General features: G+C 57.9%; 47 protein-coding genes (2 of these 47 cut by a window edge). 14 read left to right on the top strand and 33 right to left on the bottom strand.

Features of this window, described 5'->3' with window-relative positions; genetic code table 11:
* The 4 genes from ABIE59_RS08050 to ABIE59_RS08035 form a co-directional block, all read right to left on the bottom strand.
* A protein-coding gene (locus tag ABIE59_RS08050) for a TonB-dependent receptor family protein (protein ID WP_354445845.1) crosses the window boundary here: on the bottom strand, nt 1-780 show its beginning. It extends 1,323 nt beyond the left edge of the window; only the first 780 of its 2,103 coding nucleotides appear in the window; it begins with the start codon at nt 778-780; its stop codon lies off the left edge, out of view.
* 81 nt (nt 781-861) lie between these two features.
* Nucleotides 862-3,003 (bottom strand): TRAP transporter large permease subunit, encoded by a 2,142-nt coding sequence (locus tag ABIE59_RS08045; RefSeq protein WP_354445843.1) that lies wholly within the window; start codon nt 3,001-3,003, stop codon nt 862-864.
* A gap of 3 nt (nt 3,004-3,006) precedes the next feature.
* Nucleotides 3,007-4,146 (bottom strand): putative solute-binding protein, encoded by a 1,140-nt coding sequence (locus tag ABIE59_RS08040; RefSeq protein ID WP_354445841.1) that lies wholly within the window; start codon nt 4,144-4,146, stop codon nt 3,007-3,009.
* Nucleotides 4,147-4,242: 96 nt separating this feature from the next.
* Nucleotides 4,243-5,142, bottom strand: a complete 900-nt coding sequence (locus ABIE59_RS08035; RefSeq protein ID WP_354445839.1) for a bile acid:sodium symporter family protein — start codon at nt 5,140-5,142, stop codon at nt 4,243-4,245.
* A 212-nt stretch (nt 5,143-5,354) separates the two neighbouring features.
* On the opposite strand from ABIE59_RS08035, the gene ABIE59_RS08030 reads away from it, so the two are divergent.
* The 3 genes from ABIE59_RS08030 to ABIE59_RS08020 all read left to right on the top strand — a co-directional run bounded on the left by ABIE59_RS08030 (nt 5,355) and on the right by ABIE59_RS08020 (nt 7,949).
* Complete coding sequence (locus tag ABIE59_RS08030; protein WP_354445837.1) at nt 5,355-6,827, top strand: WS/DGAT/MGAT family O-acyltransferase; 1,473 nt, start codon at nt 5,355-5,357, stop codon at nt 6,825-6,827.
* Between the two features lie 187 nt (nt 6,828-7,014).
* On the top strand, nt 7,015-7,785 hold the full coding sequence (locus ABIE59_RS08025; RefSeq protein WP_354445835.1) for a class II aldolase/adducin family protein: 771 nt from the start codon (nt 7,015-7,017) through the stop codon (nt 7,783-7,785).
* A gap of 11 nt (nt 7,786-7,796) precedes the next feature.
* Entirely contained in the window at nt 7,797-7,949 is a 153-nt protein-coding gene (locus ABIE59_RS08020; RefSeq protein WP_354445833.1) for a hypothetical protein, read from the top strand.
* Nucleotides 7,950-8,005: 56 nt separating this feature from the next.
* Here ABIE59_RS08020 and ABIE59_RS08015 read toward each other — a convergent pair whose 3' ends face one another.
* Complete coding sequence (locus ABIE59_RS08015; protein WP_354445831.1) at nt 8,006-8,635, bottom strand: TetR family transcriptional regulator; 630 nt, start codon at nt 8,633-8,635, stop codon at nt 8,006-8,008.
* Between the two features lie 198 nt (nt 8,636-8,833).
* Here ABIE59_RS08015 and ABIE59_RS08010 point away from each other — a divergent pair, with 198 nt between their 5' ends.
* Together ABIE59_RS08010 and ABIE59_RS08005 are read left to right on the top strand one after the other, a co-directional pair.
* The gene (locus tag ABIE59_RS08010; RefSeq protein ID WP_354445829.1) at nt 8,834-9,940 is read left to right on the top strand and encodes a ferredoxin reductase; all 1,107 of its coding nucleotides are present in this window, start codon (nt 8,834-8,836) and stop codon (nt 9,938-9,940) included.
* Nucleotides 9,941-9,988: 48 nt separating this feature from the next.
* Nucleotides 9,989-11,080 carry a fatty acid desaturase family protein gene (locus tag ABIE59_RS08005; RefSeq protein ID WP_354445827.1) on the top strand — a complete coding sequence of 364 codons (1,092 nt, stop codon included), beginning with the start codon at nt 9,989-9,991 and terminating at the stop codon, nt 11,078-11,080.
* Here the strand turns inward: ABIE59_RS08005 and ABIE59_RS08000 are convergent.
* Nucleotides 11,068-11,505 carry an RrF2 family transcriptional regulator gene (locus ABIE59_RS08000; protein WP_354445825.1) on the bottom strand — a complete coding sequence of 146 codons (438 nt, stop codon included), beginning with the start codon at nt 11,503-11,505 and terminating at the stop codon, nt 11,068-11,070. The two genes, ABIE59_RS08005 and ABIE59_RS08000, sit on opposite strands and share 13 nt — an antisense overlap.
* Before the next feature lie 27 nt (nt 11,506-11,532).
* The gene (locus tag ABIE59_RS07995) at nt 11,533-12,006 is read right to left on the bottom strand and encodes a YbaN family protein (RefSeq protein ID WP_354445823.1); all 474 of its coding nucleotides are present in this window, start codon (nt 12,004-12,006) and stop codon (nt 11,533-11,535) included.
* 235 nt (nt 12,007-12,241) lie between these two features.
* On the opposite strand from ABIE59_RS07995, the gene moaA reads away from it, so the two are divergent.
* Nucleotides 12,242-13,234: a GTP 3',8-cyclase MoaA gene (gene moaA, locus ABIE59_RS07990; RefSeq protein ID WP_354445821.1), complete on the top strand. Its 993-nt coding sequence runs from the start codon at nt 12,242-12,244 to the stop codon at nt 13,232-13,234.
* A 223-nt stretch (nt 13,235-13,457) separates the two neighbouring features.
* Here the strand turns inward: moaA and ABIE59_RS07985 are convergent, their stop codons facing one another.
* The 14 genes from ABIE59_RS07985 to ABIE59_RS07920 all read right to left on the bottom strand — a co-directional run bounded on the left by ABIE59_RS07985 (nt 13,458) and on the right by ABIE59_RS07920 (nt 32,125).
* A complete protein-coding gene (locus ABIE59_RS07985; RefSeq protein ID WP_354445819.1) occupies nt 13,458-14,072 on the bottom strand; it encodes a nitrous oxide reductase accessory protein NosL in 615 nt (204 codons plus the stop codon).
* A gap of 20 nt (nt 14,073-14,092) precedes the next feature.
* Complete coding sequence (locus ABIE59_RS07980; protein WP_354445817.1) at nt 14,093-14,923, bottom strand: ABC transporter permease; 831 nt, start codon at nt 14,921-14,923, stop codon at nt 14,093-14,095.
* Nucleotides 14,920-15,852, bottom strand: coding sequence for an ABC transporter ATP-binding protein (locus tag ABIE59_RS07975; protein WP_354445815.1), 933 nt, complete (start codon nt 15,850-15,852; stop codon nt 14,920-14,922). Before ABIE59_RS07975 ends, ABIE59_RS07980 begins: the two co-directional genes overlap by 4 nt.
* Nucleotides 15,849-17,117, bottom strand: coding sequence for a nitrous oxide reductase family maturation protein NosD (locus ABIE59_RS07970; protein ID WP_354445813.1), 1,269 nt, complete (start codon nt 17,115-17,117; stop codon nt 15,849-15,851). The genes ABIE59_RS07975 and ABIE59_RS07970 overlap by 4 nt, the downstream gene beginning before the upstream one ends.
* Nucleotides 17,118-17,339: 222 nt before the next feature.
* The gene (gene nosZ, locus ABIE59_RS07965) at nt 17,340-19,235 is read right to left on the bottom strand and encodes a TAT-dependent nitrous-oxide reductase (protein ID WP_354445811.1); all 1,896 of its coding nucleotides are present in this window, start codon (nt 19,233-19,235) and stop codon (nt 17,340-17,342) included.
* Nucleotides 19,236-19,310: 75 nt separating this feature from the next.
* Nucleotides 19,311-21,431 carry a transcriptional regulator NosR gene (gene nosR, locus ABIE59_RS07960; RefSeq protein ID WP_354445978.1) on the bottom strand — a complete coding sequence of 707 codons (2,121 nt, stop codon included), beginning with the start codon at nt 21,429-21,431 and terminating at the stop codon, nt 19,311-19,313.
* Nucleotides 21,432-21,554: 123 nt separating this feature from the next.
* On the bottom strand, nt 21,555-21,956 hold the full coding sequence (locus tag ABIE59_RS07955; RefSeq protein WP_354445809.1) for a ribonucleotide reductase subunit alpha: 402 nt from the start codon (nt 21,954-21,956) through the stop codon (nt 21,555-21,557).
* A 54-nt stretch (nt 21,957-22,010) separates the two neighbouring features.
* Complete coding sequence (locus ABIE59_RS07950; protein WP_342631059.1) at nt 22,011-22,760, bottom strand: Crp/Fnr family transcriptional regulator; 750 nt, start codon at nt 22,758-22,760, stop codon at nt 22,011-22,013.
* Between the two features lie 343 nt (nt 22,761-23,103).
* Entirely contained in the window at nt 23,104-23,910 is an 807-nt protein-coding gene (locus ABIE59_RS07945) for a peptidylprolyl isomerase (protein ID WP_354445807.1), read from the bottom strand.
* A 59-nt stretch (nt 23,911-23,969) separates the two neighbouring features.
* Complete coding sequence (narI, locus tag ABIE59_RS07940) at nt 23,970-24,647, bottom strand: respiratory nitrate reductase subunit gamma (protein ID WP_354445805.1); 678 nt, start codon at nt 24,645-24,647, stop codon at nt 23,970-23,972.
* A gap of 18 nt (nt 24,648-24,665) precedes the next feature.
* Nucleotides 24,666-25,406, bottom strand: a complete 741-nt coding sequence (gene narJ / locus ABIE59_RS07935) for a nitrate reductase molybdenum cofactor assembly chaperone (RefSeq protein WP_342631061.1) — start codon at nt 25,404-25,406, stop codon at nt 24,666-24,668.
* A gap of 10 nt (nt 25,407-25,416) precedes the next feature.
* Nucleotides 25,417-26,994, bottom strand: a complete 1,578-nt coding sequence (gene narH / locus ABIE59_RS07930; protein ID WP_354445802.1) for a nitrate reductase subunit beta — start codon at nt 26,992-26,994, stop codon at nt 25,417-25,419.
* The gene (locus ABIE59_RS07925) at nt 26,991-30,734 is read right to left on the bottom strand and encodes a nitrate reductase subunit alpha (RefSeq protein ID WP_354445800.1); all 3,744 of its coding nucleotides are present in this window, start codon (nt 30,732-30,734) and stop codon (nt 26,991-26,993) included. Before ABIE59_RS07925 ends, narH begins: the two co-directional genes overlap by 4 nt.
* 122 nt (nt 30,735-30,856) lie before the next feature.
* Nucleotides 30,857-32,125 (bottom strand): MFS transporter, encoded by a 1,269-nt coding sequence (locus ABIE59_RS07920; protein WP_354445795.1) that lies wholly within the window; start codon nt 32,123-32,125, stop codon nt 30,857-30,859.
* A gap of 184 nt (nt 32,126-32,309) precedes the next feature.
* Between ABIE59_RS07920 and ABIE59_RS07915 the strand changes: the two genes are divergently transcribed.
* The 3 genes from ABIE59_RS07915 (at nt 32,310) to ubiT (ending at nt 35,431) form a co-directional block, all read left to right on the top strand.
* Nucleotides 32,310-34,166, top strand: coding sequence for a histidine kinase (locus ABIE59_RS07915; RefSeq protein ID WP_354445793.1), 1,857 nt, complete (start codon nt 32,310-32,312; stop codon nt 34,164-34,166).
* Nucleotides 34,167-34,195: 29 nt separating this feature from the next.
* Nucleotides 34,196-34,855 carry a two-component system response regulator NarL gene (gene narL / locus ABIE59_RS07910; RefSeq protein ID WP_058092689.1) on the top strand — a complete coding sequence of 220 codons (660 nt, stop codon included), beginning with the start codon at nt 34,196-34,198 and terminating at the stop codon, nt 34,853-34,855.
* Between the two features lie 69 nt (nt 34,856-34,924).
* A complete protein-coding gene (gene ubiT / locus ABIE59_RS07905; protein WP_354445791.1) occupies nt 34,925-35,431 on the top strand; it encodes a ubiquinone anaerobic biosynthesis accessory factor UbiT in 507 nt (168 codons plus the stop codon).
* Nucleotides 35,432-35,467: 36 nt separating this feature from the next.
* Here the strand turns inward: ubiT and ABIE59_RS07900 are convergent, their stop codons facing one another.
* The 5 genes from ABIE59_RS07900 to ubiU all read right to left on the bottom strand — a co-directional run bounded on the left by ABIE59_RS07900 (nt 35,468) and on the right by ubiU (nt 42,270).
* Complete coding sequence (locus ABIE59_RS07900; RefSeq protein ID WP_354445789.1) at nt 35,468-37,453, bottom strand: putative bifunctional diguanylate cyclase/phosphodiesterase; 1,986 nt, start codon at nt 37,451-37,453, stop codon at nt 35,468-35,470.
* A 155-nt stretch (nt 37,454-37,608) separates the two neighbouring features.
* Nucleotides 37,609-38,199, bottom strand: a complete 591-nt coding sequence (locus tag ABIE59_RS07895; RefSeq protein WP_354445787.1) for a DUF2931 family protein — start codon at nt 38,197-38,199, stop codon at nt 37,609-37,611.
* Between the two features lie 11 nt (nt 38,200-38,210).
* A complete protein-coding gene (locus ABIE59_RS07890; RefSeq protein ID WP_354445785.1) occupies nt 38,211-40,280 on the bottom strand; it encodes a T6SS phospholipase effector Tle1-like catalytic domain-containing protein in 2,070 nt (689 codons plus the stop codon).
* 75 nt (nt 40,281-40,355) lie between these two features.
* Entirely contained in the window at nt 40,356-41,261 is a 906-nt protein-coding gene (locus ABIE59_RS07885; RefSeq protein ID WP_354445783.1) for a U32 family peptidase, read from the bottom strand.
* Between the two features lie 13 nt (nt 41,262-41,274).
* On the bottom strand, nt 41,275-42,270 hold the full coding sequence (ubiU, locus tag ABIE59_RS07880; protein WP_354445781.1) for a ubiquinone anaerobic biosynthesis protein UbiU: 996 nt from the start codon (nt 42,268-42,270) through the stop codon (nt 41,275-41,277).
* A 283-nt stretch (nt 42,271-42,553) separates the two neighbouring features.
* Between ubiU and ABIE59_RS07875 the strand changes: the two genes are divergently transcribed.
* On the top strand, nt 42,554-44,575 hold the full coding sequence (locus tag ABIE59_RS07875) for a methyl-accepting chemotaxis protein (protein WP_354445779.1): 2,022 nt from the start codon (nt 42,554-42,556) through the stop codon (nt 44,573-44,575).
* Between the two features lie 69 nt (nt 44,576-44,644).
* On the opposite strand, the gene hemN is transcribed toward ABIE59_RS07875, so the two are convergent.
* Nucleotides 44,645-46,054, bottom strand: a complete 1,410-nt coding sequence (gene hemN / locus ABIE59_RS07870) for an oxygen-independent coproporphyrinogen III oxidase (protein ID WP_152438949.1) — start codon at nt 46,052-46,054, stop codon at nt 44,645-44,647.
* 183 nt (nt 46,055-46,237) lie between these two features.
* Here hemN and ABIE59_RS07865 point away from each other — a divergent pair, with 183 nt between their 5' ends.
* Both ABIE59_RS07865 and ABIE59_RS07860 read left to right on the top strand, forming a co-directional pair.
* Nucleotides 46,238-47,770, top strand: a complete 1,533-nt coding sequence (locus tag ABIE59_RS07865; RefSeq protein WP_354445777.1) for a cryptochrome/photolyase family protein — start codon at nt 46,238-46,240, stop codon at nt 47,768-47,770.
* 96 nt (nt 47,771-47,866) lie between these two features.
* Complete coding sequence (locus ABIE59_RS07860; protein WP_354445775.1) at nt 47,867-49,162, top strand: transporter substrate-binding domain-containing protein; 1,296 nt, start codon at nt 47,867-47,869, stop codon at nt 49,160-49,162.
* 5 nt (nt 49,163-49,167) lie between these two features.
* Here the strand turns inward: ABIE59_RS07860 and ABIE59_RS07855 are convergent, their stop codons facing one another.
* Nucleotides 49,168-50,856: an HAD family hydrolase gene (locus ABIE59_RS07855; protein WP_354445773.1), complete on the bottom strand. Its 1,689-nt coding sequence runs from the start codon at nt 50,854-50,856 to the stop codon at nt 49,168-49,170.
* 72 nt (nt 50,857-50,928) lie between these two features.
* Between ABIE59_RS07855 and ABIE59_RS07850 the strand changes: the two genes are divergently transcribed.
* Nucleotides 50,929-51,072, top strand: coding sequence for a DUF2256 domain-containing protein (locus ABIE59_RS07850; RefSeq protein WP_072676429.1), 144 nt, complete (start codon nt 50,929-50,931; stop codon nt 51,070-51,072).
* Complete coding sequence (locus ABIE59_RS07845) at nt 51,069-52,343, top strand: FAD-binding domain-containing protein (RefSeq protein WP_354445771.1); 1,275 nt, start codon at nt 51,069-51,071, stop codon at nt 52,341-52,343. Before ABIE59_RS07850 ends, ABIE59_RS07845 begins: the two co-directional genes overlap by 4 nt.
* Here ABIE59_RS07845 and ABIE59_RS07840 read toward each other — a convergent pair.
* The 5 genes in view from ABIE59_RS07840 to ABIE59_RS07820 are tightly spaced (each overlapping or abutting the next) and all read right to left on the bottom strand, a layout consistent with a single transcriptional unit that may run on beyond the window.
* Nucleotides 52,326-53,804, bottom strand: coding sequence for a complex I subunit 5 family protein (locus tag ABIE59_RS07840; protein WP_354445976.1), 1,479 nt, complete (start codon nt 53,802-53,804; stop codon nt 52,326-52,328). The two genes, ABIE59_RS07845 and ABIE59_RS07840, sit on opposite strands and share 18 nt — an antisense overlap.
* Entirely contained in the window at nt 53,804-55,300 is a 1,497-nt protein-coding gene (locus ABIE59_RS07835) for a complex I subunit 5 family protein (RefSeq protein ID WP_106694708.1), read from the bottom strand. The genes ABIE59_RS07840 and ABIE59_RS07835 overlap by 1 nt, the downstream gene beginning before the upstream one ends.
* Nucleotides 55,297-56,763, bottom strand: coding sequence for a complex I subunit 5 family protein (locus ABIE59_RS07830; RefSeq protein WP_354445769.1), 1,467 nt, complete (start codon nt 56,761-56,763; stop codon nt 55,297-55,299). Before ABIE59_RS07830 ends, ABIE59_RS07835 begins: the two co-directional genes overlap by 4 nt.
* Nucleotides 56,760-57,110, bottom strand: a complete 351-nt coding sequence (locus ABIE59_RS07825) for a cation:proton antiporter subunit C (RefSeq protein WP_082780619.1) — start codon at nt 57,108-57,110, stop codon at nt 56,760-56,762. The genes ABIE59_RS07830 and ABIE59_RS07825 overlap by 4 nt, the downstream gene beginning before the upstream one ends.
* A protein-coding gene (locus ABIE59_RS07820; protein WP_354445767.1) for an MnhB domain-containing protein crosses the window boundary here: on the bottom strand, nt 57,107-57,671 show its 3' portion. Its footprint extends 137 nt past the window's final position; the window shows 565 of its 702 coding nt (coding positions 138-702); its start codon lies off the right edge, out of view — the gene reads right to left on this strand; its stop codon occupies nt 57,107-57,109. Before ABIE59_RS07820 ends, ABIE59_RS07825 begins: the two co-directional genes overlap by 4 nt.

The raw sequence follows: 57,671 nt of genomic DNA, 5'->3' as shown, positions 1-57,671 counted from the left end.
CTGGGCTTTCGGGTTATGCAAGGCGTTGAAGGTGGCAGTCAGCTCACGCTCCGAATCCAGCTCGTGGGAAATACGGGCGTTGAACAGACCTTTTTCAGCTTCGCTCTGTTCCCGGTGGCCGTTTACATTCATCCAGGACAGCGTTGCGATGGCACTGGTGTCGCCGCGAACGCCATTACCCTGAATGGCGGCCTTGCGGTAATCATCGCTGCCGCCATCAAGGCGCAGCCGGGCACCGGGGGGCAAATCATCGCCACGGGCGGTGGTGATATCCAGTACACCACCAGCGGCATTGCCATACTGCACCGAGGACGGGCCCCGAATTACCTCAATGCGCTGAGCGGAATCCAGGTCGATGGCATCGATCTGCGACTGGCCATCCGGCAGGGTATAGGGAATGCCGTCTACCTGAATGCGGATACCGCGAATACCGAAGGGCGCGCGAGCCCCAAAACCCCGGGTCGACAGTCGCAGATTCTGGGCGAAGTTGTAACGGTTCTGGAAGAAAAGCCCAGGCACGGTATTGAGGGATTCATCCAGTTGCAGGCGCTGCTGGCCCTGGCGGATGGCGGGGGCGTCCACTACGCTGACCGCAGCGGGGGTATCGTAAAGGTCACGAGCCAGGCGAGGTGACGTCACTTCCAGAACGACTTCACCGATCACTTCACCCTCGTCCGCAACCTGCGCCACCAACTTGCTCGTCGGCATCATTCCCGACACAACGGCGAACACAATCACCAACCGCCGTGAGTAACCATGCCCCTGGGCTTTCTCTTCCACTTCACCACTCCCCTGCCATCAGTTGCATGATACGCACCAGCCACGAAGCCGATCACATCCGCGCAGACCTGAGCATAACGACTAAGCCGGAGACTGAATACCCAACAATAGTTGGAATATTGTGCTCCCAAAGGCTGGCAGGTAAGTCACCATCATCAGTGTAGTGCCCATGACCAGCACCGGGAGAATGAAGCGGAAATTGCGCTGCCAGAAGGCACCATACAGGCTCTCCGGCGATGTGGGCACACCCACCACCTGCCTGGTCAGCAAATGGTTGAGCGCCACCGGTGGAGTCAGATACCCCATTTCAAATGCCAGCACGGTCATCACCCAGAAGTGAAGTGGATCGATTCCATTGTTCAGGGCGATGGGTGCCAGCGTGGCGTTTACCAACAGTACCGCGCCATAGGGGTCCATGATCATGCCAATAAACACCAGCAAGCCCATCAGCAGCGTGAGTGTCAGCCATACCGACCCCAGTTGTTCAGGGAACAACTCGAGCAGGCCCGAACGCTCGATCAGGCCGCCGACACTGACGGACAGCGCCATTAACATCAGCAGGGCACCGATCAGGGCACTGGATTCACGGGTAGCGCGCAACACAGCGGGCGAAAAGCCTCTTGCCAACGGACCACGGGCATCCTCCGGCAAATCATCAGCGTCAGGGTCCGGTGACCTGAGCACAAAACGCTCGAACGCCAGCACCAGCAGCAGAATCAACGGCAGAATGGCTGGTGCAGAGAACTCATCCAGCCCCCGATTCAGCAGTAGGTTCCACAGCAGGATCACGCCCGCGAAAATGGCTACATAAGGCAGAAGCGGCACCAACGCACGCAGCATGCCGGGCACCGCCTCCCGCAAAGGCGCGATTTTTCCTTTCGACGGTCCGCCGATCAAGAACACATAGATGGCGTAAACCGACGCGGTCAACAGCAATACCCTGGCGCCGGCGCTGAACATTTCGTCGGTGGTCACACTGTTGTTGAGGGTGGCAACAATGACCACCAGCAGACAGGGACGCAGCATGGTCCCCATGGAGCCGGAGATCGCCGTGGTCGCTAGTGCCAGTTGCTCCGATGTACCCGCGCGCCGCAACTCCCGGTATAGCGTGAGACCGGCCGCCAGAATAAAGATACCGGACGCACCGCTGTAGGCGGTGGGCAAGGCGGTGAGCAGTAGCACCGCCACCCCGAGCCATTTCGGAGGCAACCGCCAGGGTCGCAGAACATTGAATACCTTCCTGGGAAGATGGGTGCGCGCCAGCAACATACCCACCCACACGTAGAGCCCAAGGTTGAGGAACAATGCCGATAACTCCGCCATCATGGTGAGGTAGACGGCAATACCGTGGTAGAAGCCGTGAAACGCAAACTGGATGGAGGCAGAAATACACATGAAGCTGTAGAGAGGCACGCTCAGCATGGCCCGAGACCAGCTTCTGCCCACAGGCAGGTCATCCCTCCGCTGGCGCAGCTGCCAGAGGGAAATCAGGGTGAGCGAACCAAAACCCGCCACCCAGATATCGTGCATGAACAGATGAGCCAGGGGCATGCCGGCCTCTGCCTGAGCCAGCTCCTGTTGCCGATAAAGCCAGGTAGAGGCGGTCAGCAGTGCATTGGCCACCAGTTGCGAAACCGTGGCGACCCGGTCATCCAGACGGCTTTCTACCGGCCGAAGGGCAATGTGCTGGCGCCCTAGGGTTGCGGCCGCTGCACAGAACAGCAGCATCAGCCCCAGCAGCACCCGGCGGTTTCCGGTTACCAGCAGTACGGCCTGAGACAGCCCTGTCTCTATCAGAACGAAAGCCTGAACCCCTGGACCATTGAGCGACTGTAAGCGCTCCCAATTAGCCAGGCGATTCGCGCAGGTGCGGGATGCGGCCAACACCGAGGCGCGGATCTGTTCACGGTCGATCTGGTCGCCGAACACATCAGCGAAGGGGTCGGCAGATTTTTCGGCTTTTTTGACCGCAACAGCGAGGTCTACCGCCGCCTCTTCGTCGACCACGACCTGGCAACCCGGCGCACTGATCCGGTCGATCACCCGCAAGTTGAAGTAGTCGGGCCAGGTTTCCCCGCCGATTTCCAGTATCCGTGAGTGCAGGGTTTCACCTACCGAGGCCAACAACGTCAGCACAAGAATGGCAAGCATCGGCACACTGGCCAGGGTCATTGACCAGGTGCGACTGGCCGTTACAGGAGCAGTCCGGGAATCGGTGGTCATGGCTTACTCCACCGGATTACTGCATTCCTCACGGCTACCGTCAGCGCGGCACCGGATCTTGCGCTGCAGGGTCAACATGTCCCCGCTGTAGTAGCCTTGCTCGCGCAACTCCAGCCTCGCTGCCTGCATCATCGCATCGTATTCCCGGCGGTCTTCAGCGGGAATTCTGATCCACCACTTGTCCGGCACCTTTTCCTCTTCCATCCGGACACGGCTGATGATTTCATCGGAACCCTGGAAAAAAGCCTCTCGCACAAGCTGCGCCAGTTCGTTGGGGATGACCTCAGCGCGGCCAATCAGCTGCATGGTGATATGGGTCAACGGCAGGTCGATAATGCCACCGTCCGGCTCCAGCCCCTTGTGCAGCTCCATTACCTCATAGGCTGCCAGCGGCGCTGCCAGTACGTCGACCACCCCGGTATTGAACATATTGGGGGCATTAACAATGTCAGCGACCACCGGGGTAGCGCCCACACCAGAAATCATCTCCGCCTGGGTAGGATCGTAATCCAGCACCACCACTCGCTTACCAGATGCCTTTGCCAGGGTATTGATGCTGCGGTCGTTCACAAACACATGGGCGGCGCCTGCCGGAGCAATACCCATCACCACATAGCCGTTGCTCACCATGCGATCCGCACTGCGGGGATCGGCCATCAGCTGCAAGCCCAACAGCATTTGCTCGTGATCCGGGAAGCCGCCAATCGAATCCAGGGTGCCGGTGTATTGATTGAACAATCGCGCACGCAGCCCACTCATCAGGGCGGCGTCGCAGGTACCGGATTTGAGCTCTTCTACCATCACCGATTCGCTGGTGTATGGCACCATCTCTACGTTGATACCGTACTGGAGAATTCTGTGCCGCTGATCCTGGGCTGCGCCATAAATAGGGCCGGAGCGCCCAAAGATATCCCAGACACAGACCCGGTATGTCCGGTCTGGATCGGGCTGCAGGCCGGTCAATTCCTGCATGGCGTTGATACGTTGTTCCAGGGGAAGGCTCTGGTCATAAACCTTCGCCCGCAAGTCTTCATTGGCCCAGGTCAGAACCGGGAGGCAGGACATCACGAAGGTGGTCGCCAGTAAAAGACACCAGGTGATCCAGTGGCAGGAAGGGGGCGTTCGAAGGGCAAGAGGCATCATTATTGTTATCCTGAGCTGAAAATCTGTGGGCTCAGGGTAACAGTGATGCCTTCATGCCCCTCTGTCTCTGGCGGCAGCGGGCGGCTGGCAAATATGTCAATCGATTGGCTGGGAGGCGGTGGCCTGCACATTGGATTTGGGAATAATGCTGCGGCCATACACCGCCAGCAAGAACCCAATGGGGAACATTAGCACGCCGTATACGGCAGCGGGGATGGACATGGCGCTGGATTCCAGCAGCGTCAGGGTAACCATCAGGCCAATGGTCGCGTTCTTGACGCCCAGTTCGACCGCCACGGCCAGTGACTCGCGCTGCGTCAGGCCCGCCGCACGCCCGGCAAGCAGGCCCAAAACAATGCCCACCACATTGAGCATGATGGTTGAAGGACCAGCCTGCTTCAGCAAATCGCCAATCTGGTCCCGAACACCGAACAGCAGGGCCACAATCAGAACCGCCAGCACCACGCCCCCGAAAATGCTGACCACACTCTCAGCTTTACGTGCCAGCTCGGGCTTGCGAGTGCGCACAATCATGCCAAGAGCCACCGGGAACAACACGATGCCCACCAGCATGCCGATGGTTTTGCCCACTGGCAGCGAGATGTCCTCCGCCGTGCCCATAAAATGCTGCAGGGCCATATTGGCAAACAGCGGCAGGGTTATGATGGTGATCAGGCTGGCTACCACGGTCAAAACAATAGACAGAGCAATATTGCCCCTGGCCAGCAAAACGAACAGGTTGGATGTGGTGCCACCAGGGCAGGCCGCAATAATGACCAGCCCCACCGCAATGGCGGGCGAGACCCCAAACAGGTAGGCCAGCCCAAACGCAGCCAGCGGCATCAGAAAAATCTGGGCGATGGTGCCGACCACCATGCCACGGGGGTAAACCGCCACCTGGCGGAAATCCCGAACGGTCAGGGTCATCCCGATACCGATCATGATGATAAAGAGTGCCACCGGCAAACCTGCCGAGATCAGCGGGCTGGATTCCACGAAACCTCCGTCATTCTTTGTTATTCATTGTTTGCAGAGAGAAATTAGCACACTACCCGACAGATCGGCAGCGCCGGATGGCTACATTGTGTAACTGCAAAACCCCGTAAAAGCCAGAACTAAATGGGCGTTTTGATCGTGTGTTACTGCGGTAATCAGTATACTTGCATGTAACAATCAAAAAATGACTAAGTGACGGAGATACACAAGGAATGAAACGTCTCGGAACACTGGACGCCTCATGGTTGGCGGTAGAATCTGAAGACACCCCGATGCACGTGGGTAACCTGCAGATATTCTCACTGCCGGAGGGAGCCCCGGAAACTTTCCTGCGGGACATGGTGACCCGCATGAAGGAAGCAGGAGATGTCGCAGCCCCCTGGGGATACAAGCTGGCCTGGTCAGGCTTGTTTGGGCGACTGGTGGCCCCAGCCTGGAAAATCGACAAGGACATCGATCTCGACTACCACGTGCGGCACTCAGCCCTGCCCCGCCCGGGCGGCGAGCGGGAGCTTGGTATTCTGGTATCGCGCCTGCACTCCAACCCCCTGGATTTTTCCCGCCCGCTGTGGGAATGCCATGTCATCGAGGGGCTCGAAAACAATCGCTTTGCCCTGTACACCAAGATGCATCACTCCATGATTGATGGCATCAGCGGTGTGCGCCTGATGCAGCGGGTGCTGACTACAGACCCGGAACGTACCAACATGCCACCGCCCTGGACGGTACGCCCGGAGCGGCGCCGGGGCAGCAAAACCGATAAAGAAGCCAGCGTGCCGGCGGCCGTCTCGCAAGCCATGGACGCGCTGAAACTGCAGGCCGATATGGCGCCAAGACTCTGGCAGGCCGGTAACCGCCTGGTTCACTCTGTGCGGCACCCGGAAGATGGCCTGACGGCGCCCTTCACCGGCCCCGTCTCTTTACTCAACCACCGGGTAACCGGCCAGCGCCGTTTCGCCACCCAGCACTATCAGCTGGAACGGTTGAAAGAACTCGCGCACCAGTCGGGCGGCTCCCTGAACGACATTGTTCTGTACCTCTGCGGTACGGCATTGCGCAGGTTCCTGCTTGAGCAGGACCAACTGCCAGACATCCCGTTGACGGCCGGCATTCCAGTTAACATTCGCCCGGCCGATGATCAGGGCACGGGTACCCAGATCAGCTTCATGATTGCCTCTCTCGCTACCGATGAAGCCGACCCGCTGAACCGGCTTCAGCAGATCAAAACATCTACCCGACGGGCCAAAGAGCACCTGCAGAAACTACCCAAAAGTGCACTCACCCAGTACACCATGCTGCTGATGTCTCCGTATATCCTGCAGCTGATGTCTGGCCTGGGCGGGCGCATGCGGCCGGTATTCAACGTGACGATTTCCAACGTACCTGGGCCGGAGCGAACGCTGTACTACGAGGGAGCAAAGCTGGAAGCCATGTACCCGGTGTCTCTGATTGCCCACGGCGGAGCCCTGAACATTACCTGCCTGAGCTATGCCGGCTCACTGAACTTCGGTTACACCGGCTGCCGCGACACCCTGCCCAGCATGCAGAAACTGGCAGTTTACACTGGGGAAGCGCTGGATGAGTTGGAAAGCCTGATCCTGCCTCCGCCCGCTAAAACGACAAAGGTAAAACCTCAAAAAAGCAGAAAAGCGCCGAAAGCTACGGGCACCAAAAGCCAAAGCTGACATACCCTGCCCTAATCCAGGGTCTCCAGATCACGCCGCAGTTCGGCCGGATTGATCAGTTCAATCCGGCCGTAAATCCGTTTCGCTCGTTTGCAGCGTCACCTTTCTTCGCCGATCACTTATCCCTACACTCGACGTCAAAGAGGATTCATACCACAAGAACAACACCCACAGAGAGAAATGCATCATGTCCGAACAGCTCTCCATTCCGTCAAAGAAAAACAAAGTCAGTGAACAAGAGTGGCAACTGCGGGTTGATCTCGCGGCGGCGTACCGCCTGGTTGCCCTCCACCGTTGGGACGACCTTGTCTTTACTCACATCTCCGCGCGAATACCCGGCGATGAGCACCACTTCCTGATCAATCCCTACGGGATGATGTTTGAGGAAATCACCGCATCAAGCCTTGTGCGTGTTGACCAGGACGCCAACAAAATTGACCCTGACGATTTCGACATCAATCCCGCCGGCTTTACTATCCACAGCGCCATTCATTCGGTGAGAGAAGACGCAGCCTGTGTGATGCACCTGCACACCGCCGATGGCATCGCGGTATCCGCACAACGGGATGGTCTGCTACCACTTTCCCAGCAAAGTCTGTTCGCGCTGGCCAGCCTGTCCTACCACGACTATGAAGGTGTGGCATTAAGGGAGGATGAGAAGGCGCGTTTACAAAGGGATCTGGGTGATGCGAATTTCATGATCCTGCGTAACCATGGCCTGCTGACCACAGGCACCAGTATTGCCGACGCGTTCCTGGCCATGTATATCCTGCAGACTTCGTGTCAGATCCAGATCAAAGCGCTCTCAGGCAACCAGCCACTAACGCCCATTCCACCCGGCATTGTCGATACCATCAAACAGCAAGCCGAACAGGTCACCAAAGGCCTGGGTGGCAAACTGGCCTGGCCAGGATTGCTGCGTAAGCTGGACCGAATTGACCCAGGTTTCCGGGACTGACAGGAGCTCACATGCTTGCAAACCTTGGCCTTCTGGCCGGTCTGATTCTGCTGATTGTGATGGCGTTGCGCGGAATCAACATTCTGCTCGCAGCGCCGGGCGCTCTCAGCTTTGCGGGCAGCGCTTTATCCTGTTTCTGGCTGGTGCCATCTTCGGCATACTGATGGCCTCAAGCACAAGGAAACGTACAAAGACATCTTTGTGATGACGTTCGTCAGTCTCAGGCGCTGTCACTGTTCCAGTTGGCAGCGCCGACAAACACCATCTGCAGGAAACGGGTGGTGCGCTTACGCACCTGGCCGATCTGGTAATCGTCGTCTTCCGAGATGCTGAGCAGGTCGGTCAGGCTGAAGGCCACGGTTCGCACTACCAGATCGCAGGTTACATCCATATCGGCGTCACTAAGATGCTCCATTAACCGGAGTCGGCGAAGATCGTTGGCCAGCTCGCTGGCGAAGAAACGCATTTCACTGCGAATCCCCTCCTGTACCGCCCGACTTTCCCCCGCCAGGCCCTGAGCCATAAAAAGGAAGAAACTGCGGTTGGCCTGGGCATGAGCCACGAAGATACCCACGGACTCTTCAATCAGCTTGTCTGCCTGCAATACATTGGCTCGCGCTTCCCGCATCATTCGGCGCAGCACTAGGCCCAGCTCATCCACCAGCTGCAAACCCAGATCGTCCATGCTCCGGAAATGCCTGTAGAAGGATGTAGGCACCACACCGGCCTGTCGGGTGACTTCCCGAATGCCCAGGCTGGCGAAATGCCGTCCTTTACCGACCAGCGCCAGGGCGGCGCTCATCAGTTTTTCTCGGGTTTCCCCAGGCTTGCGCCTTTGTTTGTCTGCCATTCCTCTGCCCGTACCGCCTATACCAGGTTCACAAGTGTACACATTAGACCGGAGAAAGAACCACTAGGCTTGTCATTTCGAGCCAACCATCACGCCGGGCAATTGTTGAAAGTCAAACTTGTGTGTACAGTCGTACACATTAGTGAACACTTGTACACAGGCAGTGGAACAAGTACCAACAAGTATGGAGAACCAATCATGCTGGCACGACTTTCAAACACCAAAGCACTTCACTGGCTTGGCCGGCAGTTACTGAACCGGGACAACCCGGCCGGCTATTTCGACCCCCTGGCCGAAGCCATCAACCCGATGTGGGTACAAGAGTACACACCGGCACGGGTAGAGAACATTATTAACGAAACAGCTGACACCAAAACCTTCGTTCTGAAGCCGGCAAAGCGCTGGGCCGGGTTCCAGGCGGGTCAGCATGTGAACATCTGTACCGATATAGAGGGTGTTCGCCGCACCCGCACCTTCAGCCTGTCCAGCTCACCGTTGTTGTGGCAATCCGAGGGGCAGATCACCCTGACCATCAAGCGCCTGCCCGGTGGGCTGGTCACCAACTGGATGCACGACGCCCTGCAACCGGGCGACGTGATTGGGCTTACCGAGGCGTTTGGAGAGTTCCTGATTCCGGAGCCAGCGCAACCCGTGCTGTTCATTGCCGGCGGTAGCGGCATCACCCCTATCCTGAGCCAGCTTCAGACCATGGCAGCAGAGGACTATCGGGCCCCCGTTACCCTGCTCTATTACGTGCGCACCCAGAATGACGTGATCGCCCGGGAAGCACTGCAGGCCCTGGCAGCACGCTGGCCTGCGCTGTCACTGACCATCATCGCAACCAATGAGAGCGACGAGCCTCGCTATCTGCGGGACAGCGACCTGGAGACCGTCGCGGGCATCAAGGCCAGAGAAGTATTCCTGTGCGGACCCAAAGGCCTGATGGACCTGGCCACGGACCTTCTGGTCAAGCGCGGCCTGAAGGAGAAGCAGATGCACAGTACCTTCTTTGCGCCCCCGGCACAGGCATCTCTGGATAGCGATCAACTGGGTGGTGAAGTGACCTTTTCCAACAGCAACCTGAAAGTGGGCTCAGAAGGCGATGCCAACCTGCTGGAGATTGCCGAAGCCGCAGGCCTGAAACCCCAATACGGCTGCCGCATGGGCATCTGCCACCAGTGCAGCTGTCGCAAAACCAGCGGCATCGTGGTTAATCGGCTTACCGGCAAGGTATCCGGCCCGGGTGAAGAGCCTGTTCAACTTTGTGTTTCGGTTCCCCAAGGGCCTGTCGCCCTGGACGTCTAACCCCATTCTTTTGTATTGCGGCGAGTATTGCCGCAGGGAGTCATCGATATGAAAAAGCTTAACGAAGACCAACTCAACGAGCTGCAGAAAGATCTGGACGCCATCCGTGACGAGGTCATTGCAGACCTGGGCGAGCGGGATGCCAAGTACATCCGCAAGATCATCCGCCTGCACCGGACGCTGGAAGTGGGCGGCCGGGTGATGATGCCGTTCGGGTTTATTCCGCCGGTATTTGTGGCGGCTACCGCGTCGCTCGGTATCGCCAAAATCATCGAGAACATGGAAATCGGCCATAACGTCATGCATGGCCAGTACGATTGGATGAATGACCCGGCCCTTAACTCTCAAACCTATGAGTGGGACACCGTTTGCACCAGCGATTCCTGGCGCCGCACCCACAACTACGAGCACCACACCTACACCAACATCATTGGCAAAGACAGGGACTATGGTTACGCGGTGCTGCGCCTGAGCGATGACGTGAAATGGCACCCGGGCCACCTGTTGCAGTTCATCAACTACGTCCTGCTGACGGTGTTGTTCCAATGGGGCGTCGGCGTGCACGAGCTGGAGAGCGAGAAAATTCGCCGGGGTGAGTTGCGCTGGCGCGACAAGCTGCCGTTCCTGAAGGATTTTGTCCGTAAGGGTGGCCGTCAGGGATTCAAGGATTACGTATTCTTCCCGCTGCTGACCCTGCCTGTCGCTCCTATCGTTCTGGCAGGCAACGTGGGTGCTAACCTGATTCGTAACATCTGGGCATCCACCGTTATCTTCTGCGGGCACTTCACCCAGGATGCGGAGACCTTTACCGAGGAAGAATGCGAGGGTGAAAGCAAAGGCCACTGGTATCTGCGCCAGCTCACCGGTTCATCCAACTTTACCGGTGGCAAGTGGCTACACGTGTTGAGTGGACACCTGAGCTACCAGGTAGAGCACCACGTATTCCCGGACCTGCCGGCTCACCGTTACCCGGAGATTTCCGAGAAGGTTCAGGCCGTGTGCGCGAAATACGACATTCCGTACAACACCGGGAGCTTTGCCAAACAGTATGGCACCGTGCTCAAACGTATCGGCAAATTCTCGCTGCCGGACGTAGTAAGAACCCGGTTGGAAGGAAAGCGCGAGCTTCAGGCGATCTGAAGCAAGCGCACCAACTGTGGCCGGTGTTTATCCTGGATGACATCGGCCAGAGTGTATTTGTCGAGTGTTTCAAGGAATGCCTTCAAGGCTTCGGCAAACATGGCCTTCAGGCCGCACACCGGGGTGATCTTGCAGGCGTTCTTTGATGAAAAACACTCAACAATGCTGAGATCCTGCTCTGTCTCCCTGATAAGTACACCGATATTGATCTCATTGGGAGCCATGTGCAGACGCATGCCCCCTTTCTTGCCCCGAATCGTCTCGATGTAGCCTTTCTTGTTGAGCTGATGAACCACCTTCATCAGGTGGTTCTTGGAAATCTCGTAACGGTCAGCAATTTCCTGAATGGTGGCCAGCCGATCACCCTGTTCAGCCAGATAAATCAGAACTCTCAAGGAATAATCTGTGTAGCGGGTGATGTGCATTCATAACTCCAGATATGATGGAAAACTTTAACAGGATGGCCTCGTGATCAAATAACCTGCAATGCCCAGCAGGCAGAGCCCCGAAACCGTCAATACAAATACCGTTGAGCCTAGCCAGACCAGCATGCTCCAGCTTATGGCCATCATGGAGCAGGCCAGAATCTTCGCCTTTACGGGGATCGCCCTGCGATGTCGCCACTGAGCAATCGCCGGCCCGAACGATGGATGCTCCTCAAGCCACCGGGCAAACTCCGGAGAACCCTTACTTGCAAAAAACGCCGCCAGTCTGACAAACGGCGTGGTAGGCAGTAGCGGAAGAACAACACCAACAGCGCCTATCGCCAAAAACATATACGCAAGTATCCTGAAACCGGTTTTACCGAAAGGTGCTTTCATGGCTTGGGTCTCGGGACGGTTCATAACTGCATCTATTCTACCGTGAATCAGTGGTCGGGTCTGCCCAGCTTGCTGCGAACCGACATATTTGATTTCGCCAGCCATTTTTCAAAGCGTTTCACACCCACCAAATAAAGATTTATCTATTATACATATTATAGAGCGTGATGCACCTGGCCAGAAAACAAACAGAAAGAAAGACACGCAGAAATAAAGCCTTTTTACTTCTCAAGCCGCTCAGAGGGAGGATTACCCCCCGAGAGGTATCGGATCGGGTTGGGTTTTCTGTGATACTTTGACTATCCTCTATACAAACAATTTCAGACAGGGAAACCTGCCAATGCCGCAAGCCAAGCTGACCGATCGATTTGGCCGCACCGTAAATTACGTGCGCCTGTCGGTAACCGACCGCTGCGACTTCCGCTGTGTGTACTGCATGGCGGAGGATATGACCTTCCTGCCCCGCCAGCAGGTTTTAACGCTGGAAGAGATCGCCCGGGTAGCCCGCAACTTCGTTGGCCTTGGCACGGAGAAGATTCGGTTAACCGGAGGCGAACCTCTGGTCCGCAAAGACATTCTCGATCTGGTTCAGGAAATCGGAAGTTATGGCCTGCGTGATTTTGCCATGACCACCAATGGCAGCCAGCTGCCGATGATGGCGGAAAAACTGCGACACGCGGGCCTGCATCGACTCAATATCAGTCTCGATACGCTGGACCGCGATAAGTTCCGCAACATTACCCGTACCGGCAATCTGAACCAGGTGCTGGAGGGCATTGATGCCGCCCGGGGCGCTGGTTTCCGGGGTATCAAGCTGAACACTGTGGTGATGAAGGGCCGTAACGATGAGGAAATTCCGGAACTGGTCGAATTTGCCCGGAAGAAACAGGTCGATATAACGTTCATCGAGGAGATGCCGCTGGGTGAAATTTCCGAGCACGATCGCGGCTTGGCGTTGTGTACCAGCGACGAGGTGCGGGAAATCATCCGCCAGCACCACGAACTGATTCCCGCCACCAAGGACTCTGGTGGCCCTGCACGTTATTACCGAATGCCCGACAGCGATACGAAGGTTGGTTTTATTTCGCCGCATTCCCACAATTTTTGCTCGACCTGCAACCGCGTTCGGGTAACTGTTGAGGGGCGACTGTTGTTGTGCCTGGGCAATGAACATTCGGTGGATCTGATGCGGGTGCTTCGGGGCCATCCGGTGACGGACGATAAACTGCGGCAGACGATCATTGATGCGATGGACCTGAAGCCGGAGCGACACCATTTTTCCAGCAACGGGGATGTTCAGATTCTTCGGTTTATGAATATGACTGGCGGTTGATTGTTCCAGCCTGTTGATTCCTAGCCTTTTAGGTTTGGAACTGGAGCCAGTGGCGGTTGGCCTTCCAAAAAACGCTCCTTCGGCACTTCCTTGTGAGGCTTGGGCTCCGCCATCCATGGCTCCGCACATTTTTGGAAGGCCAACCGCCACCGGCTCTTTCTAACTCTCGTTGAATCGCACTAAAACCTTCATTCATCGCCAAAATCTGCTCACTCTCAGCATCTTAGTGGGCGAGATGCTCGTTTTGATTTACATTTATTGAGTGACCATCCTCTTCTTCGTTCTGATCGTGCATAGGATCCGTCTCACCCATTTCTTCCATGCCGTACATCGTCATACCTGCGTTCAGGTGCTCCAGGGTGATGTCGACAAAGCTGAGGATTTCTCCGCCGTAGGTCGCTGCAAATTCGGTCGCTTCAGATTCGGTTTCGAACGAGGCCAAGGTCGGGCCCATAGCGCCGGTGCGTTCTGAGCCGACGACATACCAGGCTTCGCGGGCGTCGATGAGGTGGGTGTCGTCCGGGTGGTCCCAGTGGGTTTCGGCCATGTTGTGGACGTAGAGGGTATGGTCGCGGTTTTCGTTTTCCGGCTGCAGGAACCAGGCGAACATGTCTTTGGTGGAGCAGAACTTGCGGGTGTGCTGCTGGCGTTCGGTGAAGGCCTGGCCCTTGGGGCCGGGAAAGTTGGTGATGACCATGCCGCATACGTGGCATTCGTCGCCGGAGACAAAGTGCACCGGGTCGGGCTTGGTGGCGGTTTGTTGTTCGTCGCTCGAGCACCCCGCGAGGGTGATCGCCGTCAGGGCCACTACAAGCCATTTGATGAGCGGTGTGGGCATGGTTCTGTTCTCCGGTGGTATCAGATTTTTCGGTTTTTGAATAACAACAGGGCGCCTGTCAGCGGTATGGCACACCAAAGTACCAGGCCCAGCCAGAGTCCTCCGGTGCCGATGGGCAGGTCTGAGCCGAGGCTAAGTACACCGCTCAGCTGGTTGCCGTCCCCGAAGGCCACGATGTTGAGCAAGCGGTAGATATCGGTGGGGTTCAGCATCAGCAGCCAAGGCAGCAGCTCCGGGTTGAGCTTGCCCTCGCTGGCAACGAGGATGCCCAGCAGCATCAGGTCGAAAATCAGCACGAAGAAGAACCAGATGGCCAGGGCCAAACCTGCGGCGACTGGTTTCTCACTGACCCGGACGCTGACCAGGTACGCAAGGGCGATGAACCCCCACCCCAGCAGAACGGTTGAGCCGATGAACCGGCCCATGGCGGCCGCCAGGGCGCCGACGGCGACATCGTCCACCAGTGCGGCGATGGCGATGGCGGCAACCCCGAAGCCGATGAGGGTCGCCAAGGCCAGGGTCAGGCCGTGGCCGAGGAACTTGCCGAGCAACAGCTGGCTTTTGCTGAGTGGGTAGGTCATAAGCAGCAGGAGCGTGCCGCCCTCTTCTTCACCCACGATGGCGTCGTAGGCCAGCAGCAGCGCTATCAGAGGAATCAGGAAAATACCAAGGCTGGCCAGGCTGGCAATGGTGGCCGGCGTGGAGGCGTAACCCACCTGCCCGGATGCCGCGGCGCCAAACCAGGCAATGCCCAGGGCCAGGGTGGCGAACACCAGGGAAATGGCCACCAGCCATCGATTGCGGAAGCTGTCGCTGAGTTCTTTACGGGCAATGGTCGAGATGGCGTTCATTGGCTGCCTCCCCGATGGGCCAGTCCGCCCGACCCGATGAAGTGGACGTAGATATCTTCCAGGCTGGGCTGGTGTATTCCCAGGTCCGCCACTTCTCCGGAGTTCATCAATGCGTGTATCAGCGCCATTTTTTCTTTTGGCCTAACATCGACCTGAAGTCGGCCGTTGTTGCTTTTCATGAGCAACACGGCCGCAGGGCTTGCACCGTCAATCGCTTTTTCCAGGGCGGCCATCGTAGTGGCCGGCTCAAGGCTGAGGGTGACCGGCATATTGGCCTGTCGGCGCAGCGCGGGCAGATCTCCGGCGGCTTTCACGGCGCCATTGGTCAGAATGGCGGCGCGGTCGATATAGGGTTCTACCCCCGGCAGCACGTGGGAGCACAACACAATGCCCGTGCCCTCACCCCGCAGGCGCCGCAGCAAGCGGTACAGATCGGCCGTTGCCACCGGGTCCAGGCCCACGGTGGGCTCGTCCAGCATCAGCAGTTTCGGCTTGCCCAGCAACGCCTGGGCCAGGCCAAGGCGCTGGCGCATGCCCTTGGAGTAGGTTTTGGTACGGGCATCCATGGCATCGTCCAGCCCTACCTGCTCCAGTAATTCAGGCACCTGCTTGAGACTGGCCCCTTTGAGCCGGGCAAAATGACTCAGGATTTCCCGCCCCGTGAGCTGCGGGTAGAACATCACGTTTTCCGGCAGGTAACCGATATGCTGGCTCACCTGGGGATCACCGGCTTCACCACCCAATACAGAAACTTTGCCCTGGGTCGGTTTCATCAAACCCAGAATGAGTTTGATCGAAGTGGTTTTACCCGCCCCGTTATGGCCAAACAGCCCAAGAATTTCCCCCGGCTCCAGCCGCAAGTCCACGCCGTGGAGCACCGTCGCCTTATCGTAGCGATGGCTCACATTGTCCAGTCGAAAGCAGTTCATCGGATCTCCGATTGCAGGTGTTCGGGAATTCGCATCAACGGTTTGGGATCACTCACCCCGGCAGACTTCACCACCGGAAACGCATCCTGCACCCAACGCAGGGTGTCCACCGCCGGGCTGAACATCAGCACCCGCGCCTCCGGGTACTTCCACAACAAGCGGTCCACGTTGTCATTAGGCTCGTAGGGCACATCGCCAATGCCATCCTGGTTACGATCCCAACCCAGATAATCACTCCAGAAATTCCCTCGCCCATCCTTCGCCCAGGACTGGGTACGCGTGGCCACATACTTCACCTGCCGCTCGTTGTTCACAAAGGCATTATCAAACACCTCGTTCTGCTCGGAACCGGCGGTCAGATGAATGCCGATATTGCTGTTGCCGAAGTAGTTACCCTCGAAGGTGTTGTACAGCGAGTTATAGATGAACACCGCCTTACCCTCGCCCCCGGAAATCATCACACCGCCGGTTTGCCCCTGAGACACCCCGGTCACCACATTACCCTTGAGAGTGGAATTGGTGATGAAATTCATCAGAATCCCGTAATTCTCATCATTCTCCGACCGGTTATTCACCACCGTCAGATACTTGCTCTGCATCAGTGCATAACCCGTGCGAGTGCCTCGAGTCAGATTGCCTTCCAGCAGGTTGTGCATCGAATACATGTAGTGAATGCCGTAACGCAGATCCGACATCACATTGTTGCGAATCCTGTTGTTATTCGCCGTCTCGATATAAATCGCATCCCGGGTCTGGCGGATGTCATTACCCTCAACCAACGCCCCGGTGGTATTGAACAGATGAATCCCGTTGCCCCGGTCCTGAGAACGAAGGCTGGTATCCCCCCGTATCTCGTTATTCCGGACAACCACATCCGGCGTGGCATCCAACCAAACCCCAAACGCCGGCCCCTGAAGCCGGTTATCCGCAACAACCGCCCCCTTAGCCTCCCGAGCCACAAAAATCCCCGCATCCAACTCATTCAGATCCTGCCCCCAGTTGCGCACCACACAACCGGAAAACGACACCCCCTCCGCCAGAATCTCCACCGCATGCCCCGCCCCGCCGGCATCAATCACCGAATCGTCAGCACAGGACACAGAAACGCCGGGCACCCGGATAACCAATGGTGGAAGCTGCTCGGAAGGAAGCTCGAACGACGCCCCCGGCTCCAGGGCATCCAGCTGATCTTGCAGGTTGGCACTTGCGGTCAGCGAAATCAGAGCGACTGACAGGGCCACCCCATAACGCAAAAGTTGATACATCAAACGTTCTCTGATCGATGAAAGTTTTCGGATACCCGACCCAAGGTCTGGCAATCCGAGAGGAGACTGCTTTCCAAAACTGTGCGGAGCCATGGATGGCGGAGCCCAAGCGTCACATGGATGTGCCGAAGGAGCGTGTTTTGGAAAGCAGTCTCCTCTTGGATTGCTCCTCCCAATCTAAAGGGAAGAGCCGGGACTCAGCGAGCCCCGGCAAAGAGCAGATCAGGCCTTCTCGACCAACATGCGACCACCCATCTCCATATGCAGCGCATGGCAGAACCAGTTGCAGTAATACCAGTAAACCCCAGGCTTACCCGCCGTAAAGGTCACCGAAGCCGTCTGCTGAGGGCTGATCTCCATACTCACACCATGGTTCACCATACAGAAACCATGGGTCACATCCTCAATGGAGTCCAGATTGGTCACAACCACCGTAACCTCATCACCCTCCTTCACCTTGAACTCCAGCATCCCGAACTGCGGTGCCACAGACGTCATGTACACACGCACCTTCTTGCCATCCCGGATAACCTTGTTATCCGCTTCCAGCGTCACGCCGTCTTTCTCCGCCATCGCACGAGTACCGGCAAAGTATGGATCATTCCGTTCCCAGATCTTCTTGGTCCGGATCTGATCACGGCGCACCAGGATGCAGTCGTGCGGCTCAGCGAAGGCCGGGCCATCGTGAACCAGCTTCATCTCCTCACCGGAAATATCAATCAGCTGGTCATTCTCCGCGTGCAGCGGGCCCACCGGCAGGAAGCGGTCCTTGGAGAACTTCGACAACACCACCAGCCATTTGCCATCCGCATCGCGGGATTCAGTCAATGAGGCATGGTTGTGGCCGGGCTGATAGTGAACATCCAGCTTCTGGCGGATGTAGTTCACGTCCTCACCGTTGTAGTGCTTGATTGCGTCCTGAATGTTCCACTTGGCCACCTGGCTGTCGATAAACAGCGTCGTGTAAGCATTGCCACGGCCGTCGAACGTGGTATGCAGGGGCCCCAAGCCCAGCTCCGGTTCCGCAACAATCGGATCGCGATCACCGATCTTGTCGTCGAACAGGTCGTTCAGCCTGTCGATGGCAATGATCGACACGGTCGGGGACAGTTTGCCGTTGGCAATGAAGTACTTGCCATCGGGGGAGGTATTCAGGCCGTGGGGGTTCTTCGGCACCGGAATGTAACGAGTAACTGCGGAACCCTTGCGGCCGTCAACGACTGGCACGTCGGAATCACCGATGGTTTTGAAATTACCGGCCTTAACGGCAGCTTCGATGCGCTCAACGTTGAACACCACCACCCAGTCACGGTCGTTACGCATGGTGCCGGCCAGGTCTACGGCTTTCTCGGAGTTGTAGCAGGTCGAGGCAGCATACTTACCCGTGTAGTCGGCGTCAGTGTTATCAAGGTTGCCGTCGACAATCACCTGCCAGGCGACCTCCATGGTTTCTGCGTCAACCGCGGTGAACATGGTGTAGCTGTTCTCAAGGCTGTAGTCGCTGCCATCGTTCGGTTGCGGAATTACAAACTCGGCGTTACAGAACACGTAGTTCGTGCGCGGCACCTTCTGAAGGCGCAAACCGTGAATCGCCTGAACATTGGGAATGTGGGTAACCTTGTCGGTTTTGAACACGTCCAATCGAATACGGGCAATACGACTGTTGGCCTTGTCATTAATGAACAGGTATTTGCCGTCGTAACGGCCATCTTCCATGGACACGTGCGGGTGGTGGCAATCGCCGTTTGGATACAGCTTGTCCCGGCCCAGAATGTCCTTGCTCTCGTCGGTGATGCCCCAGCCGGTGGCGGAGTCAATGTTGAACACCGGAATCCGCATCAGCTCGCGCATGGACGGAACGCCCAGAACACGTACTTCACCCTGGTGACCACCGCTCCAGAAACCGTAGTACTCATCCAGCTCGCCTGGCTCGATATGCGCCTTGTTACGGGCTTCACGGGCAGCGGCGGCGAACGATTCGCGGGTCATCATGGTGGTACCCAGGCCGGTTGCACCAGCCACGCCGGCCAGGGCCGCAGCGCCCATAAAGCGGCGGCGGCTCAGACCACCTTCGGGAACCTCCGGTGCGTTCTGGCTCAGATCATCTTTCTTGCTCATAGCGACAACTCCGTTATTGGTTATGGCGGTTTTAGCTTCTCATGGCTTTTTATGTGTACTGCTTACAGGCACTGCTCATTTCACCTGAACCACGGGGATTTCCTCCGGGTGGCCCGGTGCATTGTGACCACGGCGCTTGCCCCGACGCTTGACGATCAGAGGCGGACACTTGTGGTCATCGAAATAGGTCATCTGGCAATCCAGGCAGTAGTGGCATTCCATGTAATTGATGTGCCCGTCCGGGTGGATGGCCTGCACCTCACATTCGTGGTCGCAGAGGCGGCAGGGATTCCCGCACTCTTTGCGGCGCTTGAGCCAGTCGAACACCCGCAGCTTGGAAGGCAGAGCCAGGGCTGCTCCCAGCGGGCACAAGTAGCGGCAGAACACCTTCCGGGTGAACAGGTTGACCACCAGCAACAACACGGCGTAAGTGACGAACGGCCAGGTGCGATCGAAACGGAGCGTAATGGCGGTTTTGAAGGGTTCCACCTCCGCCATTCTTTCTGCGGTGGCAAGGGATTCCAGGGAAACGCCGAACAGGACCAGCAAGATGATGTACTTGATGGCCCAGAGCCGTTCATGCACGGCAAACGGCACGGTGTACTGAGGCACCTTCAGTTTGCGGGCAATTTCGTTGGTCAGTTCCTGCAGGGCGCCGAACGGGCACAGCCAGCCGCAGTAAACCGCACGCCCCCAGAGCAATACGATGCCGGCCACCACCGACCAGAGAATGAACAGCATGGGATCAATCAGGAAAGTTTCCCAGCGGAAGCCGCTGATCAGGCTGTTTACAAAGGTCAGCACGTTGACAATCGACAACTGCCCCAGTGCGTACCAGCCAATAAAGAACAGGGTGTAGGTCAGGAATGCGTGGCGAATCCAGCGCATCATCCGCGGCTTTTGCACCAACCAGTCCTGGAAGAACAGGATGAACAGCAGCACCGCAACACCAAAACCAACCACGATGATCTGGAACTGCTTCTGATACCAGACCTGAACCCACATGGGTTGCTCTTCCAACCACTCTTCCTGGGTCACCTCGGGCTCTGCGCGGGTGTAATACTTGTCGGGCAGCTGGTATTCCAGGGGGAACACCGCAAATTCACTGTCCAATGGGCCGGTCTGGCGCTTTACGGTCAGTTCAAGGGACCAGGGCTCGCCGGGGTCGAAGTTGTACTGCTGGCGAATGATGAAAATGGCCATTTCCGGCAGGCGCGGCATATCACCGAGATACACATCGCTCAGGCGGTAGTAGTCCAGGTCGCGGAAGTTAAAGGTATCGCCAAACTGCCGAACCTGCAGCCGGTCAAAGATGCCGCCGCGCACATAGCCTGAACCACGGAAGGAATAAGAGCCGTTAGCCAGCACCGCAATGGCATGTTCGCCGTCCTTCAGCTCAGACATCAGCCACTCGTACTGGCGATCACCCAACAGATTGCGGCCAATGGAAGGGGCATCCAGGTAAGCGGCGTACAAATCGATCAGGGGTTCGTCACGCTGATCCGGCGCGGCGGTTTCAAAACCTTCTGCCGGCCCACCGGCAAAGGCATCATCAACCTGGCCCCGGGTCAGCAGCATCCGGCGGATTGAGCCGTCACCGGTTAATTCTGTCCAGGAACGTTGCCGGAAGCTGTCCTTGATCACTTCAGCCTTGGGTGGCCGTTTACCAACACCAACGCCTTCGACCAGGCCCAGCTCACCGCCAACTCGATGCGCCGTGCGCATAATGACTTCATTGATGACCATGACCGTGACGGTGGCACCGGATAGACCATCGACTGCCACCCTACGTTCGGACGATTTACCCCCAACGGTTACTCGCTGGTCAGCTTTCAGGCCGGCGTATTGGTCAGTGAACTCATGCATCTTGGCTTCGGGAATACCGATCAAGAGAATCGGTTCATCGTGATGGATCACCCGGGCGCCTTTGATCTCGCCTTCAGTATCCAGCACCACCATGGCATTCAAGGGCTTCCCTGAGTATGCCGGGGTTTGCACGAAATCGAGGGTCTGGTAGGCATAGCCCACCAGTTCATCGCCGGCGTAGAGTTCCTGAATGGCCCGGTTGTCTTCCCGGGGCTCATAGCGAGTGACCGACGGAATGGCAACCTGAATCACCTGCCGGCCGGCAACGGGCTCGTATTCACTGAGCGACGTGGCGCTGGCAACCGATGCAAGAAGCATCAATGCCAGCATTACGAGAACAGATTCCCTGAACACTCAAACCCCCAATCCAATCGGAATACAACAAGGGTGGACGACAATTGATAAAAATCACATACCTCTTTCTGGATACGCCAAGGGCGTAACCGGCGGAGCTCAGACCAGGCTCACGGCCTGACCGGCTTTATCGAGGGGCAGGTAATTTCCGACGTTACCCACGCGGATGCTTTCTACCATCATGGTCATGGGCTGCTGAGCTTCGTCACTGGAGGGTTCTATGCCACCACGGCCAGACATGGCCGCCACGAATACCATGTCCCAGTCCTGGCCGGTGGTTCGGGACTCTTCAGCCAACACAGTGAAGTCTGGTGCTTCCCCAGGGGTTTTATCCACGCAGATTACCGGGGTCAGCGCCCCACCCTCACCACGTTGGAAGGCGGCCCGCTCGGCGGCGGAAGCATCATCCGGGAGCTCGGCTTTGCAGAACACAAACAGGAATCGCTGGGGCTCATGTTGGTTCTGGCTGGCCTTCACAAGGTCCTGGTAACTGCTGATCATAAAAATGCCCCTGAGTTGGCGAAAATGAAAAAAAGGGCCCGGAGGGCCCGAAAGCTACTGGCTGATTTCGATCAGTCGCTGAGGGTCGGAAATAAACAGTTTGCTGCGGTTCACCCGGACCAGACCGTTGGACTTGAGATCGGCCAATATCCGGGAGAAGGTTTCCGGCTGCATGGCCAGGCGCGAAGCCACCAGGCATTTGGGCAGGGGCAGTTCAACTTCGCCCCCTTCCAGGGCGCCATTAGGCAGCAGGTCGATCAGGTAGCGGATCAGGCGGTCACGGGCGTTCTGGACAGTCATGATTTCCAGGTCGTGGAACCGTGTGACGGCGCGCATGGCGTAATGGCGAAGCGCGGCCTGGGCGTACTCCGGGTGGCGGTCGAGCAGTTCCTGGTAGGCTTTAACCGGGATCATCAGCACTTCGCTGGATTTGAGTGCTTCGGCGTAGCAGGCGTACCTTGGCGGATCGGCGTAGATCATGACTTCGGCAAAGCAGTCGCCGGGGGCGATGCTGTCGAGGGTTCTGTCGATGCCGGAGGAGTCCAGGCGGTAGAGTCTGAGGCGGCCGCTGATCACAAAAAAGAAGTGATGCGCTGGCATGTCCTGGCGGTACAGCAGCTGGTGGTGGCCCAGGCGCAGGCGCCGGGACTGCTGGATGAGGTAATCCAGGTCGTGGGCTTTGAGGCTGCGGAACAGGGCGTGGCTGCGTAGTGCTTCCAGGCCGTCTTCTTCATCAAGCGGTTTGTTGATGGCGACGAGTACGGGTTTGGTGTATCGGCTTTCGGCGCTTTGGGTGACGGCCATTGGAGTATCCTCTCTGCATATTCATGCATTCAATATCTTGTTTTAAATGGTAGAGGGATAGTGGTGAAAAATCGCTCCCCCGATGGGGGTATAAGGTGGGTTCTTGTTGAGTAGTTGACTTAACTCAATTATTCGCCCCGCTAACTAATTTGCCTTTTTGGAGCGCAGGCATTGGGCGGGATGGGCTTCCCAAAACACGCTGTGAATACGTCCTTGTACGCTCTGCTCCGCCATCCATGGCTCCGCAAGGTTTTGGGAAGCCCATCCCGCCCAATACCTCCAGACTGAAAGGGAAAACGCAAAGCGCTCTCCCCGCTGGGCGAATTCATGATCGCCCGATTTCTTATTGCATCAACGGCGAATCCGGCAGCTCCAGGTCGACGCCTTCTATGCCGGTTTCAACGGCCAGAACCTGCAGGTATTGGCGGAAGGCACGGCGGGTGACGCTTTCGCTCAAGTATTGGCGAATCTGGGGTTTGACGTGTTCGTACGGTAGCTGTTCGCCGTCGATGCGTTGGTCTACGCGGACGATGTGCCAGCCGTAGCGGGTTTCTATGAGCTCGGGATTCAGGCCTTCGTTGAGGCTGAGTACCGGGCGTTCGAATTCTTCGACGGTCTGGCCTTTGCTGATCTGCCCCAGGCTGCCGCCCTGGTGGCGGGATTCGCAGGCGGAGTATTGTTTGGCCAGTTCGTTGAACTGTGAGCGGCCGTCCAGGAGCGCGGACAGGAGTTGTCGGCCGGCTTCTTCCTGGCGCATGCGTTCTTCGATGTCGTCCGGGGCGGCGGCCAGGAGGATGTGGCTGACGGCCATGATGGTGGGGCTGCAGAATCGGCCGGGGTTGGCGGCGTAGAAGCGTTCGCAGTCCTGTTCATCGGGGTCCGGGACGTTGAGTTCGAGTTCCAGTACCCGGGCGATTCGGTCTTCTTCGTCTTCGATGTTGTCCAGGTTCAGGCGGCTGGCCTGTTGCAGGAGCAACTCGCGGATGACGAGGCTTTTGGCGGCTTCGTGCCAGGCTTCGGCCAGTTCTTCGGCGGGGTGGTGCTGCATTTCCCGGGCGATGTCGTCTTCGTGGATCAGCGTGTCACCCACGTACACCGGAGGGAACTGGTTTCTGGGTTTGCCGGCTTCGCCGACTGGGATTATTTGCATGTTGCTTCTCCAGAAAGATTTTTGCCACGGAGCCGGAAGGCTCCGTGGCAAACTCATCATTACGCGCGCTTGCGAACCACCTGGTACTTCCGTCCGAAATACTCCACCGGCACGCTGAGCATGTGTACCAGTCGGGTGAACGGGAAGAGTACGAAGATGGTCAGGCCCAGGAAGATGTGGGTTTTGTAGATCCAGTGCACATCAACAATGTGGCCAGCCACGCCGCCCTGCAGGGTCAGTACGCCTTGCGCCCAGGCAGAGAACTTGAGCATTTCAGAGCCATCCAGGTGCCCCATGGTGGGCAGGATGGTGGCGAGGCCGAGGGCGACCTGCACAACCAGGATGATGATGACCAGGTTGTCGGCAACGGTGCTGCTGGCACGAACCCGTGGGTCGGTCAGGCGGCGGTAGGCGAGCATGGCGCCACCAATCAGGCACATGACGCCGGCAATGCCGCCGACTACCACGGCCATAACCTGCTTCTGGCCGGGTGTCATCAGCCATTCGTAGGCCCATTTCGGCGCCAGCAGGCCAACCAGGTGGCCGAAGAAGATCACCAGGATACCCACATGGAACAGCACGCTGGCCAGTACCATGTTTTTCTTTCGCAGCATCTGGCTGGAATGGGCTTTCCAGGTGAACTGACCGTGGTCATAGCGCGCCCAGGTGCCGATCAGCAGGACAGCCAGGGCGATGTACGGGTATACCCCGAAAACCAGTGTGTGTAGATAGGACATTGTCATTTCCTCCTGCGCTTAAGCGCGCCCTGCCTGACGGGGTGTGGCGTCCGTCATCAGCTGATCACTCAGGTGAATGGTCTGGGTCTGTTCCAGCTCGCGGCGGCGTTGTCCAACCACGCCACCGGTGCTGCAGGAGCTGCCCTGGTCATCCACAAATTTCACCATTTCTTCTTCCCAGACCTTGTCCAGGGCTTCTGGCGTGTCGTCGCGCTCTTCCGAGGCGACGATCTGGGCCAGCTCCTGGCGGTTGGTCTTGCGGCCGGAGAGCACCAGCAGGGAATCCATCACCACGTGGTAGACGCTTTCACGCTGGTACAGCCGCTCACCGAGCAGGCCGAGGATGTGGTGGATGTCTTCCAGCCAGTTCCTGATTTCGTCCCACGGCCGGGTAGACAGGTATTCCAGGAACAGCGGCAGGTAGTCCGGCAGTTCCCGGGCATCAATCTCCAGGCCGTTGGCCCGGTACTGCTCCATCAGGTCTACCATGGCCTGGCCGCGGTCACGGGATTCACCATGAACGTGTTCGAACAGTAGCAGGGAGGTGGCCCGGCCCCGGTCGAAGGTGCCTACGTAGGATTCCTGAAGATCCAACAGGTCTCCGTCGCACAGGCGATCGATACAGCTGAGCAGCTGTTCCTTGTTCTGCCGGGGTAGCCGGCTGTCCTCCAGGACAGCGGCTACCAGGGCGTCTTTGGACTGCTGCAGTTCATCGGTGGGGTATTCGAGTACCCGCGCCAGTACTTTCAGAAGTTGCATAACTCGCTCCTCAATCCTGCAGCTGTTTCGGGTCGACCTGCTTTACGGTCGCCAGCTTGCTGACCATGCTGGTGGTCTGCTTCTTGCCACCGAACAGGCTGAACTCGCTGTCGCCACCATTGCAGCCGTCGCCGAAGCTGAAGCCACAACCACCACGCTCGCCGTAGGCGTCCGCATCCGGGAAGGCTTCCTTGGCCAGCTCGCGATGGCTGGTCGGGATCACGAAGCGGTCCTCGTAGTTGGCGATGGCCAAGTAGCGGTACATCTCATTCGCCTGGGCCTTGGTCAGCCCGGCTTCCTCGAGGGCACGCAGGTCTTCCTTGCCTTCTACGGTCTCGGCACGTTTGTACAAACGCATGGCCATGATCCGCTTGAGGGCACGAACGATGGGCTTCTCGTCACCGGCGGTCAGCAGGTTGGCCAGGTATTTCACTGGAATCCGCAGGCTTTCGATCTTCGGCAGTACGCCGTCGAACTCCACCTTGCCGGCTTCCGCCGCGGACTGAATCGGGCTCAGGGGCGGCACGTACCACACCATGGGCAGGGTGCGGTATTCCGGGTGCAGCGGCAGGGCCAGTTTCCAGTCCACCGCCATTTTGTACACCGGGCTCTGCTGGGCGGCTTCGATCACGTTCATCGGGATGCCGTCTTTCTTCGCCTGTTCGATCACTTTCGGGTCGAACGGGTCCAGAAAGATTTCCAGCTGCTTTTCGTACAGCTCATGCTCGCCCGGGGCACTGGCCACTTCTTCGATGCGGTCTGCGTCATACAGCAGCACGCCCAGGTAGCGGATACGGCCTACACAGGTCTCGGAGCACACGGTCGGCAGACCGGCTTCGATACGCGGGTAGCAGAAAATGCACTTCTCGGATTTGCCAGTCTTCCAGTTGAAGTAGATCTTCTTGTACGGGCAGCCAGACACACACATCCGCCAGCCGCGGCACTTGTCCTGGTCGATCAGCACAATGCCGTCTTCCTCACGCTTGTAGATGGCACCGCTCGGGCAACTGGCTACACACGCCGGGTTCAGGCAGTGCTCGCACAGACGCGGCAGGTACATCATGAAGGTGTTTTCGAACTGGCCGTAGATGTCTGCCTGCACCTGATCAAAGTTCTTGTCTTTGCGGCGCTTGGCAAACTCGGTGCCCAGGATTTCTTCCCAGTTCGGGCCCCATTCGATTTTCTTCATGCGCTCGCCAGAGATCAGCGAGCGAGGGCGCGCCACTGGCTGGTGCCTCACATCACCGGCGGTATGCAGGTGCTGGTAGTCGTAGTCGAACGGCTCGTAGTAGTCATCGATTTCCGGCAGGTCCGGGTTGGCGAAAATGTTCGCCAGTACCCGGAACTTGCCACCGATGCGGGGGCGGATCTTGCCGGAGCTGTCGCGCATCCAGCCGCCCTTCCACTTGTCCTGGTTCTCCCACTCTTTCGGGTAGCCGATACCGGGCTTGGTTTCGACGTTGTTGAACCAGGCGTATTCCATGCCTTCACGGCTTGTCCATACGTTTTTGCAGGTGACGGAACAGGTGTGGCAACCAATGCACTTGTCCAGGTTCAGCACCATGCCGACTTGGGAACGGATTTTCATTTTACTGCCTCCTGAGCATAGTCATTGCCTTCACCGTCGAGCCAGTCCACGTTCTTCATCTTGCGGACCACCACGAACTCGTCCCGGTTGGAACCTACGGTGCCGTAGTAGTTGAAGCCGTAGGAGTACTGGGCATAGCCACCGATCATGTGAGTCGGTTTCGGGCACACACGGGTGACCGAGTTGTGGATGCCGCCACGGGTACCGGTAATTTCAGAGCCCGGCACGTTCACGTTGCGTTCCTGGGCGTGGTACATCATCACCATGCCGGGCATCACCCGCTGGCTGACCACCGCACGGGCCGCAATGGCACCGTTGCTGTTGAACAGCTCGATCCAGTCGTTGTCTTCAACACCGATGTCTCTGGCGTCGTCTTCACTCATCCACACGATGGGGCCACCGCGAGACAGGGTCAGCATCAACAGGTTGTCGCTGTAGGTACTGTGAATACCCCACTTCTGGTGCGGCGTGATCCAGTTCAGCGCTTTCTCGGGGTTACCGTTGCTGCGCTGGTCCTGCATGCTCTCGACCGCCTTGGTGTTGATCGGCGGGCGGTACACCAGCAGGCTCTCGCCAAAGGCGCGCATCCATTCGTGATCCTGGTAGAACTGCTGGCGGCCGGTCAGGGTGCGCCAGGGGATCAGTTCGTGCACGTTGGTGTAGCCGGCGTTGTAGGACACATGTTCGTCTTCCAGGCCTGACCAGGTCGGGCTGGAGATGATCTTGCGCGGCTGCGCCACGATGTCCCGGAAGCGGATTTTTTCCTCTTCCTTGTTTTTCGCCAAGTGGGTGTGGTCCAGGCCAGTCATTTCAGACAGCGCGGCCCAGGCCTTCACGGCGACCTGCCCGTTGGTTTCCGGCGCCAGGGTCAGAATCACTTCCGCTGCATCAATGGCGCTTTCAATCTTCGGACGGCCCGCGTTGGCACCTTCCAGGTGGGTGTAGTTCAGTTCCTTCAGGAAGTTGACTTCCTTCTCGGTGTTCCAGTTGATGCCCTTGCCACCGTTACCCAGCTTGTCCATCAGCGGACCCAGGGAGGTAAAGCGGGCGTAGGTGTTCGGGTAATCCCGCTCAACGGTGATGAAGTTGGGCGCGGTTTTACCGGGAATCAGGTCGCATTCGCCTTTTTTCCAGTCCTTCACATCGAATGGCTGGCCCAGTTCCGCCGGCGCATCGTGCAGCAGCGGCAGGGTGACCACGTCTTTCTCGACACCCAGGTGGCCCTCGGCCGCCTTGGAGAAGGACTTGGCAATGCCCTTGTAGATTTCCCAGTCACTGCGCGCTTCCCACGCCGGATCAGTGGCGGCGGTCAGCGGGTGGATGAACGGGTGCATGTCTGAAGTGTTCAGGTCGTTCTTTTCGTACCAGGTAGCGGTCGGCAGAACGATGTCTGAATACAGACAGGTGGTGGACATACGAAAGTCCAGGGTCACCAGCAGGTCGAGCTTGCCCTGCGGAGCCTCATCGCGCCACTTGACCTCTTGCGGTTTGGCACCGCCTTCCACACCCAGGTCTTTGCCCTGCAGGCCGTTCTTGGTACCCAGCAAGTACTTGAGCATGTACTCATGGCCCTTGCCGGAAGAGCCCAGCAGGTTGGAACGCCAGATGAACAGGTTGCGCGGGCAGTTTTCCGGCGCTTCCGGATCTTCACTGGCGAACGCCAGGGAGCCATCCTTCATGGACTTGGCCACGTAGTCGGAGACTTCCATACCAGCCTTCTCGGCTTCTGCGGCAATTCCCAGCGGGTTGCGGTTGAGCTGCGGCGCAGACGGCAACCAGCCCATCCGCTCGGCGCGCACGTTGTAGTCGATCAGGCTGCCACTGAATTTGGACTTGTCCGCCAGCGGCGACAGGATTTCGTCCACACCCAGTTTCTCGTAACGCCACTGCCCGGAGTGGGCGTAGAAGAACGAGGTGGAGTTCATGTGGCGCGGCGGGCGCTGCCAGTCCAGGCCGAACGCCAACGGCTGCCAGCCGGTCTGTGGGCGCAGTTTTTCCTGGCCAACGTAGTGGGCCCAGCCACCACCGCTCTGGCCAATACAGCCACACATGATCAGCATGTTGATCAGGCCACGGTAGTTCATGTCCATGTGGTACCAGTGGTTCATACCGGCACCCACGATGACCATGGAACGGCCCTTGGTCTTGTCGGCGTTATCCGCAAACTCGCGGGCAATGCGGATCACTTTCTCGGCGGGTACGCCGGTGATTTTTTCCTGCCAGGCAGGGGTATAGGGCTTCACTTCATCGTAGGAGGTGGCGCCGTCATCCTCGCCCAGGCCACGGCTGATGCCGTAGTTAGCCACCATCAGGTCGTAAACAGTGACCACACGGCCTTCGGTGCCGTCTGCCAGCTTGACCTTACGGGTGCCCAGCTTGTGCTTGAGGATGTCTTTGATTTCCACGTGCTTGAAGTGGTCGTGCTCAATTCCACCGAAGTACGGGAAAGCAACATCCACAACGTCGTCGTGCTTCTCGACCATGGACAGCTGAAGGTTTACATCGGAGCCCTTGGCGGTTTGCTTGAGGTTCCACTTGCCCTTCTCGCCCCAGCGATAGCCGATGGAGCCGTTGGGCGCCGTCAGCTCGCCAGTGCTCTCGTCAATGGCGATGGTTTTCCATTCCGGGTTATTTTCCTCACCCAGGCCGTCCACCAGATCGCTGGCCCGCAGGAAGCGGCCCGGCACATAACTGCCATCGTCTTTTTCATCCAGCATCACCAGATACGGCATGTCAGTGTAACGACGCACGTAGTCGGTGAAGTACTCGCTGGGTTTGTCAACGTGGAATTCTTTCAGGATCACGTGGCCCATGGCCATGCCCAGGGCGGCGTCTGTGCCCTGCTTGGGGTTCAGCCACTCGTCGGACAGCTTGGACACTTCCGCGTAGTCAGGCGTAATAGCAACTGTCTTGGTCCCCTTGTAGCGCACTTCGGTGAAGAAGTGGGCGTCCGGGGTACGGGTCTGGGGCACGTTGGAACCCCAGGCGATGATGTAGCCGGAGTTGTACCAGTCCGCGGATTCCGGCACGTCGGTCTGCTCACCCCAGGTTTGCGGGGAGGCCGGCGGCAGGTCGCAGTACCAGTCGTAGAAGCTCATGCACACGCCACCGATCATCGACAGGTAGCGGCTGCCCGCGGCGTAGGACACCATGGACATGGCCGGGATCGGCGAGAAGCCGATGATGCGGTCCGGACCAAACTTCTTGGCGGTGTAGACGTTGGAGGCAGCAATCAGCTCGTTGACTTCGTCCCAGTTGGAACGAATGAAGCCACCCATACCACGGCGGGGCTTGTACTCGGCGGTTTTCTTGGGGTCTTCAACAATCGACGCCCAGGCTTGCACCGGGTCGTTGAACTGAATACGGGCCGCACGCCAGAGCTTCATCAGGCTCTTGCGCATCAGCGGGTACTTCAGGCGGTTGGCGCTGTACATGTACCAGGAATAGCTGGCGCCCCGAGGGCAGCCGCGGGGCTCGTGGTTTGGCAGATCCGGGCGGGTACGGGGGTAGTCGGTCTGCTGGGTTTCCCAGGTGACCAGGCCGTTCTTGACGTAGATTTTCCAGCTGCAGGAGCCGGTGCAGTTTACGCCGTGGGTGGAACGCACAACCTTGTCGTGCTGCCAGCGCTGGCGGTAGCTGTCTTCCCACTCGCGACTGACTTCATGGGTTTCGCCGTGGCCGCCCGCGAACGGCTCGCGCTTCTTCCTGAAGTAATTCAGTTTGTCGATTAAATGACTCATGGTCTCTCTCTCCGTCTGCCGGATCGTTGCTCCGATTTGAGACCATTGTGTGTGAGAAAAACCGCGAAATCTGCGTGGTTACTACCACATAACCGGGCTGTACCACCGAGGTGGTAGCAGGGCTATATCCCCGGGTGGAGAAGGGTTCTTCGCTCCTCACGACGGGTGTCGCGAGCAAACATCAGCAGGCTGCTGCTGAGCAACAGGAACAGAATCATGAACACCGCCGTGCGCACCCCCAGCCACTGGTTGACGGCACCAAACAGGACCGGCAGAACAAACGCGACAGAGCAGGCGGAGACCAACAAGAAGCCTGCAAACAAGGCCGCCTCGGCACGATTGGCCAGTATCACCATTCGTTGCAGGCTCCCCATGGCACTCCCCATAGCGACACCCAGCACCACAATCAAACTACCTTCAATCATCAGAGGCAGGGCAAACTCCACAGTGATGATCTCATCTACCCCCCTGACAAATAACGTCATTGGCGGGTAAGACAACACACCCAGCGCCAGCAGGCACAACACCAAAGACCGTGTCGCAACCCTGGCACTGCCGAACCGGTCAGCGAGGCCTCCGCCCAATACCTGGGCCAGGGCACCGGGGATAATAAACCACTGTGCCTGGCGTGCACCGGCGTCCAGAGACAGGCCAAACTGTGCCGACAGAAAATCCGGTAACCAGAGCGCCAGGGCAAAGAAGCTTCCGGCCACTATGCCAAAGTTGGCAGTGAGCGGGAGAGAGCGACCACGTCGGAGTATTCGAAAAACCTGCCCAACAGACCAGGCACGGTCGGCCTCCGGTTCCTTCGATTCCGGATCGGTCAACATCACCAGTAAAGCAACCACCAAGAGCAATACAATCAGGTAGGCTAATGGCACTCCCTGCCAGGAAAATGCATCGTGAAATAGCGGCACCAGGTAATAGCTGAAGCCCGCGCCGGTGACTCCCGCGCCAAAAACCCCAAGAACCAGCCCAAGCCGTTTCGGCTCGCAGTGGCTGACCACGAACTGCAGGCCTGCACTGTAGAAACCTCCGGCCAGCCCCAGCCCGCCGGCAACCAACAGGTAACCATAGAAGCTTTCGACTAGCAGGAGTAGCCCCATGCACAGTGCCAACCCGACCAGACACGTGAGCATCACGGCGCGGGCACCGTAACGTTGGGCCGCCAACCCAGCCGGAATCGCTAACGCTGCACTGACAGCCATGGGCGCGGCCAGCAGTATGCCGAACTGCATACTGTTTAAGGCAAGATCAGCCCTGAGATGCACTCCCGCCACAGCAAACAGCGCCCAGCAACCTGCAGCAATAACAAAACCTGTCACTGCCAGTGGCAGAATTACCACCAGCGATGCCAGCCTTTCATCATCCTGATCAAGTGGGGTTTGCATCCAGTTACCTCGGAATTGCCAACGTTTAGTGTCGGCTTTTGCTCTCAATAGGGTCAAAGGCTATGATGGCGGATTAACCATTGGGGTAATTGACTATCCTCAAGGAGGTATCGGAACCGAGGTTCCTCAGCCATAATCTGGCCTGAAAAAGGCACCTTTCGAACCCCCAAACAGACAACAACCCATGACATCCAGAAGTCCGCTAGTAAACCGACTCGCTGTGGTGATCGGCGCCATCGTGCTGACTGCTATCGTCAGCATGTCTGCGACGTTGGCAGTGTCTAATAGCATTGAAGGCAATGCCACGGCTATCAACCTCGCCGGGGCACTGCGGATGGGCGCATTCCAGTTGATTGCCCGTTCAGCCACGGAAGATTACGCAAACGGGCGGGCTACCGCAGATGTACGCATCCATGATTATGAGCGCCGCCTTGAGGACACGGCCATCCTCCGCTCGGTTCCCGGATCAGACGACCACCCCCTGGCCAAGCAGTATCGCCAAATGCTCACAGCGTGGCAGACCGAACTCAAACCGTCGCTACAGCAACATGAGGTAGGCACGCCGATCACTCCGGCCATGGTTCTGGCGGTGGAGGACTACATTCAGGAAGTCGACCGCCTGGTGACTATGCTTGAGCAGCGAACAGAAGCGCGGGTTGACTTGTTGCACCTGATCCAGATCATCAGCATGGTTTTTTCAGTGCTGATCGTGATCGCACTGTTTTTTGACCTGAAAAATCGAATACTTAGGCCACTCAGAAAACTTGTCACCATTGCCAATGCCGTGGGTGAAAAGGATTTTTCCCGGAAAGCCGACCTGAAAGGTTCAGACGAACTGTCACAACTGGGCCAGGCGTTTGACCAGATGACCAGCGAGTTGGCGCTGACCTACCACGAATTGGAAACCAAGGCACGGCAGAAAACCGAGGAACTTGAAGTCAGCCACCAGGCCCTTCAGGTTATGCATTCCGCCAGCCGGGACCTGTTTGCCAACCACGATCTGTGTAACGGTGCCATTCCCATGCTGCAGGAACTGGAACTGCTGTTGGGCGTTGGCCCTATTCGGCTGTTCCTGCATGACAAGGAATCCTCCGAGCCGGTAGAGGCCATTACTACGGCCACAGACAAGCGCCCGTTCTACTGTCGCGACCATCACTGCAATGCCTGCCTGGTGACCCCCGAGGTCTATGATGAGATGCCGTTGGAGAACAACGATGGTCGCCGTCTGTTACTGCCCATCCGAACACCCGGCCAGTTACTCGGCACCCTGGAGGTTTGGTACCCGGCAGAAAAAGGCTTGTCTGCCACCTCCCGCCGGTTGCTGGAAACCCTGACCGACCAACTGGCAACGGCCATTTTCCTGGAACGACAAATAACCGAGGAACAGCAACTGACCCTGGCGGAGGAACGCACGGTGATTGCCCGGGAGTTGCACGACTCACTGGCCCAGTCGCTGTCTTACCTGAAAATGCAGGTGACGCGGCTGCGCCGGCTCAATATCACTGGCGACCAGAAACCCGTTCACGATGAGATTCTGGATGAGCTCAGTACCGGCCTGAACAGCGCCTACCGCCAACTGCGTGAGCTACTGGCCACGTTCCGCCTGAAACTGGACACACCAGACCTGGCCACGGCTTTGCGCAAGACCATCGACGAGTTTTCCGAAAGGCTGGGACACCCGGTGGACTTTGAATACAACCTGCCCCCACAGACCCTGTCGCCAAACGAGGAGATTCACACCCTGCAGATTATCCGCGAGGGACTGGCAAACGCGGTCAAGCATGCCGACGCTACGGTCATCTCCGTTAAGGTGCTGTTCGAGTCTCCGCAGGTTCGGGCAAGTATTCGCGACAACGGCAAGGGCCTGCCCGGAGGCGACCAGCCGGTTAACCATTACGGCCTGGTGATCATGCAGGACCGGGCGCGCACACTCGGGGGCAAGGTAAAGGTTGATAACCGGGACGAAGGCGGCGTGGAAGTGACATTAACATTCGTCCCCAAAAGCCGTAACCTGATTACTACCGAATCTTCACCGGCCTGACCCAAACACCAACACCAATGAGAGAGACCATGGCTGAGACACCCGCAAGCATACTGCTGATTGACGACCACCCCCTGCTGCGACAGGGCATCAAGCAGTTGATCGGCATGGAAGACGACATGGAAGTGATCGGCGAGGCAAGCAACGCCGCCGACGGCATCAAGCTGGCCCTGGAAACGGAGCCGGATTTGATCCTGATGGACCTGAACATGCCCGAGATGGACGGCATTGAGGCACTCAAGCATCTGCGGGACCAGAACATCAGTTCGCGTATTGTCATGTTCACCGTCTCCGACCAGGAGGACGATGTGGTTGCCGCCCTGCGTGCCGGTGCAGATGGCTACCTGCTGAAAGACATGGAGCCGGAAGACATGATCGCCCAGTTGCACCAGGCCGCCGTGGGCAAAATGGTGATCAGCGACCGGCTGACCACACTGCTGGCCCAGGCCCTGCGCTCCAACAAACCGCAACAGTCATCCCGGCCGGATTTCGACAGCCTGACCCCCCGGGAAAAAGACATACTGCGACTGATTGCCGAAGGCCTCTCCAACAAGATGATCGGCCGCAAGCTGGACATCAGCGATGGCACAGTGAAAGTGCACGTTAAACACCTGCTCAAGAAACTCAACCTGCGTTCACGGGTTGAAGTGGCAGTGTGGGCTGTTGAAGAAGGCCTCCACAAGGGCTGAGTTAAATCAAGTCGCCGCCGGCGGCCTTTTGTTACTCTGGGCGGGTTTTCGTCCTGCCCGGAGTTGAACATGGCCTTTTCACTGCCTCCCATTGCGTCATTGCACAGCCCGTTACTGGAGCAATCCATCGCGGTACTGAAAGAATACCTGCCCTCCCCGACACCGCTGCTGGACACCATCGACCGCAACGTACCCGTCAGCTTAAAACAACTGGTTGCCGAAGCCCCGCTGAACCAGCTCTTTGCAGAAGCACTGGCGGAGGGCGAATTCGATGACTTTGAAGGCCGTACAATTCGGCTGGAGGTCAATGGAGGTCAACCAGGCATTACCATCGGTTTCTGGGCTGACCGGCTTCGCGTAGTTGAAGGCCCAGGCGAAGCGACCATTCGGGGTTCGCTGGCAGCCTTCAAGACCCTGGCAGAGCGCCGGCAAGACCCGGACCAGCTATTCTTTCAGCGGCGCCTGGTGATTGAGGGGGATACCGAACTGGGGCTGGCTTTGAAGAATCTTCTGGATAGTCTGGAGTGGAATTTTTCGGTTCACCAGCTTCTCAGCCACTCTCGTAGTTGCGCTTGAAATTCTCAAAAATCCACGGAATTGGCAACCAAAACGTTAGAGCACTTCATCGTCCTGCCACTCCGGAAAGGTTTTCCAGTTGGCGATCCATTCCAGGAGGCGGTCCGGCTCAACGGGGGGAGACATCGCGTAACCCTGGGCCTGCTCGCACCCCAGCGACAACAGAATCTGGCCCTGCCTGATCGTTTCAACACCTTCAGCAATGATCTGTTTTCCAAATACACCTGACAACCCGACAATCCCCCGAAGTATCGAGAGGTTCTCGCGACTTCCGTCAGCTCCGGATACAAACTCGCGATCCACTTTGAGTGTGTCGACAGGGAGTCGTTTCAGATAAGACAACGACGAATAGCCCGTACCAAAATCGTCGAGCGAGAAGCGAACGCCGAGCTCCCGACACTCGTTGATCGTCTGGACAGCCCTGTCCAGCTCCCCCAAGGCAGCCGTCTCCAGGATTTCGAGATCCAGCCTGGCAGGGTCAATCTGCGGGAACTCTGAAAGGATGTGTTTAAGCCGCTCAGGGAAATCACCACTCTGAAGCTGGAAAGCCGAAACATTGACGCTGACATTCAACTCTACACCCTGCTTGTCCCAACGCTGCATTTGCTGAAGAGATTCCCGCAACACCCATTCGCCAACCTGAACGTTCAGGGCATGATGTTCTATGCCTGGCAGAAAATGAATCGGTGACAGCAAGCCTTTCTGAGGGTGTTGCCAGCGGATCAGCGCCTCAGCGCCCAGTACTTCACCGGTCCGAAGGTTCACCTTAGGCTGATAGAACAGCCGAAACTCTTCATAACTGAGACCTCGTCGAATGTCATCCAGTAACAATTGGCGGGCGTGATATTGGTTTTGTTCACCGGCATCCAGATACAACCACCCGCCATGCATTTCATGCTTTGCACGATAAAGGGTGTTATTGGCCTGTCGCAACAGGATGTCAGCATCCTGAACTGCCTGATCAGGAAACAGAACAACTCCGGCGGTAAACGTAACAGACACTTCCGCCCCATCAAGCTCAAAGGGCTGGCGCGCCGTCAACCGAAGGGCCTCGAGTCGGGATTCCGCCTGGCTGGCATCCGGCAAAAGAAGCGCAAATTCATCACCACCAATCCTGGCCAGACACGCGTCGGCCGGTATGGCATCAAGCCAGCGCCGGGCCAACAGGCCAAGTAAACGGTCTGCGGCATCCTCCCCAAGGCACGCGTTCAGATCAATAAAATGATCGAGGTCGATGGACACCAAAGCGGCCGAGTTATCTGCCCGCTCTGCTTCCGCCATGCAGTCGCGGATTCGTCGAATGATCCCGTTACGATTCCGGAGGCCAGTCAGGGCATCGTTGTAGGCCAGGCTTTCAAGGTGCTGTTGATATTCGCCGGCCTGTTCTTCCAGGGCCTGACTCAAACGTTCGTTCTGGAGTCGCTGCAAATCGTCTTCGGCCCTGTGGCGCGCCATTTTTTCACGCATCAACTGAATGGTGCTTGCGGACAATTTGCCGTAAATCTCAAGAAGCGCATTAACTAGCACAGATACCGAGCCGCTGAGTTCTGAATCCACCCGGTCCCTGGCCTCATTTAACGCGTAGCCCTTTTCTACCATCCTGGCAGTGAGGGCCATGCGACGATCAGACTCCAGGATATGAAAAGCCAACCAACGCGTCAGAAAATCAAAAAGATTGGTCAGTATGTCTTCCTGGGGTTCGCCACTTTTACGCAATTCATGAATCTGGACAAAGAACATCTGGTGGGCATCGTGATGGTTTCTGGCCATACCATCCTCACCCAGTGTTTTATTCCAGATCTTTTCCTCAAACTGGAAGTGAAATGCGGCATAGGAAAGCAACTCATCAAGAACGTGGTCCGCCGAAAGTTCAGAGCTATCCGATGCAAAATGCCAGGCAAGCCGATTAAGGATATTGACCAGCACCTTGTGCTGGTCATCGATTTCCTTAATGCCGGTTTCGAAATTACGGTTCCAGGGGAAAATTTCGAAGGCATCCGGGGTATCTGGTGCGTTGATCACGAAGTACGCTCTCCCAAAACGGACACTACCGTTTTGAGCATAGCGCAATCACCAAAATGTGCTCTTGCTAATTGTCAGGAAGACCAATAGCTTTGGGGTACGGATTGGTTTGGGGCTGCAGCCTTTGTATGCCCCACATATCTGACTTGTCTCTGTCACCAGCCCTCCAACGGCACACCGTGCTCTTCAAGATAGGCGCCGCTTCGCTCGAGGTAACCTTCCGTTGACCCCGAAAAATCATCAGGATTACCTTCAACTTCGATTGCCTGAACACGCATTACCTCTACCGCGTTTGTTCGCTGGCTCATCATCCAGACAACCACTTCTCCTCCGGGCGCCAACCCTAAAATCAAGTCGCTTCTTGGCAAATGGCGTATCTCACCATTTTGAGTCCTGGTGGGAGCAGGCACTCGCATTTGATCTTGCAAATCCGGCGGGACATCAATCAAGATGGAATAGTATTTCTGCTCCGCAAAAGAAAACCAATGGATCGCGATCAGGTTGGGGAACGGATCCATCGCCCCCCCCGTCCCGAAAGGACCTCGGCCGCCCTCCCAGCAGCAGCCTTTATGGCCTGCAGGAATTCGCCAACTACGCTCTCCGGATTTTTCCAGATGCAGGTTAATGACCCACACATCGTAGTTACTCGGGGCAGCGACGCCCACGTACCAGGAAATATCGTCATCCTGCCTGGGAGAGCACCCAGCCAAGATCAGCGAAAACGCGAGCCAAGTGAAATAGCGCATATAACTCATCATCACTCCCTAGAATTTGGATACATGGCCCGTTCACCTGATTGTGCAGGCGCATTCGGGGTAACAATGTTCGGCAGTCGCAATGATGCTGGCGTGCCGAGCGCCGAGAACTGGATCGAGTTGAAGTTTGACGAATAATGAATATAACGTTGGCGCAGCATTTGTTGTTGGCTCGCGTTCAAAGATGGGGTGTCGGTCTCACCAAAGCTCTCTTGCATCAATTGATCAGCGACAGGCCGGAGCTCAAGCGGGAGGTTAAAATCCTGCCTGTTGGGAATCGGTTCGAGAGGAACCCCTCCCCTAACTGCCAATTCATGCATAATTCGTAATGTAACCCGTGAATATTCTCCGCGTACTTGGCGCACCATCCGGAGTGCAAGCTCAGCCATCCGCCCACTGTGCGGGGTCCGCTGAGGGAAGATGTTTGTGTGGATAGCCAATCTTGCCTCACTCTCCGTACCCAGGCCACTGGGCGGAGGATTCGGTTGTTCCGATGCTCTTACCGGCAGGCTGTAGGCACCGATCCAGCCCTCAGCTTCCTTCTGCTTTTTCAGGCCTTCCAGCGCTTGCCATTGCCGGGTCTGTTCTGGCTGATCAAACCAAGAGAGAGAAACTCTCTCTATGGGGCTGATTAAAACATCCTCACGCATATTCTCGCTGTATCCGCCGCCAATATCCGAGTGCACCCCAGGCAAAGAAATCTCCCGAAAATTATCAGGGAGACTGCCGTCCGAGTTTCGCAAGCTGTTGAGGGCGAAGTTTTCTCGATGCTCGTCTGAAGCCACCAGATGAACGGCCTGCTCAACCGCATGGGGATCCAGATATAAATTGACAGGGTCGTTCCGATCATTACCAGGAGACAAATCCAGGGCCAATGGATTCACTACAGCAGCAACGGTATCGAACAGCCCCACAAAGCGAATACTAACCTGCTCCGGCCAATCAATACTGTAATGATTGAGAGCCCGACCGAACGCACCTTCCACCCCGAGATTGATCTCGTGGGCGGCATGGCGCGAGGAAGCTGCGCCGCGACTGAAGCCAAACAAATCAACCGTCAACGACCTTAAGGGAGCAGACAACCCTAATCGATAAATTCTTTTCGCTATTTCGTCAAAAGCCTGCTTCACCTGACTTACGATGCCGGTTTCGCCGCCCCCCGATGTCATTCCAATTAAAGAGTCTTTATCGCCGGTCCTTGTGCCTATGCCGGGTGCATAATGCGCTATGCGATGGATGATGAAATTTTCCTCAACATCATCCAGTTCCGTGTACAAATCTGCCAACTTCGCCACATTACTCGGCGCGTTGGCATAACTCCCCCCCAGCATCATTGCCAGCCGATACCGACACTCCGCTTCGGTAATTTCACCGTCTTCAAGCGGGGTGAGGCATTCTTCCTGAACGCGGTCTTCCATTGCCCTGGAATTATCCGCGTTATTCAGGGTACCGTCGGTGAACAAACCAATTTCCAGATGAATCTCCGGAGGCGTTTCAGACGCAGACGGTTGCGGGGTTTTGGTCGTTGACGGCAAGGGCGCAACAGGGGTAGCCGGGAAGGGACTGTCCGAGGATGCCACTGATTGCCGTTGCAAAGCCTCCTCCTTGCGCAGGAGCCGCAGCTCTGTGCTGAAGAGGCCAACAGACAACGAACCAATGCTTCTACCATTCTGACGGGCCAGTTGTTGCGGAGTGATATTGTTTTCGTTCAAGCTCTGGACGGCATCCCCCAGGGCAAACCGACAGGCGCTGTCATTGATCATCCAGCGCCCTTGCCCAGATGAATCCTCTCTCCAGCTCACTACCGGATCAAAGGGCTTTCCACCACAAGGGCCATATACCAGCCACAATTTTCTTTCTCGGAGTCGATTACTGACTTCATTTATCAATTGTGTCCGTTGGTCGGGCCGTAAACCGGACGAAGCCAGCCGGTCAAGTATCTGGTGTAAATTGAAGCGATGACCGTGACGGTCATTCTCCAGAAGGTTTCTGGCTTTTTCAGCAGCAAAGAAGGGCGATTCCAGGTTGGGTAGATGTGCCGCAACCAGATCGAAAGTTTTGACAATATCCATCGTTCGTCATCCGTTGACTGAGTTTAAACATCCCTGTGATGCAACAGCCGTCCAAAGCTCGTTGCAATTAAAAGTTTATTGTAGTCCAGGGTCCTGCACCAATTCCATCCCCGGCTTGCCATACCAATACCCATTACACGGCGGCGCTTCCACCAGCTGCAGCGGGTCGGTGGCTGGCACTTCCCCCCGGCGTACCTGGTCAAAGCGTTTGACCACCTCATCCATGCCCTGATGCTCCGGGCTCAGGCGCACGGTGCTTACCCCCATTCGTTCCATATCCGGCAGCTCCCGCATCAGGTCATAGCGGGAGCCAGACAGGGTGGAGATGCCGTTCAGACGGAACAACTCCTGGCTTTCCCGGGAGCGCAGCTCCATGCCATCCGGATGCTCCAGGCAACGGAACTCGCAGTTGTCTTTGGGCAGGTTGTAATGGCGGGCGGTGAAGCAACGGGACGACCAGGCCAGCGGCAGGAAGCCCCAGGAGAATACCTCGGCGGGCAGATCCAGGCCTTCGGCCTTCAACTCCCTGATCAGCTGTTCCAGGGTTTCCTTACCAAGCTCCACCGGCAGGTTCCAGCCTTGCAGTCCCTGTCTGGCCAGGATTTTCAGGGTGGCGGTGTTGTAGATGTTCATGGAGGGGCCGGTCACAAACGGAATGTTGTTGCGGATGGCCACCTGCAGGGCGCTCTGGTCGTTTGCCTCCACACGGAATTCATCCTGTTCGCAGAACCGGCGCAGGCGGCGCAGGTCGGCTTCGGATTCGATCAGCGTGAGGGTCGACAACACCACGTTCTTGCCACAGGCTTTCAAATCCCGCGCCAGCTCCAGCCAGTCATCCGGCTTGAGTTCACGGCGGCGGGAACAGACCGCCTCGCCAAGATAGATGGTCTCTATCGGCCACTCAGCGGCTTTGGCGTAGAAATCGAATACGGACTGCTTGGTCCAGAACCACAGAATCGGGCCAAGGGATAGTTTCATCATGATCAGCTGAACCTTATTTCCACTTGCGGTGATAGGCGCCAATGGTGGTCAGGCCACCTTCGGAAAGCCCGGCCAGCGTCTGATTCCACTGGTTCTCTACGGAAAACACGCCGGGTGTTGCTTCCAGCCGATCCAGCGCCTGGCGCCAGGTGCGGGCCACGTCGGCAATGTAGGCGGGGCTGCGTTGGCGGCCTTCGATTTTCACCGCGCTGATGCCCAGTTCTTTGAGCTCTGGCAGCAAATCCAGGGTATTGAGGCTGACCGGCTCTTCAATGGCGTGATAGACACTGCCTTCTACCTCGAAACGCCCCTTGCACAGGGTCGGGTATCCGGCGGATTCGCCCGGGCCATAGCGATCGATCAAGACATCGTTCAGGCGGGACTCGAGCCCTTGCGGGGTCTCCTGCCAGCGCACGGCTTTGGCGGGCGAGCAGGCGCCACGGGTATTCGGAGACTCGTCGGTGAGATAAGACGATAAATAACAACGGCCCTCCGCCATGATGCACAGGCTGCCGAAGGCAAACACTTCCAGCTCCACCGGGCTGTGTTTGGCAACGCCCCGCACCTGGTCAATGGAGAGCACCCGGGGCAGAACCGCTCGGCGGATATCGAAGTTGTCTTTGTAGAATGAGAGGGCTTCGTGGCTGGTGGCAGAACCCTGCACCGACAAATGGCGAGGGGTGTCCGGATATTTGTTGGCCGCATAGTCCAGCAAGCCCATATCGGCTAGGATGATGGCGTCCACACCCAGGTTCGCGGCGCGGTCGACCGCGCCCTTCCATTGCTCCCAGCCATCGGGCTGCGGATAGGTGTTGATGGCGCAAAACACCCGACTGCCCTTGGAGTGGGCGTATTCAATACCCTCCCCTGCGCGCTTTTCATTAAAGTTCAGGCCCGCAAACTGGCGGGCATTGGTGCTGTCGCGAAAGCCGAAGTACACCGCATCGGCGCCGTTATCGACGGCGGTTTTCAGTGCGGGAAGGCTACCGGCGGGGCAAACAAGTTCCATGGTTTTCTCCGCTGAAAGACGTGCCGGCACCATACCCGCCAGGCCACTAAGGCACCTTGACCTTTGTCAGCGGATCGGGCGATAACCACCATCTACCCCAAATGCAGTACTCTACGCAGTTGTCCTTACAGGGCCATTTTTTCTAACCGGGCCATACAGATAGCATTATCTTTACAGGCACTTACAAAGCCCAACCTACCCCATCAGCTACCCCGATTCGTGAATACCCTCGGCTGCTACACTTGCCTATAATGGACGAATTAATTCAGTGAAGGGGTCTTCCATGTCATTCCTTAATAACCTCTCCATGCGGGGCAAGCTCATTACCCTGGTGCTTCCGGCCCTGCTGGTCATCGTTTTCTTTGCCGCTTTCAGCATCAGCCGTAACGCGGATGAGCTGGGCAACATGCGCCAGTTGCAGGCCATGGTGAACCTGGTGGAGCTGGGTGATCCTTTGATTGAGTCCTTGCAGAAGGAACGCGGCCGCTCAGCCGTTTTGCTGTCGAGCGCGACAGGTTCCAGCGGCGAGCAACAGGCAAAGCGCGACCTGGATGCCCAGCGCCAGGATACAGACCGAAGCCTGCGAACCTATCGCGACGGGCTCCGAGCCCTGGTGTCTGACACCGAATTTGATGCCGTGATCAAATCCAGCATTGACCGCCTTGAACAACAGCTGTCCGGCCTTGGCAGGCTTCGCCAGGGCATCGACAACCGCAACATCAATAGTGCCGACTCTGCCAGCCAGTACACCACGATGATTATGGAACTGCTTGACCGGGTTCCCCTGCTGGTACGCCGCTCAACGGACGCCGACCTGAGCCGCCAGATCAACGGATATTTCACTCTGGCTGAGGCTGTAGAAATGGCCGGGCGGGAGCGCGCCAATGGCGCTGCACTGATTCGATCCGGAGACTTTGACCTGCCAACACTCGGGCGGGTATCCGGCATGAGCGGTCAGCAGGATGCTTACCTGAACGCTGCCATCAGCATGCTACCGAGCGATTCAGACCTTCGCAGAGACATCACACAGCTGGCAAACCTGCCGGTAAGCCGGGAGTTCCAGGCTCAGCGTGAAACCCTGCTCAGCAGCCCGTCTGGCATGTATGCCCTGGACCCCGGCGAGTGGTTCACCGCAGCAACCAGGCGAATTGAAGCCATCAACCGTATCCGCAGCCAGATGCTGGCCCAAGTGGAAGCCGCGGCTACCGAAGCGGTAGGTGAAGCCCGCAAGGCACTTATTGGCGCCTCTACGATTGCAGGCGGTGCCATCATTATCGTGGTCTTGCTGATGCTGGTGATCATCCACGCCATTCATAACCAGGTAGCCGCGTTGTTGTCAGGCGTTCGCTACGCCATGGACAACAAGGATCTGACCCAGCATATCCCGGTGTCCAGCCAGGACGAAACCGGCACTATTGCCAAGGCCGTCAACGAACTGTTCGGCCGGTTCAGCGATGCCCTGATGCAGATCGATAAGGCCAGCGTGCAACTGGCCACGGCCACCGAAGAAACCAGCTCCACCGCGGGCCAGAATTCCAGCCAGATCAAGAATCAGCAACAGCAGATTGAGCAGGTGGCGGCCGCCACCGAAGAAATGTCCGCCACCTCGGAGGAAATCTCCCAAAACACCCAACAGGTTGCAGACGCTTCCAACAGCGCCATGGAGAAGAGCCGGACCGGTGAGCAGGTGCTGCACTCAAGCGTTAAGCAAATCCGCACCCTGGCGCAATCGGTTCAGGAAGTGAATCAGGTGATCGAAGAGCTGGAGGAACGCAGCGGCACCATCAGTGAAGTGGTGGATGTCATCCGTAAAGTAGCCGACCAGACCAACCTGCTGGCTCTGAATGCTGCCATCGAGGCGGCACGGGCTGGCGAGCATGGCCGCGGCTTTGCGGTAGTAGCCGATGAGGTACGGACCCTGGCACAACAAACTCATGAATCGACCACCCAGATTGAAGACATTATTAACGGCTTCAAGAACATTACCGACAGCGCCAGCCGATCCATTGTTGCCAGCCACAAGCTTGCCAACCAGACCAGCGAACAGGCCTCTGAAATGGAGAAAACCTTCGCTGACATCCTTACCGATGTGAACAGCATCTCCGACATGGCCACCCAGATTGCCACTGCGTCGGAACAGCAGGTTGCTGTAACACGGGAGCTGGCCAGCAGCATGGAGTCGGTCAGCGAAGCGGCCATTCTGACCCTGACCGGATCACAGGAGATCAATCAGGTGACCCAGGAGCAGGCCAGGCTTGCCCGAAAACTGCAGGATCTGGCCAACGAGTTCAAAGTGGCCAGTTAAGTCTCCAGTTAAAACCAACAAGGGCTGCCATTTGGCAGCCCTTGTTGGTTCTGTTTACAGCAAACCCGGTCAGATAATCCGGGAGAACCGCTGGCTGGCGCCTTCCTTGCGGTAAAGGTCAAAGATCTGGCAAATCGCCCGGATCAGCAAGCGGCCTGCCGGCTGCACCTGCAGCACGCCACCATCATCACCAATCAGTTCGTCCTGAATCATCGGCTTCAGGCGATTCAGTTCATCCGCGAAGTACCGATCAAAGTCTTCGCTCCATTTATCTGCAAACAGTTTGCGATCCAGGCGGAACTGGCAGATCAATTGTCCGATCACCCACCGGCGAATCCGGTCATCCCGGCTCAAACCAACGCCACGAACGATCGCCAGTTGCCCCGCATCAATGGAGGCTTCCCAGGACGGCAAGTCATGGTTGTTCTGGAAATAGGCGTCGTCAGTCTGGCCGATGGCAGACACCCCCAGAGACACCAGATCGCAATCCGAATGGGTGGTGTAGCCCTGGAAGTTCCGATGCAACCGGCCTTCGCGCTGGGCCACGGCCAGGCTGTCGTCCGGCTTGGCAAAGTGGTCCATGCCGATATATTCGTAACCGGCTTCCAGCAGGCGGTTGATGGTGTTGTGCAGAATGGTCAGCTTCTGCTGCGGGCTTGGCAGAGTGTCGGCCTGAATCCGGGTTTGCGGGTAGAAGCGGTCCGGCAGGTGCGCGTAGCTGAACACGGAGAGCCTGTCCGGGGACATCTCGATCACCGATTCCAGGGTTTGTGCAAAGCTTTCCGGGGTCTGGTACGGCAGGCCGTAGATCAGATCCAGGTTAATGGAGCGGAAGCCAATGCGACGGGCTTCGCTCAAAACCGCCTCGGTCATGTCCCTGGGCTGAATACGGTTAACCGCCTTTTGCACTTCCGGGTTTACATCCTGAACGCCAAGGCTGATGCGATTAAAACCCAACTCCCACAGGGTCGACAGGGTATTCTGGTCCACTTCCCGGGGGTCAATCTCGACGCTGTAATCCCGCTCATCGCCAGACTGCAGGTTAAACAGTTCAGCGTAACCGGCCATCAGGTGCTGCATCACATCCCTGGGCAGGAACGTCGGCGTGCCGCCGCCCCAATGCAACTGTTGCACCGGGCGATCAGCCCCGAACAGTTTTGACTGGATAGCGGCTTCTTTCAGCACACGCTCCACGTAAGGCATGGCCTTGTCGCGCTTTTTGGTGATCACCTTGTTGCAGGCACAGTAGTAGCAAAGGTGCGCGCAGAACGGCAGGTGCGTGTACAAAGAGATAGGGCCACCAGACGCCTTGCTGCGGCCGGCCGCTTTCACCATGTCTTCTATGCCGTACTTCTGGGTGAACTCGACCGCCGTGGGGTAAGACGTATAGCGGGGACCACTGAGGTCATAGCGGCGAATCAGTGCCTCATCCCAGATGAAGGCGGGCAGGTTGTTTTCTGCAGCGTTGTTGGAAGCCATAGTTAAAACTCTGTCGTCAGAAAAGATCGGCAAGCCGGAAAGCATCCATTATGCCCTATCGGCCCCGAGCATCAGTTGATGCGTATCATCTGGAGTCTATCAGCATAGCCACTGAACCACCCTTGCGCCCATGGCGTATTCAGCCTACCCCTTTGGGATAATACCAACACCGGAGCCGATGCCATGGCCAACCTGATTCTGATTCTCGGCGACCAACTGAGCCACCAGCTTTCTGCATTCGAAGGCGCAGATAAAGACAATGATCGGGTGGTGATGGCGGAAGTTCACGACGAGGCCAGCTACACCAATCACCACAAGAAAAAGCTGGTGTATATCTTCAGCGCCATGCGCCACTTCGCCGGCGAACTGGCACAGCAAGGCTGGCAGGTTCATTACCAGCGTTACCATCCGGATAACCGCGAACAATCCCTGGAAGCGGTCATTTCAAAGCTCGCAGCAGAGCACAACCCCGAGAAACTGATCACCACCGAGTGCGGTGAATGGCGGCTGCATTCGCAGATCAGCCAGTGGCACGAACGCGTTGGTATGGCTGTCGAGATAAGGCCAGACACCCGCTTTGTCTGTCACAAACAGGAATTCGCCGACTGGGCTGAAGGCCGCAAACAACTGCGCATGGAATTCTTCTACCGGGAAATGCGCAAGAAAACCGGGCTGCTGATGACGCCTGAGGGCAAACCAGAGGGCGGCCAGTGGAACTTCGATTCCGACAACCGCAAGAGATGGTCCGGCAAACCGCCAGCACCGGCGCCGTTTCGCATAGAGCCCGATTCAATAACTCGCGAAGTGGTCCAACTGGTGGAGGAACACTTTCCCGACCACTTCGGCACCACGGAAGACTTCCACTTTGCCGTTACTGCAGACCAGGCCCAGGCAGCACTGGAACACTTTATCGACTTCGCCCTGCCCTGCTTTGGCGACTATCAGGATGCGCTATCCGACCACGAAGACTGGTTGTTCCACTCCATCCTGTCGCCCTACCTCAACACCGGGCTGCTGGACCCGACCGACGCTTGTCAGGCGGTGGTTCAAGCCTGGTATGCCGGCCGGGCGCCGCTGAACGCGGTAGAGGGGTTTATCCGCCAGATCATCGGGTGGCGCGAGTTTGTGCGCGGCATCTACTGGTTGCTGATGCCGGGTTACGCCAAAGAGAACCGACTGAACAACCAGCGCAGCCTGCCCTGGTTTTACTGGACCGGCGAAACCAAAATGCGCTGTATGCACAAGGCCATCGATGCCACCGCCCGCAATGCCTACGCCCACCACATCCAGCGCCTGATGGTGACCGGCAACTTCGCTCTGCTGGCCGGCATACACCCGGAGGAGATCTGTGACTGGTACCTGGCGGTCTACATCGACGCCTTCGACTGGGTGGAACTGCCCAATACTCTGGGCATGGTGATGCACGCCGATGGCGGCTATCTAGGCTCCAAACCCTACGCAGCCAGCGGCAAATACATCCAGCGGATGTCAGACCACTGCCAGAACTGCCACTACCGGGTACAGGATGCCACCGGGGAGAAGGCCTGCCCGCTCAACGCCCTGTACTGGCATTTTATCGACCGCCACCGGGATGACTTTGCCAACAATCCGCGCATGGCCATGATGTATCGGAACTGGGATAAACAACCAGATGAGCGGCGCCGTGCTATTCTCAGTCGCGGGGAGTGGCTGCTGGCCAATCTGGAGGAACTGTAACCTACCTGAGAAAAACAGCTAAGAGAAAATAACCCGGTTGACTGCTATGCTGTACCCATCGGCAAATTGTCAGCAATAAGGACGCTGGAGTCCGGCATGTCTATCAGGCCCATAGCAGCAGGATTACTGTTCACCTTGATTCCGTGGACCGTTGCTGCGGACCATGAAACATTCAGTTTATATACATTTGACTCTCCCCCCTACCAGCAGGCCAACCCGATCCCAGGCGGCCCGGAGGTGACCGGGGAAACGGTCGAGACCGTTCGATGCGCCATGGATCATGCGGGGGCGCAGGTAAACATTCGCCTGATGCCCCAGAACCGCGCCCGCTTCGCACTGCAGCGTCAACTCGTGGATGGCTACTTTGCCGTAGACCCATCACCCGATCTGGATGAGGCAGCGGAAATCAGCCACCCGGTGGCACTGGAAAAATGGTACTGGTTCTACCTTGGCCAACGCCCTGACCCGACAACCGCAAAAATCGGTGTTGTCGGTGGCAGCAACGAAGAAGTCTGGCTCATCCAGAACGGCTTTGAGCCGTTTTTGACCGTCAGTTCAACCGAACAATTACCGGCTTTGCTGAAACGCCAACGAATTGACCTTGCACTGATGGATCAACAGGTGATGGAGACACTGCGCGAAGACTCACTGGCACTTGGCCAAACGCTGAACCGGGAATTCCTTCGTTACGCCCCGCTGCACCTCTATCTCAACCGACGATTTGTCAGCGAACACCCGGGGGTCCTGACCCGATTCAACCGTCAATTGCCGGCGTGTATGGAGCAGCACATGCAGCTGTCTGTAGATGAGTACCAGCATATAGCAGGGCAAGCCAGGGCACTCATACAAGACCTGGAGCAACGTCTGAATCTGGCTCAGGCAATTCATCAGGGGCCAGTCTACGACAGCTTCACAGAGATTCTCACCCAGGACACCCTCTGGCAGGCTCTTGCCCCTGAGCAACCGACACCCTTGGCCTCTGCGATACTCGGGCTACCGGCATCTCAGGCCCTGAAGCAGTGGCAAGACGAGCAAGGCGGATTGGTAACGGAACTTTTGCTGACCGACAACAAGGGCGCATTGGTTGCCATGAGTCAGCTGTCATCCGATTACTGGCAGGGCGACGAGCCAAAGTTCCAGGAAATTGCCGTTGAAACCGAACGTGGTATGGAGCGCAAATCCGATTTATGGATATCACCCATTCGCTACGATGCGTCTACCCGCCAGTTCCAGATTATCGTCAGTGTGCCCATCCCCCTGAAAGAGCCGAATAACGGCCTGGAGGGTATTCTGGCCATGGGGCTGGCCATCGAAAAAGCGCTACACAACTACGAACGGCTGGCGCGGGCTGGTTCTGAGCAGGTCCCCATGGAGTTACCGGTAGCCGAGTAACACCCTCAGGCCGGCCCCAGCTCACAGGCCAGCACCAAAGCCCAGAACTCGGAAAAATCATTGACCACCACGTCCGGTTTGTCCGGGTGTTTGTGAGTGCCCGGAAAAATCCGGTTCAGCCAGGGCAAGTCCCACTGGGCACCGTTGAAGAACACCGACGTCATGCCCGCCCGCTTCGCGGCAATCACATCGGTAGTGGAATCTCCCACGTACCACACACTTGGGTCCGGCGGGTAATCCAGCTTCTGCACCGCCAGCAGCAGCTGGTCCGGGTGCGGTTTTCTGAGCGGGGTATCATCGCCGCAAACATCCACGTCGAACAGGTGGGTCCAACCGGTGTCTTCCACGGCGGCCAGCTCGTGTTCAAAGAACTCCCTATCCCGGTTGGTGATCACGCCCACCTGCATGCCCAGCCGTCGCAACCCCTCCAATACTTCCCGGACTTTCGGCTCGAAGGCCTTCACCGTGCCGTAGTGATTTCGGTAGTGATGGTTAAACGCCTTGTGGGCAACCTGCTTGGCTTGCTGATCCTCCCCAAACAGCACCTCGAAAATATCGGTGCGGGAAATTTTCCGATCTGCCTTTACCTTGGGGTGCAACTTGGCGTACTCCCGTACATAGGCCACCAGCCGGGCATCTTCCGGAGTTTTGCTGTCTTCCGGCGCCACCATCCGGCTCATCAGCCCCAGCGTGTGGAAATCCGGCAGCATATCGTCCACCGCGTGGTACATGGCATCCAGGGTGTCCACCAGGGTGGCATGCCAGTCGAACAACACCACCGCCGGGCGAATCAGCTTCACCAACGCCGGGTGCCAGTCCGGCTCAATACGCGGCTCCGGCCGTTCGGGTGGCGGGAAGGGCTTCGGGCGCACTTCCGCCGGGCTGGCGGCGAACGCCTCAGGCTGTTCCCGCTCCAGCAACGCCAGCAAATCCATAAGGTCTTCAAAACTGTCGAGCACCGCCGCCGGTGCATCCCGGGAGGTGAACCAGCTCGAAATCCGGTCTGACTCCCAGCAGGCGCCGTTGTAGAACACGCCGGACACCCCGGCACTGTGAGAGGTGAGCATATCGACGTAGCTATCGCCCACATACCAGGCCCGGGCATCTGCCGGCAGCCCCAACTTCTCCAGGGTTCTGAGAATCACCTGCGGGTCGGGCTTGTATTCGGTCACATCATCGGCGCATACCGTTGCATCGAACAGATGGTGCCATCGGCCCTCATCTACCGTTTGCAGCTCTTTGTCCAGAAACTCCCGGTTGCGGTTGGTCGATACCGCCAGTTTGATGCCCATGGCTTTCAGCGCGCACAGGTACTCATAGGCGCCGGGCTGAAAGGGTTTCACCTGGCCAAAATATTTCCGGTAAGCGTTGTTGTAGGCTTTGTGGGCAACCAGCTTGGCCGCTTTGTTATCACCGAAGATGGCGTTGAAGATGTCGGTTCTGGACACCCGCCGCTCCGCAAGAATCCTCGGATGCAGGCGCCGAAAAATCCGGATGTAACGCACCAGCCGGGCATCGTCCTGCGTGCGGCACTGATCCTCCGGCAGCAACTTTTCCACCAGCCCCAGATCTTCCAGCTGCGGCAACATGTCTTCCATGGCGCTGAACATGGCATCGTGGGTGTCCACCAAAGTGCCGTGCCAGTCGAAGATCAGGACCGATGGGGGCTGTATGCCTTCGTTCAGTGTGGTCATAACAAAACCTTCGCCGTTTCAGTTACGTATATCTCCAAAACTCATACCTTCAGTTAAAACCAAAAGTCCCGAATGCACAAAAAACCACACTTGCCCGAGAAAACCTGCCCGGTGTGCCAGCGCCCGTTCAACTGGCGCAAGAAATGGGCAAAAGACTGGGACCAGGTTCGCTATTGCAGCGAACGGTGCCGCCGTAATCGGAGTCCGCAGCCATGACCACCGTGGTCTGGTTCAAACGGGATTTGCGCACCCGCGATCACGCCCCATTGGTGGCTGCCGCCAATCTGGGGGAGCCGGTTATTGCACTGTACGTGATTGAAGACGACTACTGGCAGCAACCGGATACCAGCGGGCGGCAATGGTGTTTTATCCGGGATTCCCTGGAGGACCTCGATAAGCAGCTGCGCAAAGCGGGCAACCAACTGGTGGTGCTGCGAGGGACCGTCATCGGGGCCCTGAGTGAGCTCAAGGCAAGCCATGCCATTGAGCGTGTGTTTTGCCATCAGGAAACTGGCGGGCAATGGACCTTCGAGCGCGACAAAGCGGTTATCCAGTGGTGCTCCGACAACCAGATAGAGTTCCGGGAGTGGAACCAGTTCGGGGTGGTACGCCGGCTCAAAGACCGGGACATATGGGACAAAACCTGGACAGAACTGATGAGGCAGCCCGTACTTGAGGCACCTGGCTCCGTGCCATTTGCCGGCGCCATTCAGGGTGTAGCCTGGCGCGGTATCGAACCCGGCGCCACCGCAGCAGACCGGTGCCCGGATCGGCAAACCGGCGGCAGCATTCGCGGCGAGACTTTACTGGCGTCGTTTCTGGAACGCCGCTGCGTGGGTTACCAGTACAACATTTCCAGCCCCAACACTGCCGTGCGCGCCTGCTCCCGGCTGAGCCCTCATATCGCCTATGGCACGGTCAGCCTCCGAGAAATTTACCAACAGGCCAAGGCTGCCGGCATTCACCGTAATACCCTGCCCCGGAAACAGAAAAGCCTGACCAGCTTTCGCTCGCGGTTGCACTGGCGTGAACCTGCCCTGCACCTGGCGCGACTGTTTACCGATTTCGAGCCGGGCATTCACTATTCCCAGACCCAGATGCAATCTGGCCTGACCGGCATCAACGCCCTGCGCATCTATAATCCGGTGCTGCAAAGCCAGAAGCTGGACCCGCACGGCGAGTTTATCCGCCGCTGGATTCCGGAGCTGGCCGGGGTTCCCGAAGAAATGATCCATACCCCTTGGTTAATGACACCCGCCCAGAAAGCGAAGTTCGGCGGCAACACCTACATTGCGCCGGTATGTGACCATGAACAGGCGGCCCGGGCGGCGCGCAAAGCGGTGGGCGACTTCCGAAAACAACACGTCAGCCGGGAAGAGACTGGCCGGGTGCTGCACCGCCACGGCAGCCGCAAGGGGTCGCATCAAACACGGCCGAAATCGGCAAGCCAGCCGCCGCCGGACAACCAGCTATCTCTGTTTGACTGAACGCCAGGCCAGCGCCGCGATAGCCGTCGCCGCCAGAATGGGCCAGAACAGGCTCCAGGCCTCATAAACCATGGTGGCTAGCCAGGCTTTATCCGGCACGGCCCCGGGCCAGGGCAACCACCAGAACAGTACCAGACTGCCAGCCGTGGCCAGGCCCCAGCCCAGACACATAAACGCAGGATTGCTGCCAACACTGGCAGCTGCCCGCTGCACCCACAAAAAACGCCATACCAGCAGCATGGTGGCCACGGCACCCGCACTCATCAGCATGGGCAGGTAGGGTGCCATCGCAAACTCGAAGTTGCCTGGCTTGAGCAGTTCTTTCATGGCCAGCTTGCTGGCAGCGCCACTGGTAAATGGCAGCCCCGCCAGCGACAGCCCCGGCAATGCAATCAGCAGCCACAACAACCATTGGCCACCCCGACCCGCCGGCAAAGCCATGGCAGTAGAGAGGAACAAGCTGCCTTTGGCCAGGCCATGATGCAGCACGTACAGCGCCATCACCGCAAACAGCGGGGCCGCATACTCGGCATTAGCCAGCGCCGCGCCCACCATCAGGGTCATCAGGCCCATCTGGCTAATGCTGGAATAGGCCAACACGGTTTTCGGGCGCCGCTGGCGAACACCCAGCACAGCACCACCCAGGGAACCGACAGCGCCCAGGATCACCAGCGCATTGCCCCAATCCGGCAAAGACACCTCACCAAACGGCAAAGTGACCAGCCAACCCAACAGGCCGGCTTTGATCATGGCGCCACTGAGCACCGCACTGGCTGGCGTCGGCGCGACCGGGTGCGCCAGAGGCAACCAGAAATGCAGCAGTGGCAGGCCCGCCTTCACCCCGAACCCCGCCAACAACAGGAACATGATCAACCAGCGCCGGTCGGCCTCCGCCACGGCGGCAGGCAGATCGGCCAACAAGCCACTACCGGCCTGTTGTGCGGCCATCAGAAGGCCCGACAGAATGGCCATTTCACCCACCACCGCCATGGCCAGGTAGACGCGCCCCGCGTGGTTGGCCTCTCCCGTTCCCTCGTGCACCACCAGGCCATAACCGGCAAAGGTCATCAGGGCGAAGAAGCTATAGAAGCTGGCAATATCCTGGGCCATCACCAGCCCCAGATTCCCGGCCAGGGTGAGCGCCCAGAACACACAGAAACGCCGCAGGTAATGTACCTTCAGATAGCCGACGGCGAAGACACCGGCCGCCAGCCAAAGCGTTGCCGTCAGAACCAGGAATACCTGGCGCAGCTCATCCAGCCCCCACAGGCCGCCTAACAGCAGCCCCGGCAATTCAAGGGACGCGTCTGGCCCCAATGTCAGGCCTGCCAACAAGGCGGGCAAGGGCAACACGGGCAAACAGTAACGATAAGCCTGCTGCCAATCGGGTCGCAGCGCCAGTAACAACGAGGCCAGCGGCAGGATAATCGCCAACAACAGCAAGAGGTTTGACGCAAACATCACAGCGCCACCTCCCTTGCCACAATCAACTCAGCCCAACTCAGGGGGCTGAATGGCAGGTTGGCAATCAGCCCGGCTACCAGCATAAGAGCGGCAGTAATCAACGGCGGCCATAGCAGCCAGGCGCTGGTTTCAAGGCGCCCCCAACGGCGCTCGTGGGGCCACGGCTCGCACTGTTCAGCAAACCAGAGCCGGTGCAGTATCGGGAGAAAATACGCCGCATTGAGCAGGCTGCTGATCACCAGCACCGCCACTACCCAATCCATACCGACCGCCAGTGCACCGCTGCCCATGGTCCACTTGGTAATAAACCCCGCCAACGGTGGGGCACCAATCATGCCAAAGGCGCCCAGGGTAAACGCCACCGAGGTGCCCGGCATGCGTTTGCCGGCGCCGTCCAGTTCATCGATGCGGTGCACTCCGAGGGTTTCGGCGTAATTACCGGCACAGAAAAACAGGGTGATCTTCATGATGCCCTGATGCACCAGATGCACCAGGCCACCGGCCACGCCCACGGGCCCGAACAGGCACAGCCCCAGCACGATGTAGGACACCTGGCTGACCGTTGAAAACGCCAGTCGACGTTTCAGGTCAACCTGGTACAGGGCACGGGTGGAGCCATAGATAATGGTGAAGGCTGCCACGACCGAAAGCCCGGCCAGCAGCCCCATGTCTTTGGCCGCTTCCAACCCGTAGATCTCAAAGACCACGCGGATAATGCCAAAGGCACCAGCTTTCACCACCGCCACGGCATGCAACAGGGCACTGACCGGTGCCGGCGCTACCATTGCCTGGGGCAGCCAGCCGTGGAATGGCACCAGGGCTGCTTTTACCCCCAGTCCGACAATCATTAGCACGAAAATGATCGTCAGAGGCCCCTGCATGGATGGGTCAATGTCTGAGAAGTAGCCCCCTTCCTGGAACCTGAGATCCCCCACCAGTCCGTGCAGCCAGGCAATGGCAAACAGCAAAACCGCACCACCGGTCAGGGTGTAGATAATGTAGTTACGCCCGGCTCGTAGCGCTTTGGTCGTGCCACGATGGACCACCAGCGGATAGGTGGAGAGGGTAAGCATTTCGTAGAACAGAAAGAAGGTGAACAGGTTGCCCGCCAGGGCAATACCCATGGTGCTGGCCACACACAGACTGAAGAACCCGAAGAACCGGCTCCGGTTCGGGGAGTCCTCGAGATAGCCCACAGCATAGATGGTGGTCAGTAACCACAGCAGGGCAGACAACCCGGCAAACAACATTGACAGCGCATCGGCCCTCAGCACGAATTCCACACCGGGTACCATGGTGAACGCGGCCTCGTACTCGCGCCCCTGGGCCACCCCCCAGATCATCACACCCACCAGGGCAATCTTCAGAATGGCGGCTGCCAGGTTAATGATGGTTCTCAGACGATGCCCTTTCTCCGGCAGTGCGAACAGAACCACCGACGCCAGCAACGAAGTCATCAGCGCAAAAACCGGCATTAATACACTCAGGGTCATCGGCTGCCCCCCTCAAACGGCAGGGACATCACCGACAACACCGGCTCCGCCACCAGGCCAAGGCCAAGCGACATCAACGCCAGAATCATCGGTATCACCTCCAGGCTCCTGGATGGGTGATAGAACTGGTCCGTGTCTGTCGCTTCAATAAACGACGCCCGGTAAACCCGGAAGACATAGGCAGCCGAAAGCAAGCCACCCGCCAGCAAAACGCCCAGCCACCACCATTGACCACTGGCCAGGCTGGCCTGGAGGAGCAACCACTTCGCGGCAAAGCCCCCGGTAGGCGGCAGCCCCATCAACGACACCCCGGCCAGCCCGAAAGAAAACAGCGAGAACGGCAGGAACCGGCTGACACCCGCCAGGGCATCCACCCGGTTGCTGCCTACCGACATGATCAGATTGCCGGCGGCCAGGAACATCGCGGCCTTGGCCAGGGCATGGCTGACCACCTGCAGGGTAATGCCCTGTTGCGCCTGTTGGGATATGGCGTCGGTGACGCCCCAGGTGAGCGGGAACAGCAAAAACAGATAGCCAATCTGCGCCACGGAGGAATAGGCAACCACCTGTTTCAGTTTGGCCTGCCGGAACGCCAGCCAGCTACCCCAGATAACCGCCAAACTACCCAGCACTCCTATCAACTGAGCCAGAGCATAGCCACCCAGGTCGCCTCCCAGGTCCAGCCAAAGCCTGGCGGCAATGTAGAACGAGGCTTTGACCACTAACGCAGACAACAGCGCACTGACCGGCGACTTGGCGATACCATGGGCCGGCGGCAACCAGCCATGCATCGGGAACAGCGCGGTTTTCAGGGCCAGGCCCAGCAGCATCAGAATCAGCGGGAAGGTCAGGCCCGACTGAACATCACCGCTATTCATCAGCTCGGTCACGCCTGCCAGCGACAGCGTGCCAAACTGGCCGTAAATCAGGGCCACACCAAGCAGGTACGCCAGGGAACCCAGCAAAGCCGCCATCAGGTAGCGAATGGCAGCCCTGAGTGCGTCCGCCTGGCCGCCCAACGCCACCAGCCCCACGGCGGCAAGGCTGATCAGCTCCAGCCCCACATACAGATTGAACAGATCGCCGCCCAGCCAGACCGCATTCAGCCCGGCCCACAGAAACCAGAACAGCGGCCAGAAATACCGGTGCCACGGCTTGCCAGGGTCCAGGTAGATGCTGGCGTGCCAGCCGCAAGCGGCCGCGACCAGGGCCGTCAACAACACAAAGGTTACCGCCAGGCCATCCACCCGCAGCTCAATGCCCAGTGGCGCCTGCCAACCGCCGAGCAGGTAAAGAAAGCCGCCGTCGCTGGCCACGGCGGCCCACAAGCCCAGAGACACCAACACCTGCACCAGGATTCCAAGCCAGGTCACCACCCGGCCTTTGCTGAAATCCAGCAACAGGGTCAGCACCGCCCAGGCCAGGGGTGTGAACAGCAATCCCGCCATTAACCACAAGGTCATTCGGGAGCACCCTCCCGGTTCACAGCCCGAGCCTTGGGCCGGGCATTTTCCCGGGCCGGCTCAGCCAGCGTAGTCTGGCCTGACAAATGGTAGTACCGGCGGATTAACACCACGGCCAGGGCCGTCGCGGCAATAGCCACCACAATGCCCGTGAGCACCAGGGCCTGGGGCACAGGATCTGGCTGACCGTTGCGCTGGGCGAGACCAACCATGATCAGGAAGACGCCGGAACCGATCAGGTTGAACGCCATCAACTTGCGCAGCAGGTGCTGCAGGCGTAAAAACCCGAACAGGCCAATACCACATAAGGCAACGCCAGCGAATGCATACAACAAGGCCGAGGTCATCCGCGCTCCCCTTCTTCCGGCTCTTCAGCGCCGTTAACCGGTGCCGACACAAACAGAGCCAGCAATACCATCGCAATGGAGAACGTAAGCACGGTTTCGATGACCAGGATCAGAGGTTTGTTAAAGGCTTCCGGGTACGCCAGGAACGCATCGCCGGCCATGGCACTGGCCACTGCCACCAGAAGGAATACGGAAAAGCCCAGGGCCAGCCCCAAACGCAACAACACGCCGGGGCGCAGAAACTCCATCGGAATCCCGCCAAGGCGCATCATCACGCCCGACGCCGCCAACACGGCCCCGGCCTGAAACGCTCCCCCGGGGCGGTCGGAACCCGCCCACAACAGGTAGCCGGCAAGTACCAGCATCAGCGGCACAAACCAGCGCTGCAGGGCATACAACAAGGAATCTGAAGTGCGCAGGAGAGGATCTTCCAGGGACGTCGTTTTCGCCATGGAGATACCCGCAATCCCGGCGATGACCAACACGCCGATCTCAAGCAGCGTGTCGTAACTGCGAAAGTTCAACAACACAGCGGTGATCGGATGCTCTACCCCACTGGCC

Source organism: Marinobacter sp. MBR-99, assembly GCF_040547575.1.
Classification (GTDB): Bacteria; Pseudomonadota; Gammaproteobacteria; order Pseudomonadales; family Oleiphilaceae; genus Marinobacter.
The sequence above is the reverse complement of the archived record's forward strand: the minus strand, read 5'-3'. Positions and strand labels throughout refer to the sequence as shown.

Excerpts from the sequence above, each read along its gene's own strand:
- ABIE59_RS07915 (WP_354445793.1), top strand. The coding sequence starts at position 32,310 with ATGACATCCAGAAGTCCGCTAGTAAACCGACTCGCTGTGGTGATCGGC.
- ABIE59_RS07860 (WP_354445775.1), top strand. The coding sequence starts at position 47,867 with ATGTCTATCAGGCCCATAGCAGCAGGATTACTGTTCACCTTGATTCCG.
- ABIE59_RS07945 (WP_354445807.1), bottom strand. The coding sequence starts at position 23,910 with ATGCAAATAATCCCAGTCGGCGAAGCCGGCAAACCCAGAAACCAGTTC.
- ABIE59_RS07985 (WP_354445819.1), bottom strand. The coding sequence starts at position 14,072 with ATGCCCACACCGCTCATCAAATGGCTTGTAGTGGCCCTGACGGCGATC.
- ABIE59_RS07955 (WP_354445809.1), bottom strand. The coding sequence starts at position 21,956 with ATGATCAGCAGTTACCAGGACCTTGTGAAGGCCAGCCAGAACCAACAT.
- ubiT (WP_354445791.1), top strand. The coding sequence starts at position 34,925 with ATGGCCTTTTCACTGCCTCCCATTGCGTCATTGCACAGCCCGTTACTG.
- ABIE59_RS08005 (WP_354445827.1), top strand. The coding sequence starts at position 9,989 with ATGAAAAAGCTTAACGAAGACCAACTCAACGAGCTGCAGAAAGATCTG.
- ABIE59_RS08015 (WP_354445831.1), bottom strand. The coding sequence starts at position 8,635 with ATGGCAGACAAACAAAGGCGCAAGCCTGGGGAAACCCGAGAAAAACTG.
- ABIE59_RS07975 (WP_354445815.1), bottom strand. The coding sequence starts at position 15,852 with ATGAACTGCTTTCGACTGGACAATGTGAGCCATCGCTACGATAAGGCG.
- ABIE59_RS07995 (WP_354445823.1), bottom strand. The coding sequence starts at position 12,006 with ATGGCTGGCGAAATCAAATATGTCGGTTCGCAGCAAGCTGGGCAGACC.
- narL (WP_058092689.1), top strand. The coding sequence starts at position 34,196 with ATGGCTGAGACACCCGCAAGCATACTGCTGATTGACGACCACCCCCTG.
- ABIE59_RS07885 (WP_354445783.1), bottom strand. The coding sequence starts at position 41,261 with ATGATGAAACTATCCCTTGGCCCGATTCTGTGGTTCTGGACCAAGCAG.
- ABIE59_RS07855 (WP_354445773.1), bottom strand. The coding sequence starts at position 50,856 with ATGACCACACTGAACGAAGGCATACAGCCCCCATCGGTCCTGATCTTC.
- ABIE59_RS07825 (WP_082780619.1), bottom strand. The coding sequence starts at position 57,110 with ATGACCTCGGCCTTGTTGTATGCATTCGCTGGCGTTGCCTTATGTGGT.
- ABIE59_RS08030 (WP_354445837.1), top strand. The coding sequence starts at position 5,355 with ATGAAACGTCTCGGAACACTGGACGCCTCATGGTTGGCGGTAGAATCT.
- narI (WP_354445805.1), bottom strand. The coding sequence starts at position 24,647 with ATGTCCTATCTACACACACTGGTTTTCGGGGTATACCCGTACATCGCC.
- nosZ (WP_354445811.1), bottom strand. The coding sequence starts at position 19,235 with ATGAGCAAGAAAGATGATCTGAGCCAGAACGCACCGGAGGTTCCCGAA.
- ABIE59_RS08020 (WP_354445833.1), top strand. The coding sequence starts at position 7,797 with ATGCTTGCAAACCTTGGCCTTCTGGCCGGTCTGATTCTGCTGATTGTG.
- ABIE59_RS07925 (WP_354445800.1), bottom strand. The coding sequence starts at position 30,734 with ATGAGTCATTTAATCGACAAACTGAATTACTTCAGGAAGAAGCGCGAG.
- ABIE59_RS07840 (WP_354445976.1), bottom strand. The coding sequence starts at position 53,804 with ATGTTTGCGTCAAACCTCTTGCTGTTGTTGGCGATTATCCTGCCGCTG.
- hemN (WP_152438949.1), bottom strand. The coding sequence starts at position 46,054 with ATGGCTTCCAACAACGCTGCAGAAAACAACCTGCCCGCCTTCATCTGG.
- ABIE59_RS08025 (WP_354445835.1), top strand. The coding sequence starts at position 7,015 with ATGTCCGAACAGCTCTCCATTCCGTCAAAGAAAAACAAAGTCAGTGAA.
- ABIE59_RS07970 (WP_354445813.1), bottom strand. The coding sequence starts at position 17,117 with ATGTATCAACTTTTGCGTTATGGGGTGGCCCTGTCAGTCGCTCTGATT.
- ubiU (WP_354445781.1), bottom strand. The coding sequence starts at position 42,270 with ATGGAACTTGTTTGCCCCGCCGGTAGCCTTCCCGCACTGAAAACCGCC.
- ABIE59_RS07865 (WP_354445777.1), top strand. The coding sequence starts at position 46,238 with ATGGCCAACCTGATTCTGATTCTCGGCGACCAACTGAGCCACCAGCTT.
- ABIE59_RS07830 (WP_354445769.1), bottom strand. The coding sequence starts at position 56,763 with ATGACCTTGTGGTTAATGGCGGGATTGCTGTTCACACCCCTGGCCTGG.
- ABIE59_RS07890 (WP_354445785.1), bottom strand. The coding sequence starts at position 40,280 with ATGGATATTGTCAAAACTTTCGATCTGGTTGCGGCACATCTACCCAAC.
- ABIE59_RS07845 (WP_354445771.1), top strand. The coding sequence starts at position 51,069 with ATGACCACCGTGGTCTGGTTCAAACGGGATTTGCGCACCCGCGATCAC.
- ABIE59_RS07875 (WP_354445779.1), top strand. The coding sequence starts at position 42,554 with ATGTCATTCCTTAATAACCTCTCCATGCGGGGCAAGCTCATTACCCTG.
- narJ (WP_342631061.1), bottom strand. The coding sequence starts at position 25,406 with ATGCAACTTCTGAAAGTACTGGCGCGGGTACTCGAATACCCCACCGAT.
- ABIE59_RS07850 (WP_072676429.1), top strand. The coding sequence starts at position 50,929 with ATGCACAAAAAACCACACTTGCCCGAGAAAACCTGCCCGGTGTGCCAG.
- ABIE59_RS08040 (WP_354445841.1), bottom strand. The coding sequence starts at position 4,146 with ATGATGCCTCTTGCCCTTCGAACGCCCCCTTCCTGCCACTGGATCACC.
- ABIE59_RS08000 (WP_354445825.1), bottom strand. The coding sequence starts at position 11,505 with ATGCACATCACCCGCTACACAGATTATTCCTTGAGAGTTCTGATTTAT.
- ABIE59_RS07920 (WP_354445795.1), bottom strand. The coding sequence starts at position 32,125 with ATGCAAACCCCACTTGATCAGGATGATGAAAGGCTGGCATCGCTGGTG.
- nosR (WP_354445978.1), bottom strand. The coding sequence starts at position 21,431 with ATGCTGGCATTGATGCTTCTTGCATCGGTTGCCAGCGCCACGTCGCTC.
- ABIE59_RS07895 (WP_354445787.1), bottom strand. The coding sequence starts at position 38,199 with ATGCGCTATTTCACTTGGCTCGCGTTTTCGCTGATCTTGGCTGGGTGC.
- ABIE59_RS07835 (WP_106694708.1), bottom strand. The coding sequence starts at position 55,300 with ATGACCCTGAGTGTATTAATGCCGGTTTTTGCGCTGATGACTTCGTTG.
- ABIE59_RS08045 (WP_354445843.1), bottom strand. The coding sequence starts at position 3,003 with ATGACCACCGATTCCCGGACTGCTCCTGTAACGGCCAGTCGCACCTGG.
- ABIE59_RS08010 (WP_354445829.1), top strand. The coding sequence starts at position 8,834 with ATGCTGGCACGACTTTCAAACACCAAAGCACTTCACTGGCTTGGCCGG.
- moaA (WP_354445821.1), top strand. The coding sequence starts at position 12,242 with ATGCCGCAAGCCAAGCTGACCGATCGATTTGGCCGCACCGTAAATTAC.
- ABIE59_RS07950 (WP_342631059.1), bottom strand. The coding sequence starts at position 22,760 with ATGGCCGTCACCCAAAGCGCCGAAAGCCGATACACCAAACCCGTACTC.
- narH (WP_354445802.1), bottom strand. The coding sequence starts at position 26,994 with ATGAAAATCCGTTCCCAAGTCGGCATGGTGCTGAACCTGGACAAGTGC.
- ABIE59_RS07980 (WP_354445817.1), bottom strand. The coding sequence starts at position 14,923 with ATGAACGCCATCTCGACCATTGCCCGTAAAGAACTCAGCGACAGCTTC.